This window comes from Gemmatimonadota bacterium (assembly GCA_041390125.1).
In the GTDB taxonomy this organism is placed as follows: Bacteria; Gemmatimonadota; Gemmatimonadetes; order Longimicrobiales; family Gaopeijiaceae; genus JAGQIF01.
This window is the reverse complement of the sequence record JAWKQN010000024.1, coordinates 1-54,999: the sequence shown is the minus strand read 5'-3', so window position 1 is coordinate 54,999 and position 54,999 is coordinate 1. Positions and strand designations below refer to the sequence as shown.

Annotated in this window: 46 protein-coding genes and 1 pseudogene; 28 read left to right on the top strand and 19 right to left on the bottom strand. The window is 71.4% G+C overall.

Features of this window, described 5'->3' with window-relative positions:
• The first annotated feature begins 433 nt into the window (after window positions 1–433).
• Window positions 434–1,612 carry an aminotransferase class I/II-fold pyridoxal phosphate-dependent enzyme gene (locus R3E98_20120; GenBank protein MEZ4425711.1) on the top strand — a complete coding sequence of 393 codons (1,179 nt, stop codon included), beginning with the start codon at window positions 434–436 and terminating at the stop codon, window positions 1,610–1,612.
• Window positions 1,613–1,693: 81 nt separating this feature from the next.
• Here the strand turns inward: R3E98_20120 and R3E98_20115 are convergent, their stop codons facing one another.
• On the bottom strand, window positions 1,694–2,065 hold the full coding sequence (locus R3E98_20115) for a hypothetical protein (GenBank protein MEZ4425710.1): 372 nt from the start codon (window positions 2,063–2,065) through the stop codon (window positions 1,694–1,696).
• 116 nt (window positions 2,066–2,181) lie between these two features.
• Between R3E98_20115 and R3E98_20110 the strand changes: the two genes are divergently transcribed.
• Window positions 2,182–2,397, top strand: a complete 216-nt coding sequence (locus tag R3E98_20110; protein MEZ4425709.1) for a hypothetical protein — start codon at window positions 2,182–2,184, stop codon at window positions 2,395–2,397.
• Here the strand turns inward: R3E98_20110 and R3E98_20105 are convergent.
• From R3E98_20105 to R3E98_20090, 4 genes are all read right to left on the bottom strand, one after another.
• Window positions 2,373–3,278 carry a YihY/virulence factor BrkB family protein gene (locus tag R3E98_20105; GenBank protein MEZ4425708.1) on the bottom strand — a complete coding sequence of 302 codons (906 nt, stop codon included), beginning with the start codon at window positions 3,276–3,278 and terminating at the stop codon, window positions 2,373–2,375. The two genes, R3E98_20110 and R3E98_20105, sit on opposite strands and share 25 nt — an antisense overlap.
• A gap of 72 nt (window positions 3,279–3,350) precedes the next feature.
• Window positions 3,351–4,409 carry a DUF3618 domain-containing protein gene (locus tag R3E98_20100; GenBank protein MEZ4425707.1) on the bottom strand — a complete coding sequence of 353 codons (1,059 nt, stop codon included), beginning with the start codon at window positions 4,407–4,409 and terminating at the stop codon, window positions 3,351–3,353.
• Window positions 4,402–4,824, bottom strand: coding sequence for a phage holin family protein (locus R3E98_20095; protein MEZ4425706.1), 423 nt, complete (start codon window positions 4,822–4,824; stop codon window positions 4,402–4,404). Before R3E98_20095 ends, R3E98_20100 begins: the two co-directional genes overlap by 8 nt.
• A gap of 86 nt (window positions 4,825–4,910) precedes the next feature.
• A complete protein-coding gene (locus R3E98_20090; GenBank protein MEZ4425705.1) occupies window positions 4,911–5,405 on the bottom strand; it encodes a hypothetical protein in 495 nt (164 codons plus the stop codon).
• A 479-nt stretch (window positions 5,406–5,884) separates the two neighbouring features.
• Between R3E98_20090 and R3E98_20085 the strand changes: the two genes are divergently transcribed.
• The 3 genes from R3E98_20085 to ligD all read left to right on the top strand — a co-directional run bounded on the left by R3E98_20085 (window position 5,885) and on the right by ligD (window position 8,383).
• Window positions 5,885–6,793 carry a hypothetical protein gene (locus tag R3E98_20085; protein ID MEZ4425704.1) on the top strand — a complete coding sequence of 303 codons (909 nt, stop codon included), beginning with the start codon at window positions 5,885–5,887 and terminating at the stop codon, window positions 6,791–6,793.
• 70 nt (window positions 6,794–6,863) lie between these two features.
• The gene (locus R3E98_20080; GenBank protein MEZ4425703.1) at window positions 6,864–7,085 is read left to right on the top strand and encodes a DUF2945 domain-containing protein; all 222 of its coding nucleotides are present in this window, start codon (window positions 6,864–6,866) and stop codon (window positions 7,083–7,085) included.
• 17 nt (window positions 7,086–7,102) lie between these two features.
• Window positions 7,103–8,383: a non-homologous end-joining DNA ligase gene (gene ligD, locus R3E98_20075; protein ID MEZ4425702.1), complete on the top strand. Its 1,281-nt coding sequence runs from the start codon at window positions 7,103–7,105 to the stop codon at window positions 8,381–8,383.
• On the opposite strand, the pseudogene R3E98_20070 reads toward ligD, so the two are convergent.
• Window positions 8,338–9,425: pseudogene (locus R3E98_20070) on the bottom strand (ATP-dependent DNA ligase). The gene ligD and the pseudogene R3E98_20070 overlap by 46 nt on opposite strands.
• A gap of 167 nt (window positions 9,426–9,592) precedes the next feature.
• On the opposite strand from R3E98_20070, the gene R3E98_20065 reads away from it, so the two are divergent.
• The 9 genes from R3E98_20065 (at window position 9,593) to R3E98_20025 (ending at window position 21,105) form a co-directional block, all read left to right on the top strand.
• Window positions 9,593–10,003, top strand: a complete 411-nt coding sequence (locus R3E98_20065; GenBank protein MEZ4425701.1) for a response regulator — start codon at window positions 9,593–9,595, stop codon at window positions 10,001–10,003.
• Entirely contained in the window at window positions 10,000–11,418 is a 1,419-nt protein-coding gene (locus R3E98_20060) for an ATPase domain-containing protein (GenBank protein MEZ4425700.1), read from the top strand. Before R3E98_20065 ends, R3E98_20060 begins: the two co-directional genes overlap by 4 nt.
• On the top strand, window positions 11,415–12,626 hold the full coding sequence (locus R3E98_20055) for an ATP-binding protein (protein MEZ4425699.1): 1,212 nt from the start codon (window positions 11,415–11,417) through the stop codon (window positions 12,624–12,626). The genes R3E98_20060 and R3E98_20055 overlap by 4 nt, the downstream gene beginning before the upstream one ends.
• Window positions 12,627–12,880: 254 nt before the next feature.
• Window positions 12,881–13,729, top strand: a complete 849-nt coding sequence (locus tag R3E98_20050; protein MEZ4425698.1) for a hypothetical protein — start codon at window positions 12,881–12,883, stop codon at window positions 13,727–13,729.
• Window positions 13,730–13,984: 255 nt separating this feature from the next.
• Entirely contained in the window at window positions 13,985–16,666 is a 2,682-nt protein-coding gene (locus tag R3E98_20045) for a PAS domain S-box protein (protein MEZ4425697.1), read from the top strand.
• A gap of 228 nt (window positions 16,667–16,894) precedes the next feature.
• Window positions 16,895–18,034, top strand: a complete 1,140-nt coding sequence (locus R3E98_20040; GenBank protein ID MEZ4425696.1) for an acyl-CoA dehydrogenase family protein — start codon at window positions 16,895–16,897, stop codon at window positions 18,032–18,034.
• An 11-nt stretch (window positions 18,035–18,045) separates the two neighbouring features.
• Window positions 18,046–18,924: a CoA ester lyase gene (locus tag R3E98_20035; GenBank protein MEZ4425695.1), complete on the top strand. Its 879-nt coding sequence runs from the start codon at window positions 18,046–18,048 to the stop codon at window positions 18,922–18,924.
• A gap of 10 nt (window positions 18,925–18,934) precedes the next feature.
• Window positions 18,935–19,807, top strand: a complete 873-nt coding sequence (locus R3E98_20030) for a MaoC family dehydratase N-terminal domain-containing protein (protein MEZ4425694.1) — start codon at window positions 18,935–18,937, stop codon at window positions 19,805–19,807.
• A complete protein-coding gene (locus R3E98_20025) occupies window positions 19,804–21,105 on the top strand; it encodes an MmgE/PrpD family protein (protein ID MEZ4425693.1) in 1,302 nt (433 codons plus the stop codon). The genes R3E98_20030 and R3E98_20025 overlap by 4 nt, the downstream gene beginning before the upstream one ends.
• Before the next feature lie 66 nt (window positions 21,106–21,171).
• On the opposite strand, the gene R3E98_20020 is transcribed toward R3E98_20025, so the two are convergent.
• From R3E98_20020 to R3E98_20005, 4 genes are all read right to left on the bottom strand, one after another.
• Window positions 21,172–21,924, bottom strand: coding sequence for a TVP38/TMEM64 family protein (locus R3E98_20020; protein ID MEZ4425692.1), 753 nt, complete (start codon window positions 21,922–21,924; stop codon window positions 21,172–21,174).
• 115 nt (window positions 21,925–22,039) lie between these two features.
• Window positions 22,040–25,186 (bottom strand): efflux RND transporter permease subunit, encoded by a 3,147-nt coding sequence (locus tag R3E98_20015; protein ID MEZ4425691.1) that lies wholly within the window; start codon window positions 25,184–25,186, stop codon window positions 22,040–22,042.
• 2 nt (window positions 25,187–25,188) lie between these two features.
• Complete coding sequence (locus R3E98_20010; protein ID MEZ4425690.1) at window positions 25,189–26,343, bottom strand: efflux RND transporter periplasmic adaptor subunit; 1,155 nt, start codon at window positions 26,341–26,343, stop codon at window positions 25,189–25,191.
• Window positions 26,340–27,920, bottom strand: a complete 1,581-nt coding sequence (locus tag R3E98_20005) for a TolC family protein (GenBank protein MEZ4425689.1) — start codon at window positions 27,918–27,920, stop codon at window positions 26,340–26,342. Before R3E98_20005 ends, R3E98_20010 begins: the two co-directional genes overlap by 4 nt.
• Window positions 27,921–28,307: 387 nt before the next feature.
• On the opposite strand from R3E98_20005, the gene R3E98_20000 reads away from it, so the two are divergent.
• Window positions 28,308–31,622 carry an amidohydrolase family protein gene (locus R3E98_20000; protein MEZ4425688.1) on the top strand — a complete coding sequence of 1,105 codons (3,315 nt, stop codon included), beginning with the start codon at window positions 28,308–28,310 and terminating at the stop codon, window positions 31,620–31,622.
• Between the two features lie 257 nt (window positions 31,623–31,879).
• The gene (locus tag R3E98_19995; GenBank protein MEZ4425687.1) at window positions 31,880–32,395 is read left to right on the top strand and encodes a ferritin-like domain-containing protein; all 516 of its coding nucleotides are present in this window, start codon (window positions 31,880–31,882) and stop codon (window positions 32,393–32,395) included.
• A gap of 117 nt (window positions 32,396–32,512) precedes the next feature.
• On the opposite strand, the gene tesB is transcribed toward R3E98_19995, so the two are convergent.
• Window positions 32,513–33,382, bottom strand: a complete 870-nt coding sequence (tesB, locus tag R3E98_19990; GenBank protein ID MEZ4425686.1) for an acyl-CoA thioesterase II — start codon at window positions 33,380–33,382, stop codon at window positions 32,513–32,515.
• Between the two features lie 191 nt (window positions 33,383–33,573).
• On the opposite strand from tesB, the gene R3E98_19985 reads away from it, so the two are divergent.
• On the top strand, window positions 33,574–34,419 hold the full coding sequence (locus R3E98_19985) for an N-acyl homoserine lactonase family protein (protein ID MEZ4425685.1): 846 nt from the start codon (window positions 33,574–33,576) through the stop codon (window positions 34,417–34,419).
• Window positions 34,416–35,126 carry a hypothetical protein gene (locus tag R3E98_19980; GenBank protein ID MEZ4425684.1) on the top strand — a complete coding sequence of 237 codons (711 nt, stop codon included), beginning with the start codon at window positions 34,416–34,418 and terminating at the stop codon, window positions 35,124–35,126. The genes R3E98_19985 and R3E98_19980 overlap by 4 nt, the downstream gene beginning before the upstream one ends.
• 230 nt (window positions 35,127–35,356) lie before the next feature.
• Here R3E98_19980 and R3E98_19975 read toward each other — a convergent pair whose 3' ends face one another.
• Both R3E98_19975 and R3E98_19970 read right to left on the bottom strand, forming a co-directional pair.
• A complete protein-coding gene (locus R3E98_19975) occupies window positions 35,357–35,845 on the bottom strand; it encodes a DinB family protein (GenBank protein MEZ4425683.1) in 489 nt (162 codons plus the stop codon).
• A gap of 142 nt (window positions 35,846–35,987) precedes the next feature.
• The gene (locus tag R3E98_19970) at window positions 35,988–37,295 is read right to left on the bottom strand and encodes a vanadium-dependent haloperoxidase (GenBank protein MEZ4425682.1); all 1,308 of its coding nucleotides are present in this window, start codon (window positions 37,293–37,295) and stop codon (window positions 35,988–35,990) included.
• 354 nt (window positions 37,296–37,649) lie between these two features.
• On the opposite strand from R3E98_19970, the gene R3E98_19965 reads away from it, so the two are divergent.
• Window positions 37,650–38,867 carry an FAD-dependent oxidoreductase gene (locus R3E98_19965; GenBank protein MEZ4425681.1) on the top strand — a complete coding sequence of 406 codons (1,218 nt, stop codon included), beginning with the start codon at window positions 37,650–37,652 and terminating at the stop codon, window positions 38,865–38,867.
• A gap of 74 nt (window positions 38,868–38,941) precedes the next feature.
• Here the strand turns inward: R3E98_19965 and R3E98_19960 are convergent, their stop codons facing one another.
• Together R3E98_19960 and R3E98_19955 are read right to left on the bottom strand one after the other, a co-directional pair.
• Window positions 38,942–40,600, bottom strand: a complete 1,659-nt coding sequence (locus R3E98_19960) for an amidase family protein (GenBank protein ID MEZ4425680.1) — start codon at window positions 40,598–40,600, stop codon at window positions 38,942–38,944.
• Window positions 40,601–40,848: 248 nt separating this feature from the next.
• Window positions 40,849–41,166 (bottom strand): SMR family transporter, encoded by a 318-nt coding sequence (locus R3E98_19955; GenBank protein ID MEZ4425679.1) that lies wholly within the window; start codon window positions 41,164–41,166, stop codon window positions 40,849–40,851.
• Between the two features lie 173 nt (window positions 41,167–41,339).
• On the opposite strand from R3E98_19955, the gene R3E98_19950 reads away from it, so the two are divergent.
• Entirely contained in the window at window positions 41,340–42,215 is an 876-nt protein-coding gene (locus tag R3E98_19950; GenBank protein MEZ4425678.1) for a hypothetical protein, read from the top strand.
• A gap of 7 nt (window positions 42,216–42,222) precedes the next feature.
• On the opposite strand, the gene R3E98_19945 is transcribed toward R3E98_19950, so the two are convergent.
• Complete coding sequence (locus R3E98_19945; protein ID MEZ4425677.1) at window positions 42,223–42,654, bottom strand: hypothetical protein; 432 nt, start codon at window positions 42,652–42,654, stop codon at window positions 42,223–42,225.
• Between the two features lie 202 nt (window positions 42,655–42,856).
• Between R3E98_19945 and R3E98_19940 the strand changes: the two genes are divergently transcribed.
• From R3E98_19940 to R3E98_19930, 3 genes are all read left to right on the top strand, one after another.
• A complete protein-coding gene (locus R3E98_19940; protein MEZ4425676.1) occupies window positions 42,857–43,093 on the top strand; it encodes a DUF2164 domain-containing protein in 237 nt (78 codons plus the stop codon).
• A gap of 70 nt (window positions 43,094–43,163) precedes the next feature.
• Window positions 43,164–44,531 (top strand): hypothetical protein, encoded by a 1,368-nt coding sequence (locus R3E98_19935; GenBank protein ID MEZ4425675.1) that lies wholly within the window; start codon window positions 43,164–43,166, stop codon window positions 44,529–44,531.
• A gap of 118 nt (window positions 44,532–44,649) precedes the next feature.
• The gene (locus tag R3E98_19930; protein MEZ4425674.1) at window positions 44,650–45,018 is read left to right on the top strand and encodes a hypothetical protein; all 369 of its coding nucleotides are present in this window, start codon (window positions 44,650–44,652) and stop codon (window positions 45,016–45,018) included.
• Window positions 45,019–45,063: 45 nt separating this feature from the next.
• Here the strand turns inward: R3E98_19930 and R3E98_19925 are convergent, their stop codons facing one another.
• Window positions 45,064–45,324, bottom strand: a complete 261-nt coding sequence (locus R3E98_19925) for a hypothetical protein (protein ID MEZ4425673.1) — start codon at window positions 45,322–45,324, stop codon at window positions 45,064–45,066.
• Between the two features lie 264 nt (window positions 45,325–45,588).
• Here R3E98_19925 and R3E98_19920 point away from each other — a divergent pair, with 264 nt between their 5' ends.
• The gene (locus R3E98_19920) at window positions 45,589–46,095 is read left to right on the top strand and encodes a (2Fe-2S)-binding protein (protein ID MEZ4425672.1); all 507 of its coding nucleotides are present in this window, start codon (window positions 45,589–45,591) and stop codon (window positions 46,093–46,095) included.
• The gene (locus R3E98_19915; GenBank protein ID MEZ4425671.1) at window positions 46,092–48,461 is read left to right on the top strand and encodes a molybdopterin cofactor-binding domain-containing protein; all 2,370 of its coding nucleotides are present in this window, start codon (window positions 46,092–46,094) and stop codon (window positions 48,459–48,461) included. Before R3E98_19920 ends, R3E98_19915 begins: the two co-directional genes overlap by 4 nt.
• A 25-nt stretch (window positions 48,462–48,486) precedes the next feature.
• Here R3E98_19915 and R3E98_19910 read toward each other — a convergent pair whose 3' ends face one another.
• Window positions 48,487–49,647 (bottom strand): NAD-dependent epimerase/dehydratase family protein, encoded by a 1,161-nt coding sequence (locus tag R3E98_19910; GenBank protein MEZ4425670.1) that lies wholly within the window; start codon window positions 49,645–49,647, stop codon window positions 48,487–48,489.
• Window positions 49,648–49,683: 36 nt separating this feature from the next.
• Window positions 49,684–51,018, bottom strand: a complete 1,335-nt coding sequence (locus R3E98_19905) for an MFS transporter (protein MEZ4425669.1) — start codon at window positions 51,016–51,018, stop codon at window positions 49,684–49,686.
• 218 nt (window positions 51,019–51,236) lie between these two features.
• Between R3E98_19905 and R3E98_19900 the strand changes: the two genes are divergently transcribed.
• From R3E98_19900 to R3E98_19890, 3 genes are read left to right on the top strand one after another with little or no spacing between them, the layout of a single operon-like run.
• Window positions 51,237–52,364: an epimerase gene (locus R3E98_19900; GenBank protein MEZ4425668.1), complete on the top strand. Its 1,128-nt coding sequence runs from the start codon at window positions 51,237–51,239 to the stop codon at window positions 52,362–52,364.
• 28 nt (window positions 52,365–52,392) lie between these two features.
• Complete coding sequence (locus R3E98_19895; GenBank protein ID MEZ4425667.1) at window positions 52,393–53,343, top strand: aldo/keto reductase; 951 nt, start codon at window positions 52,393–52,395, stop codon at window positions 53,341–53,343.
• 5 nt (window positions 53,344–53,348) lie between these two features.
• Window positions 53,349–54,932, top strand: coding sequence for a serine hydrolase domain-containing protein (locus tag R3E98_19890; protein ID MEZ4425666.1), 1,584 nt, complete (start codon window positions 53,349–53,351; stop codon window positions 54,930–54,932).
• Window positions 54,933–54,999: the final 67 nt, after the last annotated feature.

Sequence of the window (54,999 nt, the reverse complement as noted above, 5' to 3'; positions counted from 1 at the left end):
GAAGACGTAGCCATCCGCCACGAGCTCGTGATACGGCTCGTCGGCGAAGTCGTGATCTCCCAGCGCATCCGCGATGGCCTGGGCCAATGTCGTCTTCCCGACGCGGTGGCTCCCCGTCACGGCTACGCGCATCGCGGCACTTTGTCGGTCACGCTGCTTCCTCATCGATGGAGAGGCACGGACCAAGTCTCTTTGGCTCCCCATCCCTTGTCGAGGCCGGCCGGCCTCCGAGCGCGCCCCCCTCGCGCAGTCCCAACCCCACCGGTTGGACCGGGCCCGTCGTCCTCCCGAGCCCGCCCTCCGCTCCAGCCGCGCCGGCTGCGTCCAGCCGCGTCTCGTACCGGCCCCCCGTCTTTGCCCACCGCAGCCACCACGCCGTAGCTTGGCACAGGAGCCAGCACCGGCTCCGTGCCCACCTTCCGGAGGAGCAGCCATGGCCGAGCTTCGAGGCGTTTCCCGACGCGGATTCCTGGGAGGGATGGCGGGGGCACTCGGCGGGCTCGGGCTGGCCCCCGACATCGCGCTCGCCGGGCTGGCGCCGGCCCGGCAGGCGGAGTTGCTGCGGCAACGCGCGGCCGACCCCTACGACCGCATGGCCAAACTGGCGAACAACGAGAACCCCTGGGGGCCCTCGCCTGCCATGCTGGACGCGATGACCGACGCGTTCAAGTACGCCAACCGGTATGGCTACCCCGACGCGCAGATCCAGAAGGCGATCGCCGATCACCACGACGTCGACCCGGACCACATCCTGTTGGCCGCGGGAAGCGGTGAGATCCTCGACGTGGTGGGCAGCACCTTCCTGGACGGCGGCCTTCTGGTGGTGGGTTCCGAGCCGTCCTATGGCTCCGTGTACCGCCACGCCACCTCCATCAAGTCGGACGCGGTGCTGGTGCCGCTCCTCTCCGATCACCGGCAGGACATCCCGGCGCTCATCGACGCCACCGTGCGCAATCATCGGCGCGTCGGGTTCGTCTACCTGTGCAACCCGAACAACCCGACCGGTCGCATCGTCCCGGACCGTGAGGTGCGCCAGCTGCTGGACGCCATCCCGGACGACGTTCCGGTCCTGATCGACGAGGCCTACCACCACTTCATCGAGGACCCGGCCTACGCGACCGTCCTGCCCTACGTGCTCGAGGGCCGCAACGTGGTGATCGCGCGCACGTTCTCCAAGATCTACGGCATGGCCGGCATGCGCCTCGGCTACGCGATCGCCGCGCCCGATGTGCTGCAACGCATGCGGCCCTACAGCACCGGCAGCATCAACGCGCTCGTGAAGTGGGGCGGCGCCGCCGCCCTGGCGGACACGGAGGCGGAGGCCCGCGTCCGGCGCGAGACGATCCGGCTCCGCAAGGAGGCGGTGGCGGACCTGGAGTCGCTGGGCTTCGACGTGATCCCGTCCGAGACCAACTTCTTCATGGTGGATGTGCGGCGTCCGGTCGGGCCGGTCATCGCCGCGTTCCGCGAGCGCGAGGTCCTGGTCGGCCGGCCGTTCCCGCCCATGCTCGAGCACCTGCGCGTGTCGGTGGGATTGCCGGAGGAGATGGACCGGTTCGCCCACGCGTTCCGTGAGATCTTCGAGGTCACCGCGACGTCGGGACGCAGCTAGGCTCTCCCGGGAGGGACCCGGGGAGCGGCCCGTCGGCCGCGCCGGAGCGCCGTCCGGGCAGCGCCCCCCGCCCGCAGGGCGTCAGCGCCCTTCCGGATCCGACGGGAGGGACAGCAGCGCGTAGGCCGCGGCCTCCAGCGCCAGGAACGCCACCGCGCCCCCGAGCAGGACGAAGACCGCCGTTCCTCCGGTCCGGAAGGCCGCGGTCAGCAGGCCGGCCACGGCCAGCGCGCCGACCAGACCATTGAGGACCGCCAGGCGGCGGACGAACGTGTCTCCCCGCCAGAGCCCGTAGGCCGTGGCAGCCAGGAGCGCACCCAGCGCGAGGTGCAGGACCGCGGGGCCCCCGCCCTGCCCTCCCAGGGCCGCGTTGCCCAGCCCGAGCGCGAGGACCGCCAGACCGGCGTGCACGCCAGCCAGGGCCCGACGGAGCGAACGGTGACCCGGGGTCATGGACAGCCCTCCGGAGCGGGATCCTCGCTCGACGCCGGTCGGCCCGACCGGACGCCGATACAGAACGGAGTGTAGCGCACGGGCATGGGGTGTGCTACGCGCCTCCGACCGGAGGCATGGAAGCCCTGCGCCGCGAAGCACCCTTCGCGGCCATCCGAACGCGCGCGCGGGATGAGCCGATGTTGAAGTGGATCCGGGGAAAGCGTTTCGACCTGAAGACCACGCTGCTCCTGCTGGCCCTGGCGCTCGCGGCCTGGGGCGTCTTCGTGGCGGCCCAGGTGCGGGACTTCGTACCGGCCGAGCTGCGTCAGCCGCGCTCCGCCCCGCGCTGAGCGGGGGCCCGGGTCCGCACCGCCCCCTCGTCCGGCCGGATCCCGTGGCCGCGCCGGTCTGCGTAGACCTGCGTGAACTCGGCGCCCAGGAAGAAGATCATCGCCGAGTAGTAGATCCAGACCAGCACCACGGCCAGGGAGCCCGCCGCTCCGAACGCGCTGCCTGGATCGCTGCGCGCGATGTAGAACCCCAACAGGAACTTGCCGAGCACGAACAGCGCGGCGGTGACGAGTCCGCCCCGCCACACGTCGCTCCACGCGACGGTGGCATCAGGCAGCACCTTGTACATGGCCATGAAGAGCGCCGTGATCACGGCCAGGGAGAGGCCGAGATCCAGCACCCAGAGCAGCGGCTCGCCCACGGAGCCCGGTAGCCATCCCGCGAGCGTTCCTCCGGCCGCGTTCAGGACCGTGCTCAGGACCAGCGAGACCAGCAGCAAGAACGCGATCACGAGGATCATCCCGAACGACAGCAGCCGCTTCGCCACCAGACGAGCGAGGCCGCCACCCCGCTCCGGGTCGGGCTCGACCTCCCACGCCACGTTCAACGCGGCCTGCAACTGACCGAACGCCCCCGTAGCGCCGAAGAGCAGGGCCGCGATGCTGAGGACCGTGGTCCAGGTGCCGCCCGTGCCCGGGCGGTCCGCTGCACGCAGGATGGAGCGGATCTGCTCCGCTCCCTCCGGGCCGATGGCGCCGCCGAACTGCTGGACGAGCCGACCCTGCACCTCCTGCGGGTCCCAGATGGCACCCGCGAGGAGTGTGATGAGGATCAGCAGCGGTGGTAGCGAGAAGACGGTGTAATAGGAGAGCGCCGCCGCCAGCCGAGGGGCGTCGTCGTTCGCGAAGTCCTTGAAGGACGCTTTGATGATGTCGAGCATGCCACTCCACGGATGCCGCCGCCGGGCACGGTCAACGTGGGTGCATGACCGTGCCGCGGCGGCGCAGGGCCGTCAGTCCCGCGACGCGTGCTTGGCGCGTTCGGCCGCATCCTGCGCGCGTGCTTTGAGGCCCTCGCGGTCGACGCCCTCGTCGTGCAGCCGCTCCTGGGCCGCCGCCTTGGCCTCTTCGGCCACCTCGCGCGCCGAATCCTTGATCTGCTCTCCGAGCCGCTGCCGATCGGCCTCCGCCCGGGCCGCCGCGGTCGCATCCTCGGCGGCGTGCTTGACACCCACCACCGTTTCGCGCGCCGCGACCTTGGCCTCGTCCTTCACCGCGTCGGCGGCCGGCCCCATCGTGCGGTCCTCCCACTCCGTGGTGGGCACGGACAGACCGCTCGCGAGCCCCAGGCCGAAGGCGACCGCGCCCATGGCGAGGGGTTGTTCGTCCATCGCGTTCCTCAGACCGCGATTCCACCGCCGGGCACCGCTGCGCGCCCGGCTCCAGCCGGCGCCTGCACGCTCGCGGGCCGTGTCCACCGCTCCGGCCGCGGAGTGGATCCCGGCCTTCACGTGGGCGGCGCCCCCGCGGGCGGCGTCCGCCACCGAACCCGCCCGGTCGCGAGCGCCCTCGAGCGCGGAGTCGGATCGCTCCCGCGCCTTGTCCGCCGCGGAGTGGGTGCGGGCGCGCGTCTCTTCCCACGCCGAGCGCGCGGAATCCAGCGCGGCACCCGCCTTGTCCTTGGCGCGCTCCAGCGCCGACGGATCATTGTCGTCGTGGTCGTGCGAGACGGCGTCTCCGCGGTAGGGACCCACCCGTCCTTCCGCACGCTCCCAGGTGCCGGGGCCTACGGCGTGGTGGTTGCCGCTGTTCCCGCCCGTGAGGCGTTCGACGGTGAGCCAGGCGATCCCCAGCCCCATCAACGCGAGCGGCACGGGGTGATCGCGTACGGTGGCGCCGGCGGCGGCGACCGCCGAACGGCCTCCCCCCATGCGCCCCCACACCTCGTCCACGAGCTGACCGACGCTGAGCTTGCGCTCCAGCGCCTCCACCGTCTCGTGCATGTCGGCGCGCGTGCCTTCGATGTCGCGTCGGATCTGGTCCGCGCTGCGGTCGTCGTAGCCGTCAGCCATTTCGCACCTCCCGGGCCTGCTGTTGGGCCCAATCCCGCTCCTCACGGAGCGTCTCCACAGTTCGTTTCGGCGTGATCCCCTCGCGCTTCATGGTGCGGCGCGCACCGGACACCATGCCCGCTCCCACCAGCGCGAACAGCGCGGCCAGGATCAACGGTGCCAACCAGATGGCCACGTCCACCGCCACCCACTGCCCCAGGAGGGCCGTGAGCGCCCGGTTGATCGCCACCAGCAGGACGAACAGCGCCCCGAGGAGCAGCACGCCACCGACCACGAGCTTGGTCAGGTTGCGCTCGTAGACGTCCACCTTCTCGCGCATCTCCGCCTTGGCCAGCCGCACCTCCTCGCGGACCAGGCGGGAGCTCTCCCCGCCCAGTTCCTTGATGAGGTCCCCGATCGAGCGATCGTCGGGCACCGGTCGCGTCGCCCGGGCGTCGGGCGTCGTTCGGGGCGAGGGAGGAACCTCCGTCGTCCCGCGTGCGGTCATCGTCGGATTCGCCATCAGAGCCTCCCGCGCTGGTGCGTCGGAGTGTCGAACGTGGACGGTGACCCACCCGGGAGCGGCGGCGTGCCAGGCTCCGTGGCGGGCGTCACCGCCGCTGCGGGCCGCGGTGCCGGCGACGCGTGGGTGCGGCGCTCCGCCCCGTCGTGACGCGGCTCGGAGGAGCGCAGGAAGCGCCCCACCGCGACACCCGAAGCGAACGTGGTGCCCAGGAACGTGCCCGGATTCTCCCGCGCAGCGTTCTCGAGGTCCGACAGCAGCGTGCTGGCGTCCTCCTCTTCCAGGTATCCGCGCACCCGCTCCACCTGTCCTGCGGCGCGCCGCGCATAACGGGCGAACCAGCGCTCGCCCTCGTCCTCCAGCCGATCCGCGGCCGAGTGCATCGCGGCCACGACGGCCTCGATCCGGGTCGCGGTCGCATCCATGCCCCGGTCGATCCCGGCACCTGCGCGCTCCCGCACCTCGCGTGCGGCACGGCGCCCCTGGGAATGCATCGTCGTATCGTCGTTCGCGCCCTCGGGGCGCGCTTGATTGCCCTTGGCAGGTTCGTCGGCACCGGGGGAATGCCCGCCCGTCGCTGTCGCGTCCGGGCCCATCGAACCGCCGGCGGTCGGGCTGCTGATCCGCTCCGCCATCGATCCTCCTCCGTTCAGAAAACACACGACAGAGCGGTCTTGTGGTGCATGCACCGCGCCACCCGATGCGCGCGGCGCGCGCACGGTGGGCGCCCGCCCCCGGTCCATAGGACCGCGTCATACCGCCCTCTACGTCAGGATCCACGGTGCAGAGCCCGGCTCGTGCAGCCGGGCCCGTGCAACGCGCGCGGCACCGAAACAATCACCGGCGCATCTCCGGAGGCCGGCGGTTGTCCGCCCGCTCGGTCGATTTCCGCTTCAGCTTCCGTGCGGACGCATCGGACGCCGCCTTCCGCGGACGCGGAAGCGCCGGGTCCGGAGCACGCCCCGGAGGCCTCATGGCGTTGCGCATCACGGTGGACATCTTCAGCGGTCGACCCAATCCCGTCGTGACCCTGGCCGGAGACGAGGAACGGGATCTTCTGGAGAGGCTGGCCGCGCCGCGCGCGGGACGCGACGCAGGGACTCGGGGGAGCGCCCGCCCACCGCGCCTGCCTCCTTCCACGCTCGGCTATCGGGGCCTGCTCATCGAGCACGTGCGCGAGCCAGGGCGGAGGCGTCCCTCCGGCCTACCGGCGCGCGCACGCGTGGCCGCCGGATGGCTCTACACGGAAGAGGACGCGCGTCCGGTCCGGGATCCCGGGCTCGAGGATCAGATCCTCAGCCCGACCGGGCCGCTACGGCTGACCGGCTTCGGTCCGGAGTTCAGTGACCGCGCCGCGGAGGAGAGCGAGCGCTTCCGCTGGGTGCTCTCCAACTTCGACTTCGGCCGCATCCGCTGGCCCCTCCGGCAGGTGTGCCGATGCGCGCCGCTGTGGGAGCCGGCCTGGTGGAACGACGCGGGTACCGTGCAGTGGAGCAACAACTGCTACAACTACGGCACCAACTACCGCAGCGACACCTACGCGCAGCCGGGATTGGCCGCCGGCGCGATGTATGGGGCCATCACCTGTGCCGAAGTGCGGGCGGGCGCGATCGCGGACGCCTTGCTCCTCGCCGCAAAGGCGAACAACCGCTGCCCCAAGGAGGGCCACCTGGTGGCGCTCGTCGTGGGCCCGGGCTGGGACTTCCACTGGTATCGCAAGGGCCGCAACGGCTACTGGACCCACAAGCCCGGAGGGACGCCCGCCACCGATCGGGACAACAGCGGGCACCTGATCACGGATCCGCGCACGGCAGACCGGGGCGGCTACACCGACTTCTGCACCTTCATGGTGGTGATGCACGGACACGTGAAGGTGAAGTAGCAGCGCCGATCCTCCGCGGGGAACGGGGGTAGGACGGCAGGTCCCCCTCGAACCCGGAGCCGGAGGCCACATGAGCTCGATCTCGGAAGGGGACGCCGTCCGCTGGAAATGGGGGACGGGATACGGGCATGGACGCGTCCAGTCGGTGTTCACGAGGACGGTGCACCGGACCCTCGGCGGGAGCGAGATCACCCGCCACGGCAGCGAGGAGGACCCGGCCCTCTACATCGTCAACGACGAAGAGGGCTCCCACAACGTCCTGAAGCTCGCCAGCGAGGTGGAGCCCGTCTGAGGCGGGTCACGTCGGGAATGGCGCAGCGCAAGACGGAGAAGCGAGCAGCGGAGGGGTCGGAACACCTCCATGTGGACGGTCACGACGTCGTGATCACGAACCCGGACAAGGTGCTCTTCCCCCAGGCCGGCCACACCAAGCTGGACCTGGTCCGGTACTACCTGGCCGTGGCGGACGGCGCGTTGCGCGCCGCGGGTGGCCGCCCGAACATGCTGGTCCGCTATCCCAACGGCATCGACGCGGACCACTTCTACCAGAAGCGGGCGCCCAAGGCGCGCCCGGACTGGGTGGAGGTGGTCTCCCTGCGCTTCCCGTCTGGCCGGAGCGCGGACGAGGTGGTGCCCCGCCACGCGGCCACCCTGGCCTGGATGGCCAACCTGGCCTGCCTGGAGCTCCACCCCCATCCGGTGCGCGCGGAGGACCTGGAGCATCCCGACGAGCTGCGCGTCGACCTCGATCCCGTGCGCGGCGTGGAGTGGGCGCAGGTGCGACAGGTGGCGCAGATCACGCGGGAGGCGCTCGCGGACCTGGGCCTGACGGGCTGGCCCAAGACCTCCGGCTCGCGCGGCGTCCACATCAACGTCCGCATCGCGCGCCGCTGGAGCTTCGACCAGGTGCGCCGCGCTGCGCTGGCGCTCGCGCGCGACGTGGAGCGCAGGGCACCGACGCTGGCTACCAGCGCCTGGTGGAAGGAGGAGCGCCAGGGCGTCTTCGTCGACTACAACCAGAACGCCAAGGATCGCACGGTCGCCGCCGCCTACTCGGTACGGCCACGGCCGGACGCGCGGGTGTCGGCGCCGGTCACCTGGGAGGAGCTGGAGACGTGCGATCCGGCGGACTTCACGCTGGCCACGATGCCCGCGCGCTTCACGCAGGTGGGGGACCGCCACGCGCAGATCGACGCACAAGCCGACAACCTCGACGCGCTCCTGGAGCTGTCCGACCGCCACGAGCGGGAGGGGCTGGGCGACGCGCCCTGGCCTCCCCACTACCGCAAGCGCAGCGGAGAGCCGCGGCGGGTGCAGCCGTCGAAAGCGCGCCGCGCCTCCCGACATCCCCTGATCGAGATCGGACGCGCGCGCCGCAAGGAGGACGCGCTGGAGGGATTCGAGCGCTGGAAGGCCCGTCATCCGGAGGTCGTGCCGCACCTGCAGCCCGCGGACGTGTTGATCGACGCCATGCGGGGCCGCTACTCCACGTGGACGCGCATCCGGGTCAACCTGCAGCACGTGCCGGACGGGCTACGGCCCGCTCAGGAACCGCTGGACCCCGACGAGAAGATCCTCGAGAGCTCGTAGGACGGCGTGACGTCGAGCTGGTCGAATCCACACGCCTCCGGAGGCTTGTCCGGGCGCCAGCGCTGGAAGATGGCTGCGTGGCGGAAGCGGGTGCCCTGCATGTGATCGTACTTGACCTCGCACACCCGCTCGATGCGGAGCGGCTCCCACGACAGGTCCTTGCCTGCGCTCCACCGGCTCTGACCGCCGGGCATCCGGTGATCGGCGCTGGCCCACTCCCGCCACGGGTGGTCGACGAGCGCGTCCTCGCGCAGCGGAGCCAGCTCCCCCACGAGCGCGCGGCGCACCGTCATCTTGAACGAGGATGTCACCCCCACGTGCTGCAGCCGCCCTTCCCCGTCGTAGAGACCGAGCAGCAGCGATCCCACGGCCTCGGTGCCGGTCTTGTACCAGCGGAACCCGGCCACCACACAGTCGGCCGTGCGCACGTGCTTGATCTTGATCATCGAGCGGGCGCCGGGCTGGTAGGGATCGGCCGCGGGCTTGGCGATCACGCCGTCCAGCCCCGCCCCCTCGAACTGGCCTCCAGCCAGCGCTGAGCCTCGGCCCGGTCGCGCGTGACCGGCGTCAGGTGCAGCGGAGGGCGGGCGTCCGCCAGCAGCGTCTCCAGGACGGCGCGGCGCTCCTCTTGCGGCCGTTCGAGCAGCGACGCGCCGTCCACCGCCAACACGTCGAACGCCACGAACGAGGACGGGGTCTCGCCGGCCAGCTTCTCGACCCGCGAGGCTGCCGGGTGCAGCCGCATCTGGAGCGCTTCGAAGTCCAGGCGGTCCCCCCGCGCGATGACGATCTCCCCGTCGAGCACGCAGCCGGGCGGAAGCCGCTCCAGCAGGGCCGCGTGCAGCTCCGGGAAGTAGCGGTCGAGCGGCTTCTGGTCGCGGCTCTGGAGGTGGAGCGCGTCGCCCGCTCCCCGGAACACCAGGGCCCGGAACCCATCCCACTTGGGCTCGTACAGGAACCCGCCCTCGGGGACCGCGTCCGACAGCTTCGCCAACATCGGGGCGATGGGCGGGTCGAGCGCGAAGCCTGGCTGGATGCCCATGGAGACCGGTCGGAGGCGGGAGCAGGGATCATGCACGCTACCGATCCGGGGCCTCCCGGACAAATACCCCGGACCTCCGCGGGCGTGCGTGTCCGCTGTCTTTCGGGACATGAACGCGCTGCATATTCTTCCCGGCCCCCGCGAACGATCGTCGAAAGGTGTTGATCATGCAGGGTCCCGGTCCAGACGCCTCGGCAGAGCGCCGCCCCGGGGCGATCATCCTGGTCGTCGAGCGTGACCCGCACGTGCGGGAGCTGGAGGCGTTCTTCCTCGAGCGCGCCGGCTTCGACGTGCAGCTCGCGGAGGACGGGGAGCAGGCGGAAGCCCTCCTGGAGCGGCTGCAGCCGGACATCCTCATCACCGAAGTGCTGGTCCCGCGCCTGGACGGGTTGCACCTGTGCCGTCGGGTGAAGGCGGCGCGTCCGGAGACCAAGGTGCTGGTCTTCAGCATCCTGGCGGTATCCGAACGCGCGCAGGAGGCCGGAGCGGACGCGTTCCTGCACAAGCCCCTGGAAGAGGATGCGCTGGTCACGACCGTCGCGCGTCTGCTGACCCTCGAGCAGGAGGCCCACCCGTGACAGGGCAGCGAACCGCCTTCCCGTCGGAGCAGCGACTGGGCACCGGGATCCCCCACCTGGACGACATCCTGGGAGGGGGCTTCCCGCGGAACTCCATCAACGTGTTGATGGGGCATCCAGGGACCGGCAAGACCGTGCTGGCCCAGCAACTGGTCTTCCACAACGCCCGGGAAGGCCGCCCGCTCCTCTACCTCACCACCCTGTCCGAGCCCCTGCCCAAGGTCATCACCTACCTGCAGGGGTTCGACTACTACGATCCGCAACGGTTGCTCGACCGCGTCGTCTACGAGGATCTGGGCGCGGAGATCGCCGAGTTCGGGCCGAGCGCGGTCGTGGACCGGGTGCGCGCCGCCATCCGGGAGATCGGGCCGGCCGTCATCATCATCGACTCGTTCAAGGCCATCCACGACCTGATCGACAGCCCGGCCGTGGCCCGGCGCCTGGTGTCGGAGCTGGCCGGAATCGTGTCCGCCTACGACACGACGACCTTCCTCGTGGGCGAATACGACGAGCGCGCCATCCCCGAGCTCCCGGAGTTCGCCGTCGCGGATGCGATCGTGGAGCTGGCCCGGCGCAGCACGGCCAAGCGGGACGAGCGCTTCCTGCGCGTCCTCAAGCTGCGCGGCAGCGCCTACGCCGAAGGCTTCCACGCCTTCGCGATCTCGCGGGCGGGGATCGACGTCTATCCCCGTCTGGTCTCGCCCGTCCGCCCCGACGCCCTGCCCGACGCCGAGCGCTTCGCCTCGGGGATCACCGGCCTGGATGCGCTCCTGGATCACGGGCTCTGGCGCGGCAGCACCGCGTTGGTGAGCGGCGCGACGGGCGCGGGGAAGACCATGCTGTCCCTGGGGTTCCTCACGGCCGGCGTGCAGGCCGACGAGCCGGGGCTGTTCCTGCACTTCCAGGAGCATCCCGTGCAGGTCCGACGCACGATCGCCCGCGCCGGCCTGGACGTGGAGGACCTCCGCCGGCGCGGCCTCCACTTCCAGTACGTCTCGCCGGTGGAGCTCCGCATCGACACGCTCCTGGCGACCCTGTTCGAGACCATCGCGCGGGAAGGGATCCGGCGCGTGGCCATCGATTCGCTCACCGATCTGCAGCGCGCCGCCGGCGATGCGCAGCGGCTCCACGACTACCTGTACGCGCTCGGTCAGCGGTTCGGCACCTCCGGGGTCACGGCCTTCATGACCGCGGAGACCTCGCCGCGGGATGCCCCGGGTTCCAGCCCGACCGCGGGCGTGCTCTTCCCCTCGATGGTCGACGTGCTGTTCGAGCTGGGCATCGCCCCCACGGATCCCACCCGGCGCCTCATCCGGATCCGCAAGGCCAGGGGGATCGCCCACGATCTGCGCCCACACGAGTTCCACCTCGACGCCCGCGGTGCCCGCGTCGGGCCCCCGTGGGAGGACGCATGACCGACGACGAGGGCCGCACCACGAGGAGCCGGCTCACCCGCATCAGCCGCGAGTTGACCTACGCCCGGTCCACGCAGGACGTGCTGGACCTGGCGGCTTCCTCCGCCTGTGAGCTGCTGAATGCCCGACGCGCGCTGGTGCTGCTCACGGACGAGCAGGGGCTGCTGCGGATCCACGCCGTCCACGGCATGGACCACGTCGACGGCTCCCAGTTCGCGGAGCCCCTGGACGAGCGCCTGGCGTCGCGCCTCGAGGAGTTGTTGGGCGACGGTATCGCAGCGCCCTTCCTGGGAGTGCCACTGGTCGTGGCCCATTCGGTGGTGGGACTCCTGGCGGTTCGGCGCGAGACCCGCCAACCCCCTTCGACGTACGAGGAGCAGGTGCTGTCGGCGCTCGCGGACCAGGCGGCCCTGGCGGTCCAGAGCCTTCGGGACGAGGCCGCCCGCGCGGCCCTGGAAGCTCGCATCGGCGAGCTGGCGCGCGACCAGGAGGAGCGCGACGAGGCCATCAAGATGCTCGGGCACGACCTGCGTTCCCCGCTGGCGGCCATCCAGGCCTACCTGGATCTGCTCACGGGGCGCTTCCTGGGGCCGCTCAATCCGCGGCAGGTGGATGCGCTACAGCGGATCCGCTCGGTCACCGATCACCTGACCTCCGTCGTCACGGGCATGGTGGAGATGGCGCGTCTGACGGGGGGCGAGGCCACCCTGCGCTCCGAGCCGGTGGAGGTACGGGAGGCCGTGCAGCACGCGCTGGAGATCGTCGAGCCCTCCGCGCGCGAGGCCGGGATCCGCTTCCGCCTCGAGGGCCCTGAAGGGCTCTGCGTGCTGGGCGACGGCGACCGGCTGCGCCAGGTGCTGATCAACCTCCTGGACAACGCCGTGAAGTACGGGCCCGACGACAGCGAGGTCACGGTGGCCTGGTCGCAGCGGGCGGATCCCGCAGACCCCCGTGCCGAAGTCGCGGTGCGCGACCGCGGGCCGGGCATCCCTCCCGAGCGGCTGGACTCCTTGTTCGACCCCTTCGTCCGTCACGACGGACCCGCTCCCCGCGGGCGGAACGGGCTCGGCTTGGGACTGGCGATCGCGCGCGACCTGACCCGCAAGATGGAGGGCGCGCTCACGGTCGAGAGCGTCGTGGGCAAGGGAACGATCTTCCGGCTGGTGCTGCCCGTACCCGGTCGGCCGCGGCCGCAGACCCGACACTGACGCAGGTCCCCCAGGCGCTCCCGCCCGTCCTTCCGCGCGCCTGACACCTCCTCCCTTCCAGGCTCGTACTGCCGCCATCGCGGATGCCGGGCCCCGGCTGCCGACGAGCGGACCGGACTTCCGATCGGGATGTCCTCCCGCCGTTCGGCGGATTGCCGGGAACCGCCGTCACCGCGTTGATCCATGCAACGAGACTCCGGACGGCCCGCAGTGAGCGGGCCGTCTACGGAGTCCTTCCCATATCGAGGTACACGATGCGATCCGTCCGCAGTGCCCCGCCGCTGCTGTTCGCTCTGGCCGCCTGCTCCGGGGGCGAGCCCCCCGCGCCGACGGCAGAGGCGCCGCCGGCCGCCTCCACCGAGGTCCGCTTCGTCGCGCACGACCACGCCTTCGAGGGTCCGGACACCGTGTCCGCCGGGATGACGCGTCTGGTGCTGGCGAACGAAGGTCGGACCTGGCATCACCTGCAGCTCATCAAGCTGGAGGACGGGATGACCGTGGAGGACTTCCAGGCCGCGCTCGCCCGGATGCAGCCGGGCACGCCGCCGCCGTCGTGGCTGATCGAGGCCGGGGGGGTCAATCCGCCCGAGCCCGGGAAGGAAGCCGCCACCACGCTCATGCTCGAGCCCGGGCGCTACGCGGTGGTCTGCTTCGTGGACACGCCCGACCGGGTGCCGCACGTCATGAGGGGCATGATCGCGGCGCTGACGGTCGTGGATTCGGGTCGACCCAGCGCGCCGGCGCCCGACAGTGACCTGACGGTGACGCTCGTCGACTATGGCTTCTCGTTCTCGCAGGAGCCGACGGCCGGACGCCACACCGTCCGCGTGATCAACTCCGGCCCGCAGGCCCACGAGATCGCGCTCTTCAAGCTGCTGCCGGGCAAGACCATGGAGGACATGGTCACCTGGGCCCGGACCTACGAGGGTGCGGCTCCCATGACGGCCGAAGGCGGCGTGCCCGGCATCGAGCCCGGACAGGAGGCGCGCTTCGACGTGGAGCTGACGCCCGGCCAGTGGGTGGCGCTGTGCTTCGTGCCGGACGAGCACGATGGGGCCGCGCACCTGGCGCACGGAATGGCGATGCCGTTCCTGGTGTCGTAGCGCGTACCCCGCACGGGGTGGGGAGCGCCACGGACGCGTGGCGCTCCCTCGTCGGGGTTCGCGGCGGCGGAGCTACGCTGGCGACTACGCCCTCGGCTGGCTAACTTGCGCCCCCGGCTCTCCGGTGAATCCCTCCCCGTGTGACCGCTGCCCGTCCGCCGACGCTGGCCATCTCGCGGCACGCATCGCAGAGCCGCGCACCCCGTGGCGTGGGACCGATTCGGTCCCCTCACCCCCGTTGCGCCCGAGGAACGGATGGAGCTCAGCTCGCTGCTGCCGACACGAGCCCCGGCTCGGCGCGGCCCTCGCGGCCTCGTCAGCCGCTACGGCGTGGCCGTGGGCGCGGTGTTGGCATTCGCCCTGCTCCGCCTGGTCCTGGCACCGATGCTGGGCAGCGAGGCGCCCGTCCTGCTGTTCATGTTCGCGATCTTCCTCTCGGGGTGGTGGGGCGGACTCGGACCGGGCCTGGTGGCGACCGCGCTCTCCGCCTTCCTCGCCACGCTGCTCTTCCTGGACCCGGTGGGCGCACTCACGCTCACGGCGCCCGCCGACCAGATCCGCATCGGGCTCCTGGTGTTGATCGGCATCCTGACCAGCGTGATGGCCGAAGCGCTGTGGCGCTCCTTGCGGCGCGAGGTGGGCCTCAGCGGCGCGCTCGAGGAGGCCGAGCGGCGCTGGAGGCTCCTGCTCGACATCCTGCCCGCAGGGATGTACGTCTGCGACGCCGACGGCCGGATCACGTTCTTCAACGAGATGGCCGCCGACCTGTGGGGGCGGCGACCGCAGACCGGTGAGGCGGCGGAGCGCTTCTTTGGCTCGTTCCGCCTCTTCCGGCCCGACGGGACACCCCTGCCCCACCACGAGACGCCCATGGCCGAGGCGGTGCGGGGTGGGCCCGGATGCCGCAGCCAGGAGGTCGTGGTCGAGCGCGAGGACGGTGAACGGGCCACGGCGCTCGCGAGCGTTCAGCCAGTCCGCGACGAGTCCGGGAAGCTCAACGGCGCCATCAACGTCCTCGCCGACGTGACCGAGCTCCTGGAGACACAGGAGCGTCTGCGCCGTCACGAACAGCGGTTGGCCTTCGTGCTGGACGCGGCGGGCGTGGGGGAGTGGACCGTCGACCTGGAGACCGGACGCATGGACTGCTCCGAGCGCTGCCGCGTCAACTTTGCCGTGCCCCCAGGCGAGCCCTTCGACACGTACGAACATGTGCGCGCGCGCATCCACCCCGAGGATCGGGACGCGCAAGAGCGGGCCGTGGCGGAGGCCATACGTACGGGACGTGAATACCAGGCCGAGTACCGGCTGAGACCGACCGACGGACCGCCACGCTGGATCCTGGCCCGGGGAAACGTGGTGAGCGGGCCTGCGGGAGTCCCCGCCGAGATGACCGGCATCACCATGGACATCACGGACCGGAAGCGGGCTGAGGAGCGGCTGCGGGAAAGCGAGGAGCGGTTCCGGGAGATGACCGACCGCTTGCCACTGCTCGTGTGGGCGCAGGGGGAGGATGGCGAGCAGATCTTCGTCAACAACACCTTCTGCCGCTACTTCGGCGTGCAGCGGGATGAGATGAAGGCGGACCGTTGGATGTCACTCATGCACCCGGACGACCCGGACACCCTCGCGTACGCCACGGCATTCGCTGCCGCTGTGCGGGAGCGACGTCCTTTCCGGGGACGCGTACGCGTGCGGCGTTCGGACGGCGAATGGCGCTGGCTCGAGTCCTGGGGTCGACCGCGCTTCGACGCTGTCGGCCACTACCTGGGCCATATCGGCGTCAGCGCCGACATCACCGAGCGCAAGTTCGCGGAGGAGCGCTTGCTGGAGCAGGACGAGCGCAAGGATCTGTTCCTCGCGACGCTGGCGCACGAGCTCCGCAATCCGCTGGCCCCATTGCAGAGCTGTCTGGAGATCCTGCGCCTGGAGGCGGACGAAAGCGAGCGGAGCCGCCGGACCCGCGAAGTGATGGAACGGCAGCTGACGACGCTGGTCCGTCTGATCGACGATCTGCTGGACGTGGCCCGGGTCTCCAAGGGTCACATGGAGTTGCGCACATCGCGGCTCGATCTGCGCGAGGCCATCCAGGCGGCCGTCGAGCTCAGTCGACCGCTCATCGAGCGCCGGGGGCACGCGCTCACGCTGCACCTCTCTTCCCAGCCGGTGTGGATCGAGGCGGATTCGACACGTCTCGCGCAGGTCTTCGGAAACCTCCTGACCAATGCCGCCAAGTACACCGACTCCGGAGGCCGCATCGACGTCTCGCTGACCCAGGACGAGGCGACCGTCGCCGTCCGGGTCGCGGACACCGGACGCGGGATCCCCCCGGATCGGTTGGCCGAGGTGTTCGACATGTTCACACAGGTGCACGGCCGGGACGACGCGGGCCAGGGTGGGCTCGGGATCGGCCTGGCACTCGTGCGCAAGCTGGTCGACCTGCACGGCGGTCGCGTGGAGGTCGAGAGCGCCGGTCGCGACCGGGGCAGCGCCTTCACGGTCCACCTGCCGCTGGCTCCGCAACGCAGCCGGGAGCGGGCGGTCCCTGCCGGTGAGGAGATCCGCCACGCGCCTTCCCCCGCGCGGCGGCGTATCCTGGTCGTGGACGACAACCGCGATGCGGCCGAGACGCTCGCCCGGGTGTTGACGCTGTTGGGCCACGAGACGCACCTCGCGTTCAGCGGAGCGAGCGCGCTGACCAGCGCCCAGGCGTTGGAGCCCGACGCCGTATTCTGCGACATCGGCATGCCCGACATGGATGGTCACGAGGTGGCCCGTCGTCTGCGCGCGCAGCAGCACGACGGCCTGCTGCTTGTCGCCATCACCGGGTGGGGCACCGAGGACGACCGCGCGCGTGCACTGGGGGCTGGCTTCGATCTGCACCTGACCAAACCCATCGACGCGGCGCGGGCGGCGCAGATCCTGACCCGACCTGCTTGACATCGGCGCGGGGCCTCCCCGTGGTGCGCGGCAGCGCCGAGCAGCTGCCCTTTGCCGTGTGGATGGAGCAGGTTCCACCGGAGCGGCAGCCCCTCCGAAGACGGGACCCACGCTCCAGGGCAACGGACCCGAGGTCGGGAAGCCGTTGCCTGACGCCGCCCTGCGGCTCATCCTCTCCCGCGCGGCTGGACATCCCGGACCGGCCCCTCCTCCGTCACGACACCCTGGATGGACGCTGAACTCCGCGAGGCCGTGCGCAGCCTCTGCCGCCGGTATCCCGACGCCTATTGGCAGGAGTTGGATGGCAGCCGCACCTATCCCGAAGCCTTCGTGCGCGAGCTGACCGACGCCGGCTTCCTGTCCTGCCTGATCCCCGAGGCCTACGGCGGCGGAGGTCTGGGAATGCGCGAGGCGGCGGCCATCCTGGAGGAGATCAACCGGTCCGGCGCCAACGCCGCGGCCTGCCACGCGCAGATGTACACGATGGGCACGGTGCTGCGGCATGGGTCCGACGCCCAGAAGGAGCGTTGGCTCCCCGGGATCGCCCGGGGGGAGCTGCGGCTGCAGGCCTTCGCGGTCACCGAGCCCGACGCGGGCTCGGACACCACCCGGATCCGCACCACCGCCACCCGTTCGGGGGATCGCTACGTCGTACGCGGGAAGAAGATCTTCATCTCCCGCGTGCAGCACTCCGACCTGATGGTGCTCCTGGCACGTACGACGCCGTTGGAACAGGTGTCGAAGAAGACCCAGGGCTTGAGCGTCTTCCTGGTGGACCTGCGCACCCTGGACGAGCGGCTGCGGGTGCGTCCGGTGGACACCATGATCAACCACGAGACCAACGAGGTCTTCTTCGACGACGTGGAGATCCCCGCCGACAGCCTGGTGGGCGAGGAAGGCGAGGGCTTCTCCTACATCCTCAGCGGCATGAACGCGGAACGCCTGCTGCTGGCGTCCGAGTCCATCGGAGACGCGCTCTACTTCACCGATCGGGCCACACGCTACGTCAACGAGCGCGAGGTCTTCGGGCGACCGATCGGTCAGAACCAGGGCGTGCAGTTCCCCATCGCCGCGGCGTACGTCCGGGCCCGCGCCGCGGCGGCGCTGCGCGATGAGGCGGTGGCGCTGTACGATGCGGGTCGGCCCTGTGGCGCCGAGGCCAACATGTGCAAGCTGGTGGCGTCCGAGGCGGCCTGGGAGGCCGCCAACGCGGCCATGGACGCCTTCGGGGGCTACGGTCTGGCCGAGGAGTACGGCATCGCACGCAAGTTCCGGGAGGCCCGCCTGTACCTGGTCGCGCCGGTCTCCAACAACCTCGTGCTGAGCTACGTCGGCCAACACGTGCTCGGCATGCCCCGGTCGTTCTGAGCCGTCGGCCCGTGGATCCCCGTCTGCGCGCGCGCCGCATGATCCTGTTCGTGCCCGGAGACCGGCCCGACCGGTTCTCCAAGGCCTTCGCGACCGCAGCGGACGCGGTCTGCCTCGACCTCGAAGACGCCGTCGCGCCGGCGGCCAAGGACGACGCGCGGGCGCGGGTGCAGGCGTTCCTGCGACAAAGAGGGCAGCAGCAGCCGGACGGCACGGGTTCCGAGACCACGGTGCGCATCAGCGCGTTGGAGAGCGAAGCCGGACGGCTCGACCTCGAGGCGCTGGCGACTGCAGGCGCGTGGCCCGACGCGCTCCTGATTCCCAAGACGGACGACCCGGCAGCGCTGCGCGCGCTCGCGGCCCATCTCGAAGCGAGCGCCGGCCCGACGGCGCCGGCCTTGATCCCGTTGATCGAGACGGCGCGGGGGCTGCACAGGGTGGAGGCCGTCGCCACTGCCACCCCCCGGGTGGCGGCGCTGGCCCTGGGCGGCTTCGACCTCTGTGCCGAGCTCGGCGCCGAGCCCGGGTGGGACACGTTGCTCTACGCGCGCTCCCGGCTCGTGCACGCAGCGGCCCTGGCGGGGGTCGGCGCCCTGGACACCCCGTTCCTCGCGATCGACGACCCCGAGGGCCTGGAGGCGGAGAGCCGCCGTGCACGCGCGCTCGGGTTCGTGGGCAAGCTCGCGATCCACCCCGTGCAGGTGCCCGTGCTGGCCCGCGCGTTCGCGCCGACCCCCGAGCAGGAGGCGTGGGCCCGGCGCGTCGTGGAGGCCGCGGACGGCGCCCCCGAAGGCGTGTTCGCCCTCGAAGGCCGCATGATCGATGCTCCGCTCGTGCGCGCGGCGCGCCAGGTGCTCGCGCGCGCGATCGCTCACCCGTCCACCCCGTAGCAGGGCGTCCATGACCGCTCCGGACCTCCAGGCATGGGTCGGCCGCACGCGACAGGTGGTCGAGCGCCTGCACCCCTTTCCCGCGCAGGCCTTCGCCGCGCTCCTGGACCTCGATCCGGCCGCGATCTCCACCGGCACCCTCCTGCGTCCCGGCTGGCACTGGCTCTACTTCCACAGCCCCACCCGCACGTCGGAGCTCGGAGCCGACGGGCACGAGCGCAGGGGCGCGTTCCTTCCCCCGGTCCCTCTGCCCCGTCGCATGTGGGCGGGTGGACGTCTGGAGTTCCTGCACCCGATACCGCTGGGCGTCGAAGCCGCACGGCACTCCACCATCACCGCGATCGAGGAGAAGGACGGACGCAGCGGCCCGCTGGTGTTCGTCACCGTGACGCACGAGGTGCGGGTCGACGGCACGCTGGCGGTGCGCGAAGAGCAGGATCTCGTGTACCGGCAACCGGCACCGCTGGGACCGGCCGCCGCGGGCGCGGGGGACGCCGACCTGTCGGATCTGCGCGTGCTGCAACGGTTCCCCACCGACGCCGTGACGCTGTTCCGGTTCTCGGCGCTCACCTACAACGGACATCGGATCCACTACGACCACCCGTACACCACATCGGTGGAGGGCTACCCGGATCTCGTGGTGCACGGACCGCTGCTCGCGCTGCTGCTGCTGGGAGCAGCGGACCGGGAGGCGCGCCCGGGGCGTGTGGTCCGCTTCGCGTACCGCGGGCTGGCTCCGGTCTTCTGCGGCGAGGAGGTCGTGATCGGCGCGGAGCCTTCCACGCAGCACGAAAGGACCCTGGTCGCCGCAACGGCGCGCGGGCCCGCGATGCGGGCGCAGGCGCTCGTCACCTCCGACACGCGAGACGAGCAGCCCTCATGACGGCACCCTCGCTCAGCCGCCGCCTCGCCCGCGGGATCCGCACACGCACGGCGCACCCGGACGATCTCGACCGCGCCGAACGCTACGTGCGTGATTGGCTCGGGTGCTGGGCCGCGGGCGGCACGACGCCTCCCGGGCGGGCGCTGCGCGCCCATGCCGCGGGGGAGGACGCACTGGACGAGCGGCTGTTCGTCGCGGCCGCGCTCTCCCACATCACCGAGACGGACGACCTGCACAGGGGATCCGTGACGCACCCGGGGTGCGTCGTGGTGCCCACGGCTCTCGTGTTGGGACATGCCCTGCAGGTGTCGGGCGCGCGCGTCCTGCACGCCGTGCTGGCCGGATACGAAGCCATGCTGCGCGTGGGTGAAGCGCTGGGGCCTGCGCACTACCGGCTCTTCCACAACACGGCCACGGCAGGCGTGTTCGGCAGCGCTGCGGCTGCGGCCACGTTGCTGGACCTGGATGAAGACGCCTGGGTCTGGGCCTTCGGCAACGCCGGCACGCAGGCGGCCGGCCTGTGGCAGTTCAACGAGGACGCCACCATGTCCAAGCACCTGCACGCCGGTCACGCGGCGAGCGCGGGTGCACGAGCCGCGCGGTTGGCCCATCAGGGCTTCACGGGACCCGACTGCATCCTCGAAGGCGAGCGCGGCTTCTTCCGGGCGCTCTGCCCGGACGCCGATCCCGAGGCGATCCTGCGCCCGGCTTCCGGTTGGAAGCTACCCGAGACCTCGCTCAAGCCGTACCCGTGTTGCCGACACACGCACCCCGCGATCGACGCGGCGCTGATGCTACGACCGCGGCTCGAGGCAGCGGGCACCCTGTCCGGCTCCTTGCGCTCGCTGCGGATCTCCACCTATGGAGCCGGTCGGGACGTCACCGACGCGCCGGCTCCCACCACGACGTACGCCGCCAAGTTCAGCATGCAGTTCTGCGTGGCGAGCGCGCTGTTGCGCGGCAGTCCCGGGCTGTCCTCCTTCGAGGGCAGCGCGCTGGAGGATCCCACCGTGCGGGCCGCCATGGCCGTCGCGGGAGTGGACGAGGATCCCGGGCTGGAGGCCGCGTACCCTGCGCGTTGGGGCGCCGTCGTGGAGGTCGTGGACGGCGCGGGCCGCACCTGGGTGGAGCGCTGTGACGCGGCCCGCGGCGACCCGGAGGCTCCGCTGGACGACGCGGCGCTCGACGACAAGGTCCGCGGCCTCTTCCGGTACGGCGGATGGAGCGAGGAGGCGGCGGAGACGCTGTGCACGGCGTCGCGCGCGCTGAGGACCGGGCCGTCGTTCGCGCTCCGGTGAGACGGGGCCGGCGCCCGGACACGCTCGCCCGAAGCAACGTCTCGCCGAGCGGGTCGCCCGCGACCCTCACCCGACGGCCGACGCGCCCGCGCGCGGCTCCTCCTCGCCGCGGGCACGCCGTCGACGATCGTACACGACCCAGATCGCCAGCGCGGCGAGGCTGAGCGCGGACACGACGATCAGACCGGTGCCCAGGCGATCCACGTCCGCGCCGAGCCAGGCCACCAGGATCACGAGAGGCAGCGTGCCGAGGCCGGTCGCCAGCAGGAAGCGCAGGAAACGCATGCGGGCCAGACCGGCGACGATGCTGACCGCGTCGGTGGAGAAGGCCGGAGAGATCCGGGCCGCGATCACGCTCCACCACCCGTAGCGGCGCACGAAGCGCGTGACCTTCCGCTCGGCGGCGCTGCCCAGCAATCGATCCACGGTCGCGGGACCCACACCCCTGCCGATGCCGTAGCCGAAGGCAGCCGCCAGCAGCATCCCGCCCCAGGCCAGCAGTCCTCCCTGGACCGGCCCGTAGACCAGCACCGCGACCACCATCGGAGCCAGGGAGGGGAGGAACGGCACCAGGGTCTGGAACAGCATGAGCGCGACGACCGCCGCCACGCCCCAGGCGCCGAAGCCCTGGGTCCAACGCTCGATGCGCGCGCGCTCCCCGCTGGCGAGAGCGCCGTAGGCCCCGTCCACGAACGACTGGAAGGGACCCCAGACGGCGTACAGCACCGCGAGCCCACCGAGCACGAGCAGGGGCAGGAGCCAGGTCCAGCGGCTGGCACTCCGTTCATCGGGCGCATCGGATGCGGCCTTGGGCTCCATCCCTCTCTCCGGGCCAGGGGCTGACCGGTATGGCTGCTCGCGCTCCCGCGCCGGGCAAGGCGGTTCTGCCGCCGCCGGTTCGACGTCGCACGTGGCTCCGCGCCAGACGGCGAGGTCACGCCACCGGGGCCGGCTCCTGCTCGGGCTCGGGCTCCCGCTCGCGCTCCTCGGGCGGGGTGTCCCCCCCCACGGGGAGGCGCGCCATCACCCAGGAGCGCGCGTCGTCCAGGATCTCGTAGACGGTGGGGATCACCAGCAGGGTGAGCAGCGTGGAGGTGATCACGCCGCCGATGACGGCGCGCCCGAGCGGCGCCCGGAAGTCCCCGCCCTCCCCGAAGCCCAGGGCGACCGGCGTCATCCCCGCGATCAGGGAGACCGTGGTCATCATGATGGGTCGGAGCCGGACCCGGCCGGCTTCGATCATCGCCTCCCGGAGCGGCTGGCCCCGTTCCCGACCCCACTTGCAGAAGTCGATGAGGAGGATGGCGTTCTTGGCCACGATCCCCATGAGCAGGATGACGCCGATCATGCTCATGATGTTGAGCGTGTCGCCGGTGATGATGAGTGCGAGCACAACCCCGATCAGCGAGAGCGGCAGCGACACCAGGATGGCCAGGGGATCGAGGAAGGACCCGAACTGCACCACCAGGATCAGGTACATCAGGAGGATCGCCAGCCCCAGCGCGGCGAAGATGCTCGTGAAGACCTCACCCTGCTGCTCCACCTCGCCGCCCTGCGTGACGCTGACGCCCGGCGGAAGCTCGAGCGCATCCAGGCGCTCGTCGATGTCGGCGGACACCTCGGAGAGCGAGCGACCGTCGACGTTCGCGCCGACCGTGATGACGCGGTCCCGGTTCAACCGCTGGACCTGCGCGGGCCCCAGGCTCTGCTCGATCCGGGCCACCTGCCCGAGCGGCACCGTGCTTCCCTCGGGGAGCACCAACGGCAGCTGTGCGAGGTCCGTCGCGTTGCGGCGCGCGGAGGGATCCAGGCGGACGCGGACCTCGCGCGTCTCCCCGGTGGGATCGACCCAGTCACCGGCATCGATGCCTGCGAAGGCGGGCCGGAGCGCCTGGGCGATCTGCCCCGGGGACAGACCCAGCGTGGACGCGAGCGCCCGCTCGATCTCGATGTCCAGCTCCGGCTTCTGCCCTCGTGTGGAAAGACCCACGTCCACGGCGTCCGGCACTCCCCGCACGGCCTCGCGCACCTGCTCCGCCGCCCGCTCGAGGCCGGCACCCTCCTCCGAACGCAGCTGGATCTGGATCTGCTTCTCGTTGCCGCCGAAGCCGCCCGAGTAGACGTAGGCATTCGCTCCGGCGATGCGCCGGATCTCCGTGCGGACGTCTTCGCCCAGCGCCTGCTGCGACACGTCGCGGTCTCCGCGCGGCACGAGACGCACGTAGACGGTCGCTTCGTCCACCGCGCCCGAGCCCGTCGCGCTCCCCACGGTCGTGTAGGTGTATGCGACCTGGGGATGGCTGCGGGCGATCCGGGACACCTCCAGCGTCTTGATCCGCGTGTATTCGATGCTGGAGCCCGGCGGTACCTCCACCGCGATGTTCAACTCCGAGCGGTCGCTCTGCGGCACGAAGCCGCCGCCGCCGAGAACCATCTGCAATCCGATCGCACCGGCGAAGGAGAGGACTGCGATGCCGATCACCGTCCAGCGGTGGTCGAGCGCCCAGGCGATGATGCCCTCGTAGCGCTCGGCCTGACGATCGAACCAGTCGTTGAAGCGCGCCAGCCAGCGCGTGACGCGGTGGTGGTGCTCGTCGGATTCGAGTTGGGGATCCGGCCAGTAGGCGGACAGCATCGGGTCCAGCGAGAACGAGACGAACAGCGACACCAGCACCGCGCAGGCGATCGTGAGCGCCAGCGGCTTGAACCACTGGCCGGCGACCCCTTCCATGAACGCGACGGGCACGAACACGGCCACGATGGAGAAGGTCGTGGCGGCCACGGCCAGCCCGATCTCGTCGGTCCCCTCCCGGGCGGCGGTGTAGTGGTCCTTCCCCATCTCGATGTGCCGGACGATGTTCTCGCGCACCACGATGGCATCGTCGATCAGGATCCCGATGGCCAGGGACAGCCCCAGCAGGGACATCGTGTTGAGTGTGAACCCGAAGGCCCACACGGCGATGAAGGAGGCCAGCACCGACACGGGCAGGGCCAGGCCGGTGATGACGGTGCTGCGCCAGGAGTTGAGGAACAGGAAGATCACGAGGACGGTGAGCACCGCCCCCTCGAAGAGCGTCTCCTGGACGTTGCGCACCGAGTTCTCCACCCGGTCACCGGCATCGCGGACGACGTCCAGCTGGACGTCGTCCGGGAGCTGCTCGCGTAGGGCGTCCACGCGCTCCTTGACGGCGTCTGCCACGCTGGCCGTGCTGTACTCGCGCGACTTCGTGACGTCCAGCCCCACCGCCGGCCGGCCGTTGTAGAACGCCAGGGACCGCGCTTCCGCGGTCCCGTCCTCCACGTCGGCGACCTGTCCCAGCCGGATCAACTGTCCGTCGCGTTGACCTACGGCGATGCGCAGGAAGTCCTGCGGGCTCTCCAGCCGACCCCGAAGTCGGATGGTGCGCTCCTCCAGATCCGCGTTCACCCGGCCGACCGGCGCGGAGAGGTTCTGGGCCTGGAGCGCCTGCACGACCTGCTGGACGCCGATCCCCGCTGCCTGCAGCTCCGCCGGCCGCAGCTGGACCGTCAGCTCGCGCTCCACCTCACCCTGCACGGTGACCTGGGCCACGCCCTCGATTCCCCGAAGCTCGCGCGTCACGGTGGGGTCGGCGATGCGGGTGAGCTCGGCCGGACTGCGGTCCGGCGCGGACAGCGTCAGCGAGACGATGGGCAGCTGGTTCGGGTCGAACCGTTGGATGACCGGCTCCTCCATCTCGGCCGGCAGGTCGCCCTGGATGCTGGAGATCGCATCCCGCACGTCCTGGGAAGCCTGATCCACGTCCTTGCTGAAGACGAACTGCACCACGATCTGGGCGAAGCCGTCCATCGACGTCGACGTGATCTGGTCGATCCCGCTCAGGGCATTGAAGGACTCCTCCATCGGATCGACGACGTCCCGCTCCACCTGTTCGGGAGAGGCGCCCGGGTAGGGCACGGCTACGAACACGATGGGATTGGTGATCTCGGGGAACTCGTCCACGTCGAGCACCATGAGCGCGTAGAGCCCGAAGACCACCAGGGCGATCATGACCGTGATGGTGGCGATGGGCTTGCGGATGGCGAAGTCGGAGATGAACACGCTCAGCCCCCCGCCGTCGTGTCGGGCGCGGCCGCGATCTGCACCGGCGTGTCGGGCGTGATCTCCCGGGCAGGGCCTACCAGCACGGTGTCGCCGGCCTGGATGCCCTCCAGGACCTCCAGGCGATCCGTGCGGGGATCCACCAGCCCGAAGGTGACCTGCACGCGCTCCGCCCGACCCTCCCGTACCCGGAGCACGGATCCGGCGGCCGAGGCGGCGGCTTCGGCCGTCAGGTCGGTGGCTCCGGCGGGGATCACCAACGTCCGGTGCCGTTGGGTGGCTACCCGCCCCTCGGCGAAGAGGCCGGCCACCAGACGCCCCTCGTCGTTGGGAATGTCGACGTAGAGCGTGACCTGGCGGGTGGCCGGGTCCGCCACCGGATTGATGCGCGTCACGGTCCCGTTGAAGGACTGATCCGGAAAGCCGGACACCTCGAACTCCACCGGTGCCCCGACCTCGAGCTGCGAGAGCGCCTCCGCCGGAACCGACGCCACCAGTCTCAGGCTGGAGGGGTCGACGATGGTCACCAGCGGCTCACCGACCGAGACGACGTCACCGCTGTTGACCGGGCGCTGGCTCACGACGCCACCGAGGGGCGCCACCGGCCGGGTATCCGCCACGCGCTCCCCGGCCTCCGTGCGGCGGGCACGGGCATCGGCGAGCTGAGCCTGCAGCGTGGCCAACTGGTTCCGCGCGGTCTCGAGCTGCTGCTCGGATACGGCCCCCACGTCCACCAGGCGCTGATAGCGATCCACGTCGCGGCGAGCCACCTCGACCTGTTCCTCGAGCGACGTCACCTGGGCGCGCGCCGACTCCAGTGTTCCCGCGGGCGCCTCCGTGTCGAGCGCGAGAAGCACGTCCCCCCGGCTCACCTCTTCTCCCTCCTCCACGCGTACGTCGGTGACGGTCCCGCCCACCTCGGCGCGCACCGTGGCCTGCTCCCGCGCCTCGAGCGAGCCCGACACCAACGGACCGGTCTCGATGGTCGCAGAGTCGACGACAGCCAGGTCGGAGACGTTGACCGTCAAGGCCGCGGCCTCCGTCCCCTCTGCCTCCGATCCGCCACCGCACCCGGCGGCGGCGATCAGCCCCGCGAGCGCGAGACGCACGGCGGCATGGGGACGCGCGCGCAACCAGGATCTCGTACGATCGATCATCGGGGGCTCCCGCTGGGGCCGGTGGGGTTCGGAGTGCCGGGTACGCCCGCGCCCGCCGGCGTTGCCCCGGGGGCGCCGGGGCCGGCCTGCATGCCGGGCGGCGCACCGGCGCCGATGGGCGCGCCTCCGTCCGGGCTCGCCTGTAGAGCGGGGCCGACGGGTAGATCGGGCAGGAGGCGGACGCGGGTCCGCGCCACCAGCAGGTTGCGCGCAGCCTGGGCGCGGTTGGCCCGCGCCTGGGCCAGCTGCAGGCGCACGTCGCTGAGCTCCAGTTGCGTGGACAGACCCTCCTCGAAACGGATCTCCGCGATCTCGTAGGCGCGTTCGGCCTGCGACACGCTTCCGGAGCTGGCCTCCCAATTGGCTTGTGCGGCCTGCAGGGATGCGTAGGCCTGGTAGGTGTCCAACGTCGCGGCTTCGCGCGTCTGCTCCAGCCGAGCCTGCGCCTGGAGGAGCCCGGAGCGGGCCACGGTCTCTTCCGCGCCGATCCGCCCGCCCGTGAACAGCGGAACCTGCAGCGCCACCCCGACGGTCCAGTTGGTTCGGAACTGACTCCATTGCGGCGTCAGGTCCGTCGGGTAGGCGACGCGGCCATACGAGGACGTCAGCGCGAGACCCGGGAGGTGCTGCGACCAGGCGGCGTCGACCCGGTCCTCCTGCGCGGCAACTGTGGAGCGGGCCTGAAGAACGGCGGTGCGGTCCTCCAGTGCCGGTGCTGCGGGAACGCTGTCGGTCGGGAGCGCGGTCGCCACGTCCTCGAGCTGGTCCGTCAGCACCACCTCGCGTTCCAGGGGAAGATCGAGGAGCTGCTTCAGCCGGAAGAAGGCGACGTCGCGCGCCGTGCGCCGCTCGATCAGCACGGGCCGCTGGTTGTCGCGTGCCACCCGGGCCCGCAACACCTGGAACTCCGCTTCGGTGCCCACCCGCTCGCGCGCCTCGGTCTGCTGCAGGGTGGCCTCGGCCTGCTCGAGCACGGCACCCGCGATCTCCACGAGACGCGTCGAGAGCTGCGCGTCATAGTAGGCCTGCACCACCTCGAGGACGGATCCGGCACGGGCTGCGGTCAGCCCCGCATCGGCGGCGCGCACTTCGGCGTCCGCGGCCGAGCTCAGCGCGGCGAGGCGGCCACCGCCGTAGACCTGCCACGAGAGTTGGAGCCCGAGCGTCCAGGTGTTCTCGCTGCCGAAGCCGACGGAGTTGAAGTCCGCCCCACCGAAGGGACTCGACGGGCCGCAGACGAACGCCTGTTCGAGCGAATCCACCCGTGCCTCCAGCCCGAGCCCGGGGTTCGGCGAGTACGGCGGACACGACGGCGTGTCGTTGCCACCGCCACCGAACGCGCCACGGAACTGGCTGTCCAGCGTCCTGGAGTAGGAGGCGTTGCCGCCGAGCTGGGGCAGCCGCGCGGCAAAGGCGCTCTGCTGTTGGCCTTCCGCAGCCTGCACGGAGGCGGCCGCGATCTCCACCTGCTCGGCGTTGCCTTCCGCGAGCCGGATCGCTTCGGCCAGGGACAGCGCGCGCGCTGCGGCGGTGGAATCCGGGTGCGTGGTCTGTGCTTGGGCCTTCGCAGCGTGCACGGCGCAGGCGCTCGCGCTCGCCCAGAGGAGCAGGAAGCCAGGAGCACGTCGGCGGCGGATGGGATGGCTGGGTGGCATGGCGGTCGCGGAAGGGACGAGGGATCCGCGTCCGCCCTCGCGGACGCGGCCTGTGGAGGCGGCATGGCGGGGGAGGCTCGATGCGCGCGGCGCGTCGGGTGAGCGCGTCGGTGGGGGGACGGGCGTTGCTGGACGCACCCAGGAGGTCCGACACCACGCAGCATCATCGGTTCCGGCGTGGGCGCGTGGCCCCCCCCCGAATCCTGTGAGGTGGTGGGTATCGAGCGCGGCGGCTCCACCGGCTCTACGTTACCCGGAGTGCACCCGACGGCCACTTCCGCCGCATCCACCCGCGACACAGGGCTCCGCATGCGCGCGCACCTGACTCCTCCGATCGCTCTGCTGCTGCTCCTCCTCCCCGGCGCGCAGGGCAGCGTCGGAGGCCAGGAGGCACCGGTCGAGTCCCTCACCGCGTGGGACGTCACGGCGGCTCGCGGCCGTACCCGGACGATCGACTTCACGACCGACCAGGGGACGTGGATGTCGGTCGACATCTCTCCCGATGGGGAATGGGTGGTGTTCGACCTGCTGGGGCAGATCTATCGCATGCCGGCGCGCGGTGGGGAGGCGGAGTGCCTCACGCAAGACAGCGGAGTGGCCACCAACATCCATCCGCGCTTCTCGCCCGATGGGACGCACATCGTCTTCGTCTCGGACCGCGCGGGACAGAGCAATCCTTGGATCATGGGCGCCGACGGGGGCGAGCCACGTCCGCTCTTCCTCGATCCCGCGACCCGCGTCGTCGAGCCGCGCTGGACGCCGGACGGCCGATCCATCGTGCTGCGCCAGCAGCCGCAGGGTGTGGGCGGCCGCAGGGCCGGCATCTGGACCTACCCACTCGACGGCGGCCCCGGACGGGAGCTGGTGGGCGCTTCACAACGAGGCGCGGCCTGGCCTGCGCCTTCCGCGGATGGACAGCACCTGTACTACCACGTCCCCGTGTCGGCCGACGGCCTCATCGAGGGCGGGATGCAGCTGCGGCGACTCGATCTCCGCTCGGGGGTGGTCTCGGAGATCACCACCGGCACGGATCAAGCGCAGTATCGGGGCTCCAGCGGGGGCGCGATCGCTCCAGAGCCCTCGCCCGACGGCCGCTGGCTGGCGTTCGCCCGCCGCATCCCGGACGGGACGGTCTCCTGGCGCGGGCTCCGCATCGGCCCTCGGACCGCGTTGTTCCTGCGCGATCTCGCGTCGGGAGCCGAGCGGCGGGTGATGGACCCCATCGAGCTGGACATGGCCGAGGGCATCAAGACGTTGCGGGTGCTGCCCGGGTACGCGTGGACCGCGGACAGCCGTGCGCTCGTGATCTCGCAGGGGGGGAAGGTGCGCCGGCTGGACGTCGCGAGCGGCACGGTCTCCACGCTTCAGCATCGCGCCCGTGTGGTGCGCACGATGTCGGAGCAGGCGCGCGGCGATCACCGCATCTCCGACGGCCCCGTCGAGGTGCGCTTCATGCGCTGGCCCACGGCGTCACCGGACGGGCGCCGTCTGCTCTTCCAGGCCGTCGGGCGCCTGTGGGTGATGGATCTGCCGGACGGCGTGCCGCAGCGCCTGACGGAGGATTCCTTCGAGCCGCTCGAGTACTCGGGAACGTGGTCTCCCGACGGCGGGTCCATCGTGTTCGCGAGCTGGCACGACCTCGAACGCGGCCGCCTGTGGCGCGTGCCCAGCCGACCGGGATCGCGGCCCGAGCGGTTGGAAGCCGACGCGGGCGAGTACGTGAACCCCGTGTGGGGCTCCGACGGCACCCTCCTCGTCACCCGGGGGTCGGGCGCGACCGCGCGCGGCCGCACCTGGGCCAGCAACCCGTGGTACGAGATCGTCCGTCTCACCCGGTCCGGCGCTCCGGAGGCGGTGTTGACGCGCGCCAGCACGCGGCACGACGGCGGCGCTCAGGCCGGCGGGCGTCGTCAGATCGTGCGGGCGTCGTTCGGGCCCGAGGGGCGGATCTTCTTCCCGGAGGAAGCCCCGCCCGACTCCCAACCGCGCGGCACGGCGCTCGTCTCGGTGCGCCCGGACGGGAGCGATCGTCAGGTCCACGCGCTCCTGCCGTACGCGGACGAGGTCGTTTCCTCCCCCGACGGGCGCTGGATTGCGTTTGCCGAGGCCTTCAACGTGTACGTGGCCCCGCTGCCCAGCACCGTGGGCGCGGCCCCTCCCGCCCGGATCGACAAGCGCGCCGATCCGGACGTGCGGCAGCTCACCCGCGAGGGCGGGCTGTATCCGCGCTGGCGCGGGGATGGCACACTCGAATTCGGGAGCGGAGCCCGCTACTACCGGTACGATCCCGCCACCGACCGGACGGACACGACCCGGATCACGCTGCGCGTTCCCCGCGCGCTGGGATCCGGCACCCTGGCGCTCACCCACGCGCGGGTGCTGCCCATGAACGGCGGCGGAGTGCTCGACGACGCCACCATCGTGGTCGCGGACGGCCGCCTCGCCTGCGTGGGCCTCTGTGACACCGGGGCGGCCGAGCGGGTGATCGACCTCGCGGGTGCCACAGTCATGCCCGGCATCGTGGACCCGCACGCGCACCACCACCGTGAGCATTCCGGCATCCTGCCGCGTCGCAACTTCGAGGCGGCCGCCTACCTGGCCTACGGCGTCACGACGACCATGGACCCCATCGGCTGGTCCGCGGCGGTCTTCCCGGAGGCGGAGATGATCGAGGCGGGGCTGACGGTCGGGCCACGGGTATTCAGCACCGGGGAGAACATGTCCCCCGGCGACCGGGCCCGGTCCAACGAGATCGGCAGCTATGAAGACGCGCTGCACGAGATCAACCGGCTGTTGGACTGGGGCGCCGTCGCCATCAAGCAGTACGGGCAACCGCTGCGGAGCCAGCGGCAGTGGATCGCCGACATCGCGCGGGAGAAGCGGGTGATGGTGACGGGAGAAGGGGCGGACCTGGCCTACAACATCGGCACGACGCTCGACGGTCAGACCGGCTGGGAGCATCCGATGAGCTATGCACCGCTCTACGACGACGTGGCCCAACTGTTCGGCCGGGCGGGCGCGGTCTATTCACCGACGTTCGTGGTCGGGGGAGCCGGCGCCTGGAGCGAGGAGTACTTCTGGCAGGTGGACGACCAGTGGAAGGATCCGAAGCAGCAGCGCTGGCTGCCTTGGCGCCACCTCATTCCCCCCACGCGTCGCCGCACGCTGCGTCCGGAGACCGACTACACGTTCCCGTTCATCGCGCTGGGGATGGCCGACATCATCGCGCGGGGCGGAGGCGGGGCGATCGGCTCGCACGGTCAACATCACGGGATCGGGTCCCACTGGGAGATGTGGATGATCGCCACCGCCATGGATCCCATGGGGACGCTGGAGGTGGCCACGATGCACGGCGCCCGCTTCCTGGGCATGGAGCGCGACATCGGGTCGTTGGAAGCGGGGAAGCTCGCGGACCTGATCGTCCTGGACGCCGATCCTTTGAGCGACATCCACAACACGACCGCCATCCGGTGGGTCATGAAGGCGGGGAGGATGTACGACGCCGCCACGCTCGACGAGCTCTGGCCGGAGGAGCGTCCGTACGGCCCCTACCCCTGGATCGACGGCGACATGCTCCGGGCCGACGACCGACCCGTCGGGTGGTGGGACCGACCGGGACGCTGAAGCAGCGGGCGAGGGCCGGGTCGTGTTGCAGCCCCTCGGGTCGTGCACGAACGAAACGCCCAGCAGGATCGCCAGGAGCGATCCGCCGGCCGATCGCCGGTGCCGCTCCAGCGGCGCGGGCATGGCGCGGGTGTTGCCACCCCATGGATCCCCCCGCGTGCCGGACAACGCGGGCGCGCCGGGCTCCCCCACCGTTGTGCCGTCTGCGCCGGACCGCGGGTCGACTCGAACCCGATCGTCCAAGCGGGAGGCAACGCATGACGCCCCAGAATCTTCAGGACCTCTACGTCTACCAGCTCCGCGATCTCCTGAGCGCGGAGACCCAGTTGATCAGCGCCCTGCCCACGATGGCCGAGAACGCCTCCACACCTGATCTGGAGCGTGCCTTCCGCGACCATCTGGAGGAGACGCGCGGGCACAAGGCCCGGCTCGAGCAGATCCTCGACCGGCTCAAGGTCGACAAGAGCGGGCACACCTGCCACGGCATGAAGGGTCTGATCAAGGAAGCCAAGGAGCTGGTGGACGACTCCACCCGTCTCTTCGGCAAGGATGCCCCGCACGGCGTTCGGGACGCGGGGCTCATCGCGTCGGCGCAACGGGTGGAGCACTACGAGATCGCGGGCTACGGCACCGTGGCCACCTACGCGGAGATGCTCGGCCGTGCCGAGGACCACGCCCTGCTGGGCCAGACGTTGGAGGAGGAGAAGAAGGCCGACAGCCTGCTGACGCGCCTCGCGAAGGAGAGCGTCAACACCCGCGCTGCTCGCGCCTGATCCGCGCTGGACCGGCGTCGCTCCCTCGGGCCCCGTTCCGGGGTCCGGGGGGCCCGCCCCCGGCGGGCTCCCGTGCTTCCGGGCCGGCGCACCATCACCCACCCGAGTGAGGGCGGTTCACCGACCCGGCGAGACCGTCCGCATCAGCCCTTCCTGCGCCACCGACGCCACGAGCAGGCCGTCGCGCGTGTAGTAGGTGCCGCGCGTGAAGGCGCGGCCCCCGGCGGCGACGGGACTTTCGACCACGTACAGGAGCCACTCGTCCACCCGGAAGGGCCGGTGGAACCAGAGGGAGTGGTCGAGGCTGGCCACCATCAGGCGCGGGTCGCGGAAGCTCATCCCGTGCGGACGCACGGCGGACACCAGCAGTCCGTAGTCGGAGGCATAGGCAAGCACCGCCCGGTGGATCAGGGGATCGTCCCCGAGGACACCGTTGGCCCGCACCCACCACGTCCGCTGCGGCGCCTTGGGGGCGTTGTCGAAGGGGTCCCCCTGATCGGCCGGCCGGAAGTCCAACGGCCGGTCCTGCGTCAGTACCTCGCGCAGCGGCGAGGGAATGCTGCCGGCCCGCTGCCGGATGAGCTCGAGCTCGGGCGTGAGGGAATCCGGGGCAGGCGCCTCGGGCATCGGCTCCTGGTGCTCCAGTCCGTCCTCCGCCTTGTGGAAGGACGCGGCCATGTTGAAGATGGCGCGACCGTGCTGGATGGCGGTGACGCGGCGGGTCGTGAAGGACCCGCCGTCGCGCAACCGATCGACGAAGTAGACCACCGGCGCAGCCAGGTCACCCGCAAGGATGAAGTAGCCGTGGAGCGAGTGTACGAGCCGGCTGTCCTCGACGGTGCGCTGCGCTGCGGCCAACGCCTGCGCCAGCACCTGGCCACCGTAGATGCGCCGCGTGCCGATGTCGCGGTTGCTGCCCCGGTAGATGTTCTCCTCGAGCGGCTCGAGGTCGAGCAGGGCCACGAGGTCGTCAGCGCTGAAGGACATGGACGGGTGGGGTTCGAGGACGCGCGCGGCGGCGGCAGCGGGCGATCCGCCCAGTACTCCGCGCTCTCACGGGAGTTCGCGGCCCGGATTTGCCGGAATCGGGGCAGCGTACGAGCTTGCCGCCAACGGTGCCGCACCGGCGCCTTCCAGGGGACGCCCCGCGCGACTCCGCATCCGACCGAGGCTCACGCGTGCGCCGCCGCCTTTTCCTGCTCCTGTCGCTCCTGGCCTTCGCGGCCCCCCTCCCCGCCCAGCAGTGGGAGATCCTGGCGGTGCGCTACGGGACCATCGCCGACTTCCCCCTGCGCGGGCTGATGCCGGGAGCACCCGAGGGCGAGGCGCTCGACATCGCGATGGTGATGTGGGTGCTGCGCGACGCCGAACACGTAGTGCTGTTTGATACCGGCTTCTTCCGCGAAGCGTGGCTGGAGCGCTTCACCTTCGGCGACTTCGAACGCCCGGACGAGGCCCTCGCGCGCGCGGGCATCCGCGCCGAGGACGTGACCGACGTGATCATCAGCCACGCCCACTGGGACCACATGGGCGGCATCGCGCTGTTCCCGAACGCCACGCTCTGGCTGCAGGAAGCCGAGTATACCTACTACACGGGTGCGGCCTGGCAGCCCGGAGGCCGTACCGGTGGCATCGATCGCGCCGACATCGAGCACCTGCTGGCGAGGAACATGGCCGGACAGGTCCGCTTCGTGGCAGGAGACGACGTCGAGATCCTGCCCGGGATCCGCGCCTACATCGGCGCCCGCCACACCTTCGCATCACAGTACCTGCGGGTGGAGACGCCGCAGCCCTGGGTGCTGGCCTCCGACAACGCCTACCTCTACCGCAACCTGCACGAGGGGCGGGCCAGCGCCACGTTCTCGCCGGAGGATCGGGAGGCGAACATCGCCGCGCACCGGCGCATGGAGGAGCTGGCCGGGGACCCGGCGCGCGTGGTCCCGGGTCACGACGTCCTGCAATTCGAGCGCTTTCCCACCGTAACGGAAAGGGTCGTCCGCATCACGGCTGGAGGAGGCACATGACACGCTGGTACGAAGGAGGGCCCGCTCGCGCACCCAGGCTCTCGGCTGGGCGGGCCGCGGTCTGCCTGCTCGTGCTCGGGACCAGCGCGTGCGGTGCCTCGGGGGACGGGCGGGGCGGGAACGGCGCTCTTCCTGAGGACCCTTCCGCGCGGTACGCGGCGGTCGAGCAGCGGCTCCTCGATGCCGAGTCCGTCTCCCTGGCGTTCCACGTCACATCGGAAGGCGCCTTCACGGCGGACCTGGAGGGAACGCTCCACACGTCCGCGGATCGGACCGAGCTGGCCGCCACGGGCACCTTCGGCGGCGGACCCGTCGACGTCCGCCTGCTGGCGGACGGGGACGCCTACCGCTTCGGCTCCGCGACGGCGCCGACGAACGCGACCCGGCCGGCCGCCCTCGAGGAGGCCCTGCTGGTGGGCCTTATGAGGATGGGTGTGCTCCACAACCTCGCCATGCTGACGGCGGGCCAGGGAGCCGACCACGCGGAGGGCGGCGTGCGGGAGTGGGTGGTCGTGGACGGATTGACCGACGCAGCGACCGGAGACGGCGTACGCTTCGACATCACGGTCGCGGCGACCCCGTCGGGCTCCGCCACCCTCCTCCTCGACGAGCGCGGGCTGCCGCGCGAGCGGACGCAGGTCGTGCAGTTTCCCAACGGGGAGATGCGGGTCGTCGAGCGCTACACCCGCATGGAGACGACCGGCTGAACGCAGGACGGCGGCATCTGCCCGCGGGTGCCCGAGACGCCCGGCGAGCGGCTTCTACCCTCAGCCGTCCGACCCCACCAAGTCTCGACGCGACCAGCGCCCGCCCGGCTCCTCTCCGCCACCCGCACCCATCGCCCACCTCCCGACCTCTCCCGTACGTCTGTCCCACACCTCGTACGACGGAGCCGGGATCGTCTGTCCGACCGGGGTCTCGCCGACCGGGACGGGAGCTATCCCGCCGCCGCCGCCTCGAGGAGCTGTCGCACGGTGACGACCTGGCCGATGTGGTAGGCCGCGTGGTCCTGCGCCACGAGCAGCGAGCGGGCGTAGGTCTGCCCTGCACGGTCTCCGTGCGGTACGGGAGCGGACAGGTCGATGGCGGGGTCATGGACGATCCCGGACAGGGCCAGCGCGTCCTCGCGGATGCGCTCGAGCGTCCGCGCCCACGCCGCGTCGTCCGGCGGCGCGGGCGCATCGGGCCAGTACTCGCGTGGCCAGTCGGGAGTCGAATACGCGCCGGGCCGCGTGAAGTCGAGCAGATCGCGCTGCGCGATCCGGATGTGCTCCACCAACTCCCAGATCGAGTGGGGCAGCCCGGTCGGCCGCACGCCGCGCAGCGCGGGGTCGAGCCCCTCGACGGCGGCCTCGAGCGTCAGGTGCGCCTCCCCCCACCCGAGCACGCGCGCGAGCAGGTCACGAATCGAGGCATCGTCGGCCATGGAGTCCTCCGGGTCGATCGGTCGCGGACCCCTACCAGACCCCGTCGACCGCCGTCCGGTGCCCCGGCGCATCGACCCGACGCCCCCTGGCCCCCTCCGGACGGACGTCGGGCGCCCCAGGGAGGCGCCCCACCACGCCCCTCTACCGCTCCCCCGGTGCCTGCCTCGGCGGCAGGGCCGCCGCGGCCAGTCCCCCGACGTCCCTGCCCAGCGCAGTGCCGGCTTCGGAGTCGTACCGGAAGTGGATGCCCAGATAGACGCGCGAGAGCGCGCACTCGTCGGCGGCCTGCGCGAAGCGCTCGAAGTGGCGCGTCGGCGGATCCATCTCCACCAGCCCCGAGCCGGGCCCGGAGCGGTCCACCGCCCGGATGGTCATGTCGAACGGGCGCTCCTCCCCGAACACGCTGGCCAACACCGTCATCGCGGCTCCGCACACCGTGCCGTGTGCCGACGGATAGGACGGAAAGGCATAGGTGTGGTCGTGCAGGTTGGTCCAGGTCGCGTCCGCTTCGGTATCGGGATTGCCGTCGTGCTCGGCCCAGCGGATGGCAGTATAGGGACGCCAGTGATTGTAGAAGAACTTGGAGTCGAAGGAGGCGACGTACCCGTCGAACACGCTGACGTTGAGCAGCGCGAAGAGGCGGGCGGCCTCCCAGAGGTCCAGCGACTCCGCCGTCACCAGCTCCCGGGCCAGGCGATTGTGCGACTTCTCCACGAACTCCTTCCACCACAGCGCGAAGTGGGTCTGATCCGCCGTGCGGTTCGTGCTCACGGCCGCACCCACATCCTTGACCTCGACGAACGCCCGGGTGTAGGCCTCGCTTCGGATCTCCGGTGGCGGCGGTGAACGGAACTGGTCCCCGCGCTCCAGGAGGAACGGCCGGACGGCGGCCCAACCGGCGCCGAACACGAACCCTTCCGGGGTTCCGCTGTGCTCGCTGAACTGCGCGTAGACCCCCGGGCCCATCGGATGCCACTCGTAGGCCGTCTCCGCGTCCCAGCCGTCGCCGTTCCGCGTCTCGACGACCGCGGCCGCGACGCGGCTCCCGAGGTCGGACGCCGCGTTCCCGACGTCGGCGTCCGCGGGGGTCCACCGCGCCCGCTCGTCGTCGAGGACCTGCCGGCGATCCGGATACTGCGACACGACGACGGCGTAGGCGGCCTCGGACGCGGCCGCGACCGGGTCCGCGGTGGACGACGAGGCCACCGGGGAGAAGGTCCCGAAGCGCGGCTCGACGGCGTTCAAGGCGTCGTGCATCGCCAGATGCATCATCGCGGCCGTGCGCACGCCCTTCAGCGTGAAGAAGCCATCCTCCGCCTCGGCGATCTCCAGGAGGCGCTCGTTCCACGACACCACGACGTCGGCCGGATGGGGGGCGCGTATCTGCGGTGGCACGGGTCGGCACGCGCCCAGCGCGAGCGCGAGACAGAGAGCGCAGATTCGATTCATCGGATCCTCCGTGTGGCATGACCCGGGCTCCATCGGAGAGCAGCGGTCCCCGCTTCGAAAGCGTCGCGCGGCGCCCGTCGGGTCATCGTCGGGCGGTCGCATGGACCATCCGGCCTCACCTCGCACGGCCCTCGCACGGCACCCCTCGGGGTCCCGCCGGCGCGGCCCTCGTCTGGAGTGGCGCGAAAGAGCACCGCGGCGGATCGGTCCGTCGCGGATCCCGCGCGGACCGGCGGGGCGGCGCGGTGCGGCGTCGGGATCCGCGTCCCCCGCCCCCGGGTACAGGCGGACGCGTCGCTTCCCCCCTCCCGCGGCCGCACCTCCACCCACCGCACGTCCGTTCCGAGGCCCCATTTGGCCACCGAAGCCCGTGATCTGCACACCGGCGTCCCGCTCTGGGCCGCGGGTCCTCACGTCGCGCTTCCCACCACGCCGCTGGCCCGCGACGCCCGCACCGATGTCCTGGTGGTCGGAGCGGGCATCTCCGGTGCGCTCACGGCCGACCTGCTCGCGGAAGCCGGCCTGCGGGTCACGGTGGTGGATCGGCGGGGTCCCGCGCTCGGGTCCACGCTGGCCTCGACGTCCCTGCTGCTCTACGCGCTGGACACGCCGCTCCACCGGATGGCGCGCGCGCTGGGGGAGGAGGCCGCGCTGCGCGCCTGGCGCCGGTCGCGACTGGCCCTGGCGGCCCTCGAGGACCGCATCCGTCGGCTGGGGCTGCGCGCCGACGTCCATCGTCGCTCCACCCTCTACCTGGAAGGCGACCTGCTGGATGCCGGCGGGTTGGCTGCGGAGGGTCGCGCCCGGCGAGCAGCCGGGTTCGAGTGCGCCTGGCTGACCGCGGCAGACGTGGCCGCTCGCTTCGGCATCGCCCCGCGGGCCGCGCTCTGGGGACACGGGGGCCTGGTCGCGGACCCCCGCCGTCTCGCGCTGGGCCTTCTGGACCAGGCGGCGCGCCGCGGCGCGCGGTTCCAGTGGCCCGTGGACGTCGTGCGCGTCGAGCCCGAGCGCGACCGTGTGATCGCGCACACGGCAGAGGGCCCCACGCTTACCGCCCGCCATCTCGTCTGGGCGACCGGATACGAGTTCCCGGACCGCGTGCCGGCCGCAGGTCACCGCATCGTGTCGACCTGGGTCATCGCGACGGGGCCCGGCACATGGAAGGGGCCCGGTCGGAGGGCGCTGATCTGGGAAGCGTCGGATCCCTATCTGTACCTGCGCAGCGGACCGGGCGGCTCGATCATCGCGGGCGGTGAGGACGAGCCCTTCGAAGACGAGGATGCGCGCGACGCGCTGTTGCCGGAGAAGACGGCGACACTCGAACGGCGGGTCACGCAGTTGATCCCGGGAATCCAGAGCCGGGCCGCGCACGCCTGGACGGCCAGCTTCGGCGAGACCGCCTCCGGTCTGCCGCACATCGGCGCCGTACCCGGCTCACCGCGCTGTTACGCCCTGATGGGCTACGGCGGAAACGGCATCACGTTCTCGATGATGGGCGCACAGATCCTGCGGGGCCTCATCACCGAGGAGCCGGACGCGGATACGGATCTGTTCGCCTTCCCCCGGGAGTAGGCGGACATATGCACGCGCGGGAGTGCGCTCGCGCGCGTCGACATCGCGCGCGGGGCCAGGTCCTCCGCGGACGCCTACGGCATTCCGGGCGGCGGCACCCTGCGCTTCGTGGCCTGCTCGAACGCGTACGCCAGCGCGATCAACCGCGGCTCGCTGCACGCCATCCCGGCGAAGCTGACCCCATAGGGCGCGGGCTGTGGATCGAAGCCCGCGGGGAAGTCCTCGTCGTCCACCGGCACGAGCGCGAACGGCACGATCACCGTGGGATAGCCGGGCCGTGCCGAGATGCCCGCACCCCCCGATCCCGGGAACAGCAGCGCGTCGAGCTCCATGCCCGTCATCACCTCGTCGATGCCGTGCTCGCCGTTCAGGCGCAGGTCCCGCGCCCGATCCTCCTCGTAGGAGGCGCGGTCGCTCTCCAGATCCAGATCGTCCGATTGATCCAGGTTGGCCTGGCCGTACTTGATGGCCCCGGCCCGCTCGTGGGCGAGGTTCCACTCCCGGAGCTCGGTGAGCGTCTTGACGGGCGCCGACTCCCCGAGGGACGCCAGCCAGGCGTTGAAGTCCCGCTTCATCCCGTAGTGCAGCACGCTGCTGCGGCCCGCGAGCATAAGGTTGTTGGCGGGATCGGGATCCACGACGCTCGGGATGTCGGCGGGATCGACGATCTCCGCGCCCCGCTCCCGCAGGATGGCGATGACCTCCTCCATCGCGGTACGCCGCTCCCCGGTCAACCCACCGCGCCACGTCTCGGAGCCGGGCGCCTGCGCTGAATCCCAATACATCGCGCGCGGGATGCCGATGCGCGCCCCCTGCAGCGCGTTCGCATCGAGGAACTGCGTGTAGTCTCCGTTCGGCGGCGGCTCGCAGCGCGTGGTGGTGGGGTCGTTGGGATCGGGTTGCCTGCCCTCCAGCGCACCCAGGAGGATCGCGGCGTCGGTGACGTTCCGGGTCATCGGGCCGGCGGTATCCTGGTCTCCGGTGATGGGGATCACACCCCAGCGGCTGATGCGGCCGATCGTGGGCTTGATGCCGACGAGCATGTTGGCGTTGGACGGAGACAGGATCGAGCCCGACGTCTCCGTACCGACGTTGCCGGCCCAGAAGTTGGCGGCGGTGCCGATCCCCGAGCTGGAGCCTCCCGTGTTCATGACCGGACGGCCATCGTTGCGGCCTTCGCGCGGATCCCGACGCGGGTCGTAGGGATTCAGCCCGTAGCCACCCACGGCCGAGTAGTTCCCGGGCATGCCGTTGGCGATGAAGTTCGCCAGCTCCGTCATCACCGTCTTGGCGAGGATCACGGCCCCGGCCTCACGCAGGTTGGTGGTGAGGGTGGCGTCGTACGGCGGCAGGTAGCCTTCGAATGCGAGCGCCCCGCCCGTCGTCGGGATGTCCGTCGTGTGGACGTTGTCCTTCAGGGCGACCGGGATCCCATGCAGCGGTCCGCGCACCCTCCCGGCAGCCCGCTCCGCATCCAACCGGTCCGCCTCTTCGAGCGCGCGCGGGTTGACGTTGATCACCGCGTTGATGCGCTCCTCGTACAGGGCGATCCGCAGCAGATAGGCCTCCACCAGCTCGCGGGAGGTGACCCGTCCCTCCTCCATGGCCTGCTGCATCTCCGGGATGGTCGCCTCCACGACGTCGAAGGGCTCCCGAGGCTCGGGGGACGCCGTACAGGCCGTCACGACGGCCAGGAGGAGGAGCGGCAGGGGACGGGCGGTGCGGAAGGTCATGGGTCGTTCGCCTGGTCGTGCGGGAGACGGCCGGCGATGGCCGCCGGCCTCCTTCGCGAAGCCGCCAAGATGGGCGGGACGGAGGCGGGATGCCAGCAAGGGGGACTTGGCGTCGCGGCGGCCCGCACGAATGCGGCGGAGGGACCCGCCACTCTGCCCGAGCGGTCCCGGAACGGACCCTGGCGGGAGGGTACTGCCCCCGGGGTCCGCCCTCGCGCGGGCCTGGATCCCCCGGGGTTGTTGTGCCGTCAGACGCTGGACGCGTGCAGGACCAGCACACCCAGCAGGACGAGCCCGGTGCCCGCGAGGTGGGCGAGGGTGGGTCGCTCTCCGAGCAGCAGACCGCCGAGCGCCATCGCGGCGACCGCCTCCACCCCCAGCACCATCACGTAGGTGACGGTCATCCCGGTGTGGCGCATGGCGAGCGCCTGGAAGCCGGCGCCGAGGAAGACCAGCAAGAACATCACGGCCGTGGGAATCCCTTCCGTGAGGCCCGCCGAGACCTTCATGAAGTAGCCGGCCACGCTGAAGCAGATGGCTGCGAGCAGCGTCGTGTACAGGAACATCGTGCCTTCCAGACTTGGACCGCGCCACGGTGCGCGGCCTTCTACCTCGTGATGGCGTCGGATCGGAGCCGAACTGGTCACCGGGCGGGTCCGGCCGACACCGGCCGTCCCGCCCCGCGTAGGGTAGAGACACAGCCACGCGGCTCGAAGCCCGCAAGCCGGAGGGAGGGAGGATGGGGAGACCCGCAGGATCCGGAGCCGGTCGCCCCCGGCGGCGGGAGGCACACGCGCGCATCCTGAAGACCACCCTGACGACCCTCGTCGTCCTGCTCGCTCCAGGCTGTGGGGCGGACCGGCCGTCCGCTGCGGCCGGGGATGCCTCGGCGGCCGTGGCGCCGGACCCCGTGGACCCCCGCTGTGCGCTGGCCGCACCGCCCGACACCCTCCTGCGGGAGGGCGGGACGATCCTGCTGCTCTGGACGGTTCCGGCCCGCCCGGTCTTCGACGAGGCGGTGCTTCCGCAGGACCCGGGCCTGCTCGCCTACCGGGCCGCGGTACGGGCGGACGGCGGTGACGTCCGCCGCCCGGTGGCGGACGAGCCCACACCGCGCGACGACGCCGAGGCTGCCGCGTGGGCGGACGAGCGCCGGAACCATGACCTGGCACAGTCGGGCGCCGTCGGCGCGATCGAGCCGATCACGTGCCTGGACGCCCTGGCCTTCTCCGTCCAGAACGCCCGGTTCTCCCAACTCGAGACGCCGACCGAGTTCCTGGTCTCGGTGCTGGAGCGGGCGAACGGCACGGACGGCGCCGAGGTGGGCCTGGTCTTCGGCGCCTCCGACCAGATGTATCCACCCAAGACCGTCTACGGGTTCGACGTCGTGGATTCCCTCCGCAGCCTGGGATGGCGCTGGCGCTACGCCCTCCACAACCACACCCTGCAGAAGAACGCGGGGAAGCATGCGCTCGGTAGCCCGACGTTGAGCATCTCGGACGTGCAGCTCATGCGGGGGCTGGCGGCCGACGGCATGGAGGCCGCACGCGTGACCAACGGCTTCTACACCTTCCGGGTGGACCTCGAAGGCATGCAGCGGATGCGATCTCGGTGACGGCAGCTCAACCGGGCGGTCGGGTACAGCGATAGGACACCACCGCGCCGTCTTCGCTACGGAGCACGAACGCCGTATCCGCCGCCACCGCCAGGTGCACGTGGGTCTCACGGTGACGCATGCCGTTCGTCCAGACCGACCCCACGCCACCCCCGGTGTCCCCGGTGCGGACCTCCAGCTCGTGGAGGTTGCCGGCCGCGTCCTGGAACCGCCCGTAGTAGCGGAACGGCGCGGACGTGATCCAGCGCTCGAGCTGGAGCAGCCCGGAGATGCCGGACGCCTCCCCCACCCCGGTGCAGGCGCGGACGGCGAGGATCTCCTGGCCCGCCGCGGCGGAAGCGCCGAACGGCAGGCAGAGGGCGAGCGCTACGAGGCCGCCCGCCCGGCACCGGCGCGGGGGATCGAAGGAGCCGCGGGAGTCCCGGGAGCAGGGCTGCATCGCACGTCTCGTGTCGGGGCCCGGTCGAAGGCCGCAGGGTGGCCGCGCGGCGCGAACCTCCGCCGCCAGACCAGGATCTCCACCGCAGACAGGCACCGCAACACCGGCGGTGTGCGCCTGTGGGGGTGGACCCACGCACTTGCCCCGCCCGGAGCCCCGACCTACCCCTCCGTAGCCCTCGCCCCCTCCTGTGGAGTCCACCGTGCCTCTCCGGATCGACGACGACCGCCGCCGCCATCTCGTCCAGCGCCTGCAGGGCTTCTTCCTGGAGGAGTTCGAGATGGAGCTGAGCGCCTTCCGGGCGGATAGCCTGCTGGACTTCCTGACCGCGGCGCTGGGTCCGCAGATCTACAACCAGGGCGTCCAGGACGCGCGTCGCTACCTGCAGCAGCGTCTGGACGACCTGGACGGCGAGGTGCACGAGCCGGACGGTCTCTAGCGGCGGTCCCTGCACACACGGCACCCCGCGGTTGGCGGGCCGCTCCGGACCAGGATAGCTTCATGATCCGATGTCGGATCCGCGCTCGCTCCGCGAGGTGGGTAGCGATCCCCGCACCACCGCCCCCCCGATCCCACCGCTGAGGGCCTTGACCCGCGCCACCTCCACCGTCGATCCGGCGGAAGCCCACGCGCTTCTCGCCGAGGTGCTCCGCGGCTCGACCCGCCGCGAGATCCTGGACGCGGTCACCAGCCGGGCGGGCCTCGTGGACTCGATCGAGCGTCTGGCGCGTGCCATGCGCGAGCATCGATTCCCGACGAGCGGGCCCCCACTCCTGCTCCGGGGCCTCGTGCACGCCCTCGACCGGAGTTGCCGCTCCGAGGGACTCCACCTGCTGCACGTCTGGGACTTCGCCGCCCAGCGTCGACCCCAGGAGATCGCGCCGGTGCTGCTGGCCGGCTACTGCGCGGAGCAGGGCATGCCCGGAGCACCCGAGCGCCACGTGCTCTCCCTGCTGCTGGACCACTACTTCCTGTTGGTTCTGTCCCTGCTCGCCGTGCGCGCCTGGGACGCGGAGGACCCCAACGCCGCCCTGGATGCGATCACGCGTCTGGTGAGAGACCTGCAGGGCCCGCAGGGAAGCGGCCATCGTGTGATGGACGACGCCGAGTCCCTGCTGCTGACCGCCGCCTCCTACTACCACCCCGAGCTCGAAGGGTACGTGGCACTCCTCGAGCGCGTGCGCACCCTGGATCCCGAGCACCAGTTGCGAACGGCCATCCCGTGCGCCGCCATCATGGGGAGCCACCTGCGGTGGGGCTTCCGCTTCATGTACGGTCGGGATGTGGGCCGCATGCGGGACGACAACGACATCGACTATCCCTGGCTCCAGTTCTCGGTGCTGCCTCCGCTCCGGGCGCTCGTGCAGCGCCCCGAAGCCGACTGGGGTCCCGGGCAGCGCTCGCGCACGGCACTGGCCCTGCTGGGCGCCCTCTCGGCCGATCCGTGGGCCTTCACCGGCGCGGTTCCAGCCGTGCTCGTCGACCACGCCGCCGAGCACGAGGAGGTCCGGACGCTGCTCCGCGAGCACCACCCGGCCCTGCGCGACCTGTTCGAGCTGGTGCGTCCCACCGCCACGGCGTACTCCCCCCTCTCCTTCGGCTGCAACTTCCTGAGGAACGCCGTGGTCGCCTCCGTGGTGCAATCGATGGGCTCCACCGAGCGTCGGCCGTCGCTGTCCACGGTGCTGCTCGGGGAGGCGGGCGAGGAGATCGCACCGCCTCCCGGCGCCACCGCGCAGGTCGCGCACGAGCTGATGCGCTTTGCCTCCGTGCCCCACCGCCTCGGCGCCCACGGCGCTCCGCTCATCGTGTACGATCCGCGCGACGCCCCTCGCCGCTGGGACATGACGCTCCGGGCGCTGGCGCCGCGCGCGTGAGACGACCGACTTCGTGTTGGCGCCCCGGGGCGCGGGCGCGGCCGCGTGCCGCCGCCGAAGCAGGATCATTCGCCGTCCGCTATCTTATCCGCACACCCCCGGACGAGGAGCAGATCCTGTGGAAGAGAGAATCGTACGCGCGTTTCCCGTTCTACCGGGGAAGCGCCAGGTGCTGGAGGAGCTCATCGCCGCCGTGCGGGAGCGAGCGGTCGAGATGACGGACTTCTACAGCCGGTTCGGCGTGGCCCGCGAGACCTGGCACCTGCAGGAGGACGACGGGAGAACCTGGATCATCGCCGTGACCGAGCTCGGTCCCGCCGCTCCCGGTGTGCTGGAGGTTGCCGACCGCTACTCGGCGTCGGAACAGGAGTTCGACCGATGGTTCAAGGCCCAGGTCCTGGAGATCAGCGGGATCGACCCCAACCAACAACCCCTGGGACCGGCCACGGAGCACGTCTTCGACTCCGCCCACCTCGGAGCAGGCTGAGCCCGGGGGCATCCGTGACCGGAGTTCGGTCGTATCGGGCCGCCCTCAGGCGTTCTCCACCCGGAAGAGGGTGACGATCCGCGGATGCTCGCCGCTCACCTCGCGGTCGCGGATCCGCAACCCGTGCCAATGATCGGCGGTGAGCCGGCGGATCTGGATGGAAGCGGCGCTGCGCTCCCCCTGGACCAACAGCGTTCCCTGGTGCAGACGTGCAGGGAGCTCCAAGGCTTCCTCGTCCAGACGGGCGACGTAGTACCCGTCTGCGATTCCCTGGACCCGAGGACCTCGTACGGGACGCATGACCATCGCGGCGCTCCGCGCCCTCGGGGGAGGGGCGCCGTGGGCAGTTTGAAGAAGTGCGATCCGGCGACACGATGCTATCAGTCCGGGGCGCCTGGCGTGTAGCGGAATCCTGCCTAAGCGGATCCTGCTAGGGACGCGGTCGGGTCTGCAGCCGAGCCTCCCGGAATGGAGCAGCGGCCCGGCCGGGCGCTGTCCCGGGGCACCCACCGCGCCTACCTTGGGGATCCACCCCGCGAGGCCCCCCATCCCGTGCAGGAGGAGGCGCGTATGAGCGAGATCACGCTCACGGTGAACGGTCGGCGACGCACCGTGGACGTCGACCCCGCCACCCCGCTGCTCTACGTGCTCCGCAACGACCTGGAGCTGCGCGGCCCCCGCTTCGGCTGCGGGCTCGGCCAGTGTGGCACCTGCACGGTCCTGGTGGACGGGCGTCCGGTGCGATCCTGCAGTCGCGCGGTGTCATCCGTGCGGGGTGAGGTCACGACCCTGGAGGGTCTGGCGCAGGATGGACGACTGCACCCGGTCCAGCAGGCCTGGGTCGACGAGCAGGTGCCGCAGTGCGGCTTCTGCCAGAACGGGCAGATCCTGACCGCCAAGGCCCTGCTCGACCGCAACCCCGCACCCACGGACGAGGACATCCGCCGCGGCATGAACGGCGTGCTGTGTCGCTGCATGACCTACTACCGGATCCAGGCCGCGGTGAAGCGCGCCGCGGCGGCCCTGGCCGCGGACGGCTCCGCGCCCGGCCCGGCCGACGCGGAGGTGCGGCCATGAGCCCGCAGGGCTGGAGCCCGAACGCGCTCGCGCGGGCGCTGGACCCGTGGCGCGGCACCACCTCGCGCCGTGACTTCCTGAAGACCTCGGGACTGTTCGTCCTGAGCTTCAGTGGCGGCCCGCTGCTCAGGCCCGGATCGGACCGGGCGGGGACCGCCGGACCCTACCCCGACCCCGACTTCCGCCAACTGGATTCGTGGCTGGTCGTCCACGAGGACGGGTCCGCCACGTTCTACGTCGGGAAGACAGACGGTGGACAGGGCACCGGAACGGCGTTCCGGCAGCTGATGTGCGACGAGCTCGACCTCGCCTTCGAACGCTCCACGCTGGTGATGGGACGCACGGATCTGACCGTGGACCAGGGAGGCTCCGGCGGATCGGATGCGGTCGAGCGCGACGCCACGCCCGCGCGCCGTGTCGCCGCCGAAGCGCGACGCGTGCTGCTGGAGCTGGCGTCGGAGCGGTTGGGTGTGCCGGTGGATGCGCTCGCGGTTCGGCACGGGGTCGTCCGCGTCGAGCGCGAACCTGCGCGCGCGGTGACGTACGGCGAGTTGATCGGCGGGCGCCGGTTCGACATCGCGCTCCAGGGCGACAACGTCAACGAGACGGCAGGCCAGGCCACGCTCAAGCCCGTGCAGGCCCTGGAGCTGACCGGCCAGTCGATCCCGCGCTACGACATCCCGGCCAAGGTGGATGGCTCGCTCGAGTGGGCCGTGGACGTGCGCCTTCCGGGCATGGTGCACGCGCGCCACGTGCGACCGCCTTTCGCGGGCGCCACCCTGGTGGACGTGGACGAGTCCTCGGTGGCCGACCTGCCCGGGCTCGTGCGCGTCGTGCGGCGCGCGAACTACCTGGCGGTGGTGTGCGAGCGGGAGGAGCAGGCCATCGAGGCCGCGCGCCTCCTGCAGGCCACCTGGGAGAAGCCGGAGCGCGCGCCCTTCCCCGCCTCCGAGGAGCTCTTCGACTACCTGCGCAGCACGACCCCCGAGCCGGGGCGACCGGCCCGGGTGGTCGGCGATCCGGACGGTGCGCTCGCGGCAGCGGCGACCCGGGTGGAGGCCGAGTACGACGTGCCGTTCCAGGGGCACACCGCCATCGGTCCCGCCCACGGGCTGGCCGACCCGTCGGACGGGCAGATGACGCTGTACACCAACGACATGAAGCCCTACAGCCTGCGCACCGGGGTGGCCGAGTTCCTCGGGATGCCGAGGGAGAACGTGCGCGTGATCTGGATGGAGGGCCCCCAGCTCTACGGGCGCACGGCCGCCGACGATGCCGGGTTCGAAGCGGCGTTCCTGGCGCACGAGCTCGGACGACCGGTCCGCGTCCAGTGGATGCGGGACGAGGAGACCGCCTGGGACACCAAGGGCCCGGCGTTCGCGTTCACGCTGCGCGGCGGTCTCGACGCGCAAGGCAGGCTCGTGGCGCTCGACTATCATGCGCGCACCGCGGACTACGCCCACCTGGGCTACAACGAGGCCTCGACGGTCCTGATCGCGCAGTTGATGGGCATCCGGCCGGAGCGGCCCTCCGCGGGCGGCGCCTCACCGCCGGACGAGATGTACCACATCCCACACCGACGGCAGGAGACGCTCGTCGTGCGGTTCCCCCTCGCGTTCGAGACCCCGCTCAGGACCGGCAATCTGAGGGATCCGGATGGACCGCAGATCACGTTCGCGTCGGAGTCCTTCATCGACGAGCTCGCGCACGCCGCGCGTCGCGATCCGGTGGACTTCCGGCTCGAGCTCCTGCGCGCCGGCACGGAGGAGGGAGGCGCACACCTGCGCACGCGGGCGATCGCCGTCATCGAGGCCGCGGCCGAGGCCTTCGGGTGGGAGCCTCGGACCTCGCCGCAGCCGATCGGCAGCGGCCGCATCCTCACGGGGCGCGGGATCGCATACGCGCATCGCGCGCGCACGGTCGTGGCGGAGATCGCCGAGGTGGACGTGGACCGCGAGACCGGACGCGTCCAGGTGAAGCGCATGGTGTGTGCCCACGACTGCGGGCTCGTGGTCAACCCGGACGGGGTCCGCAACGCCATCCAGGGCAACCTGCTGCACGGGCTCAGCCGGACCTTGTACGAGGAGGTGCAGTTCGACACGGAGATGGTGAAGAGCGTGGATTGGCGCACGCATCCGACGCTACGGCACGAGGACGCACCGGAGCGCATCGACATCGTGCTGGTCAACGGGGATCCGGATCCGGACCGACCGGACCTGCCGGCCTACGGCGCGGGGGAGCCCTCGCATCGACCCGTGCCCGCGGCCGTGGCCAACGCGATCTTCGACGCCACCGGAGTCCGTCTGCGTCGTCTGCCGCTCCGCCCGGAGCGGGTCAAGCGCGCGCTGGAGGCCGCCGGGCTCTGAGCCGCCGCCCGGTCGGGTCCCGCTCTCAGCGGCCGCGGGCGTGCCAGGCCGACAGCACCTCCCGCTCCCGCTCCGGCGGCAGGCCGGCGCGCATCTGGGCGTTGCGTTCGGCGGAGCGGGACCGGTAGTAGGCGAGCGTGTCGCGCGCCGTCTCCGACAGGGGACGATATGTGAGGCCTGCCGCGCCCGCGCGCTCCACGCTGACGCGCATGAACCCCGCGCTCTCGGGCGTCGAGGCCACCCACACCGGCATGTCCACCCACCCCCGCACACCGTGCTCCTGCAGGAAGTCCTGCGGCACGAAGGTGAAGCGCGCGTCCGCGTCGATGGCATCGCGGATGCCCTCCAGCATGCGGCCGATCGGGCGGGGCTGCTCGGGACCGGTGCCATTGAACACGCCGACGGTGCCGTTCTCCGCCATGCGGATCGTCCACTCGGCCAGATCCCGTGCGTCGATCACCTGCGTCGGGTCCGCGGGCGTTCCCGGCGCCAGGACCTCCCCACCGCGGGAGATCCGGGCGGGCCAGTACGTGAAGCGGTCCGACTCGTCTCCGGGGCCCACGATCAGGCCGGGTCGGATGATCGTGGCCCGGCCGGGGAACCAGTACGCGGCCTCGCGCTCGGAGAGCGCCTTCAGCGCTCCGTACCAGCGCAACGACTCCTCGACCGGCACGGTGAAGGGGTCCGCTTCGCCGTCGTAGGTCAGGACGGGTGTGGTCTCGTCCATGCCGGGGCGGCTCGTGTCGGCGTAGACGGAGATGGTGCTGATGAACACGTACTGGTCGCACGCGTCCTTGAGCAGCTCGCCCGCGAGGCGCACCCATTGAGGGAGTGTGGTGGGGTTGTCGATCACCACGTCCCACGCGCGGCCCTTGAGGGACTCGAGATCCCCATTGCGGTCCCCGACCAGGTGCTCCACCGCGTCGGGCAGGTCCGTCTGACGACGTCCGCGGTTGAAGACCGTGACGGTGTGGCCCCGCTCGACCGCGTAACGGACCTGGTGGGGGCCCGTGAAGCCGGTCCCGCCCAGGATCAGCAGGCGGAGCGGACGCGGCGCCTGTTGCGCCGGGAGGACGGCGGAGCTCGGCGCGAGCCCGGCCGCCCCCAGCGGCAGTCCCACACCCGCCGCACCCGCGGCCAGCGCCGACGTACGGATGAACTCCCTGCGACTGCGTCCCATCGTCATCCCCTCCCTGTGCGATCGTCCCGTCGTCGTGCTCCGCTAGGTCGCGGCACCCGCGGTCTCCGCGCGCGCCCGCGCCTCCACGTCCCGCTTGGCCCGCCCCAGCAGGAGCCCATTGACGGCCCAGGCCACCGCCGCGCCCGCGCCGAACAGGGCGATGCCCGTGGGCGCCATCCCCGCGCCGCTGAGCGCCGAGTCCACCTGGGCCACGAGCGCGTCTCCCCCGCGGTAGACCGGCACGTCGATGGCGTTCTTGGCCTTGTACTTGGTCTCCGTGTCCACCCGGCTGAAGAGCATCTCGCGGCCGGGGCGCACGAAGGAGTACTCCCCCACGCGACGCGTGATCATCACCGCCGCCAGGATCGCGAAGCTCTGCGCTCCGGACAGGAAGAGGAAGCCCGTGGCCACGGCCAACGGGACCGCGGTCAGCAGGGCCCCGATCCCGAACTTCGAAGCGATGCGACCCGTGAAGACGATCTGCGCGATGAACGTGAGACTCTGGACGGTGAAATCGAGTTGCCCGAAGACCCGCGTACGGATGGCCGGATCGGCGAACGTGTCGGAGACGATGCGGAGCTGCGCGAAGTAGAGGAAGGTGTTGGCCGTTGCGCCGAACACCACGAACAGCGCGATCCCCATGAGGTACGGGGACTTCAGGATGAGGCTGAAGCCCGCGAAGGGATTGCCCCCCAGGGGTGCGTCGCGCGGCGCGCCGTCCGGACCGGTGGCGCTGTCGCTCTGCTCCCAGATGCGGATGAGGAGGCGTTGGCAGACGATCGCGCCGCCGAAGAGCGCCGCGCCGAGGAAGAGGATACCGGCGTTGCCGACCTGCACCACGATGATGCTGGTGAGCAGAGGGCCGACGAGCGCACCCGCCGTGCCCCCCGCAGCGATCACGCCGAAGAGCCGCTTGGTCTGGCCGGCGTCGAACAGCTCGAGCAGGAAGCTCCAGAAGACGGAGACGACGAACAGGTTCAGCACGCTGATGAAGACGAAGAAGAACTGCGCCGCGTGCACGCTGTCTCCGGCCCCGCGCAGCACGACGCCCACCGTGGCCAGGGCGAGCGCCACGAAGCCGTAGATCCAGGGCAGGAAGACGCTGCGGCGGAATCGCGCACACAGCCACCCGTAGATCGGCACGATGGCGATCGAGGCGATCCACGTCGCGACGAACAGGTCGGCCGTCCGTTCCGCGCCCAGGATGGTGCCCACGGTCTCGCGGACGGGGCGGACCGCGAAGTACCCGGACATCACGCAGAAGAACAACAGGAAGGCCGTGACGACGGAAGCCGTCTCCCCGGGCTCGATGGTGGCCCCTCGCTGGAGCAGACGGGTGAGGGGCGAGACCTGGGGCTGCCGGGGGCGATCTTGCATGGGAGTCGGGACTCCGGGTTGGGGATTCGGCTCCGAGGATAGGTGTCGCACCCACCCGGCGACAGGGAATCCACCCGGGACGACGCCGTCCTCGAGGTCCCGGCGCGCCCGTGCAGGCCCCGGCGCCGCGGACCGGGAGGCCGGGTCGTCGGGAGTGCGTGGCGGAGCCCCGCACGCTATCGTGGTGGCCCACCGCACCTCCGTCCGGAGCTCCACCCATGGGCACCACCCGCAAGGACTTCCTGAAGCTTTCCGCCGCCGCAGGCACGGCCCTGGGCCTGGGCGTCTCGCCCACCCGGCTCGCAGCCGCGACCCGTCCCGCGCAAGCGCCGCCTCGCCGGAAGATCGACCTGCTCATCCTGGGGGGGACCGGATTCATCGGACCCTACCAGGTCCGCTACGCGCTCGAGCGCGGCCACAACGTGACCCTGTTCAACCGCGGCTCCGGCTCGGACATGTTCCCGCAGCTCGAGACGCTGATCGGCGATCGCAACGGCGACCTCGAATCCTTGAAGGGACGCCGCTGGGACGCCGTGATCGACAACGCCCGCCAGGATCCGAACTGGGTGCGGTTGGCCGGCGAGGTGCTCAAGGACTCGGTGGGGCTCTACCTCTACGTGTCGTCCCGCTCCGCGTATGCGGACGTGAGCCGTGTGCCCATGACGGCGGACGCACCCACCTGGACCTACGAGACCGCCGGGATCCAGCGCGGACAGCCGCTGAACTACGGGCTGGGCAAGGCCGAATCCGAGCGGGAGGCCATGAAGGCCTTCCCCGGGCGAGCCACGATCCTGCGGCCGGGGCTCATCATCGGCCCGGACGACGACACCGACCGCTTCACCTACTGGCCGGCGCGCATCCACCGGGGGGGTGAGGTGCTCGCTCCCGGGGATCCCAGCGATCCCGTGCAGATCATCGACGTGCGGGACTTCACCGAGTGGACCATCCGCCTGGCCGAGGACAACCGCGCGGGTGTCTTCAACGTGGTGGGGCCGCGCATCCCGCGCCCGATGTCCGAGCTGCTCTACGGCGTCCGGGCGGTCACCACGGCCGAGACGTCGTTCACGTGGGTGCCGACGGACTTCCTGACGGAGATCGGGGTACGTCCCTATTCGGACATGCCGGTCTGGCGCCCGCCGACGCCCGGGAACGAAGGGTTTGCGCGCTTCGATCTGACGCCCGAGGTGGAGGCCGGGCTGACCTTCCGACCGCTGGCCGTGACGGCCAAGGACACGCTGGACTTCCACCTGTCCCGGCCCCCGGAGCGCCAGGCGGACTTCCGCGCCGGCATCTCCGCGGCCCGGGAGGCCGAGGTGCTCGCCGCCTGGCATGCACGGAACCGATAGACGCCACTCTCCCAAGGAGGACGCCTGGATGGTCACTCGTCGTGATTGGCTGCGGATCACCGCGGCTGCCGGGACCGCGCTCGGTCTGAACCCGCGTTGGTTGGACGCCCTGCAATCCCAGGCGCCCATCCGGCGGCGCATCCCCTCGACGGGCGAAGAGATCCCGGTGATCGGGCTCGGCGGCGCCAACACGTTCTCGCAGGTGGCGAGGGAGCAGGACTTCGAGGCGGTCCGTGGCGTGCTGGCGGCCCTCATCGAAGGGGGCGGCACGCTCTTCGACACCGCGCCGAGCTACGGGGCCTCCGAGGAGGTCTCCGGTCAGGTGGCCGCCGAGCTGGGGATCGCCGACGACATCTTCTGGGCCACCAAGCTGAATGTGGTGGGCCGCGGGGGTGGCTCGGCGGACCCCGCCGAGGCGCGCGCGCAGGTGGAGCGATCGTTCGAGCGGCTGCAGCGGCCGGTGATCGATCTGATCCAGGTGCACAACATGGGGGATCCGCCGACCCAGCTCGGGATCCTCAAGGAGCTGAAGGCGGAGGGTCGCATCCGCTACATCGGGATCACCACCACCAGCGAGCGCCAGTACGATCACCTGCTGGAGGTGATGCGGAGCGAGCCGCTCGACTTCATCGGCATCGACTACGCGGTGGACAACCGCGTGGCGGAGGAGCGCATCCTCCCGCTCGCGCAGGAGCGCAACATCGGCGTCCTGGTCTACCTGCCGTTCGGCCGCAGCCGGATGTGGGCCCGGATCGGGGACCGACCGCTGCCGGACTGGGCCGCGGAGTTCGACGCGCATTCCTGGGCGCAGTTCATGCTCAAGTTCGTCGTTGCGCATCCGGCCGTGACGGTGGCCACGCCCGGCACCAGCGACCGCGAGCACATGCTCGACAACCTGGGCGGTGGCGCGGGCCGTCTGCCCACCGCGGACCACCTGCGGCGGATGGTGCAGCTCGTGGAGTCGCTCCCGAGCGCGTAGACGCCATGGCCATCCGCTCGCTCGCCCGCCGCGCCTTCCCTGTCCTGCTCAGCCTCGGAGGCGTGGCGGGCGTCGTGCCCCTCGCGGCCGGCGCGCAGGCGGCTCCCGCCGGCTTCCTGGATCCCGAGCGGGTCCAGAAGCTCTCCTCCGCCTTCCCCGACATCGATCGCATCTTCCGCGAGTTCACGGAGCGCGAGCACGTGCCGGGCGCCATCTGGGGCATCGTCATCGACGGTGCGCTCGCGCACGTGGGCACCACGGGCTTCCGCGACCTGGAGACGCAGGCGCCGGTGGAGCCCACCACCGTGTTCCGGATCGCGTCGATGACCAAGAGCTTCACGGCGGCGGCGATCCTCGCGTTGCGCGACCAGGGACGCCTGAGCCTGGACGATCCGGCCGAACGCTGGGTGCCCGAGCTGGCGGGGCTCGACTATCCCACGACCGACGCACCCAGGATCACGATCCGCCATCTGCTCTCCCACGCGACGGGCTTCCCCGAGGACAACCCCTGGGGAGATCAGCAGCTTGCGGTCACGGACGACGAGATGTCCGCCATGATGCGCGCGGGCATCCCGTTCTCCAATGCGCCGGGCGTCGCGTACGAGTATTCCAACTACGGCTTCGCCATCCTGGGCCGGATCGTGACGGCGGCCTCTGGCATGCCGTACCGTCGCTACCTCCAGGAGGCCGTCCTGGAGCCGCTGGGCCTGAGCTCCACGACGCTGGAGCCGGGCGACGTCGATCCCTCCCGGATCGCGCAGGGATATCGTTGGGAGGACGAGCGCTGGAAGCTCGAGCCCCAGCTGCCCGATGGCGCGTTCGGCTCGATGGGCGGGATGCTCACTTCCATGCAGGACCTCTCGGTCTGGGTGGCGCAGTTCCTGGAGGCCTTCCCTCCCCACGACGGTCCGGAGACGGGCCCGCTGCGCCGGGCCTCCCTGCGCGAGATGCAGCAGGTGCAGCGGCCGCGACCGGCGGCGATCGTCCGCGGCGCGGACGGCTCTCCGCAACTGTCCAGCGGCGGCTACGGCTACGGCCTGGGCATCTCGACCACGTGCGAGTTCGCGCACGTCGTGGCGCACAGTGGCGGACTGCCCGGCTTCGGTTCCGTGATGCGCTGGTTGCCCGAGCACGGGGTGGGTGTCCTCGCGTTCGGCAACCGCACCTACACGAGTTGGGGAGGACCCGCGGACCAGGCCCTGGCGCGCCTGCGCGAGACGGGCGGCCTGGAGCCCAGGATGCCGGCGCCCTCGGAAGCCCTCGTGGCGCAGCGCGACGCGGTCACCGACCTGGTCCTGCACTGGGACGATGCGGCGGCACAGCGACTGGCCGCCGTGAACCTCTTCCTGGACCGGTCGGCCGACCGGCGGCGGGCAGAGATCGAAGCCCTGCTGGAGAAGGTGGGGCCGTGCGAGTCCGGCGAGGGCTTCGACGAGGTCGAGAACGCGCTGCGGGGCTCGTGGACCCTGCCCTGCGCCCGCGGCGCCCTCTCGGTGTCGATCACGCTGGCGCCCACCACACCACCGCTCGTGCAGTTCCTGCGCGTCGGGGAGGCGGGGCCCCTGGAGCGATCGCGCTGCCGGTACTGAGCCTGGCCCCGTCGAGCGGGAGGCGGTGAGGGCAGGACGGGCCGGGGCCCGAACGGGCCCCGCCGTC

Excerpts from the sequence above, each read along its gene's own strand:
- R3E98_19890 (MEZ4425666.1), top strand. The coding sequence starts at position 53,349 with ATGGCCATCCGCTCGCTCGCCCGCCGCGCCTTCCCTGTCCTGCTCAGC.
- R3E98_19905 (MEZ4425669.1), bottom strand. The coding sequence starts at position 51,018 with ATGCAAGATCGCCCCCGGCAGCCCCAGGTCTCGCCCCTCACCCGTCTG.
- R3E98_19960 (MEZ4425680.1), bottom strand. The coding sequence starts at position 40,600 with ATGACCTTCCGCACCGCCCGTCCCCTGCCGCTCCTCCTCCTGGCCGTC.
- R3E98_19950 (MEZ4425678.1), top strand. The coding sequence starts at position 41,340 with ATGGGGAGACCCGCAGGATCCGGAGCCGGTCGCCCCCGGCGGCGGGAG.
- R3E98_20085 (MEZ4425704.1), top strand. The coding sequence starts at position 5,885 with ATGGCGTTGCGCATCACGGTGGACATCTTCAGCGGTCGACCCAATCCC.
- R3E98_20020 (MEZ4425692.1), bottom strand. The coding sequence starts at position 21,924 with ATGGAGCCCAAGGCCGCATCCGATGCGCCCGATGAACGGAGTGCCAGC.
- R3E98_20025 (MEZ4425693.1), top strand. The coding sequence starts at position 19,804 with ATGACGGCACCCTCGCTCAGCCGCCGCCTCGCCCGCGGGATCCGCACA.
- R3E98_20010 (MEZ4425690.1), bottom strand. The coding sequence starts at position 26,343 with ATGATCGATCGTACGAGATCCTGGTTGCGCGCGCGTCCCCATGCCGCC.
- R3E98_19900 (MEZ4425668.1), top strand. The coding sequence starts at position 51,237 with ATGGGCACCACCCGCAAGGACTTCCTGAAGCTTTCCGCCGCCGCAGGC.
- R3E98_20055 (MEZ4425699.1), top strand. The coding sequence starts at position 11,415 with ATGACCGACGACGAGGGCCGCACCACGAGGAGCCGGCTCACCCGCATC.
- R3E98_20115 (MEZ4425710.1), bottom strand. The coding sequence starts at position 2,065 with ATGACCCCGGGTCACCGTTCGCTCCGTCGGGCCCTGGCTGGCGTGCAC.
- R3E98_19955 (MEZ4425679.1), bottom strand. The coding sequence starts at position 41,166 with ATGTTCCTGTACACGACGCTGCTCGCAGCCATCTGCTTCAGCGTGGCC.
- R3E98_20030 (MEZ4425694.1), top strand. The coding sequence starts at position 18,935 with ATGACCGCTCCGGACCTCCAGGCATGGGTCGGCCGCACGCGACAGGTG.
- R3E98_20110 (MEZ4425709.1), top strand. The coding sequence starts at position 2,182 with ATGGAAGCCCTGCGCCGCGAAGCACCCTTCGCGGCCATCCGAACGCGC.
- R3E98_20050 (MEZ4425698.1), top strand. The coding sequence starts at position 12,881 with ATGCGATCCGTCCGCAGTGCCCCGCCGCTGCTGTTCGCTCTGGCCGCC.
- R3E98_20040 (MEZ4425696.1), top strand. The coding sequence starts at position 16,895 with ATGGACGCTGAACTCCGCGAGGCCGTGCGCAGCCTCTGCCGCCGGTAT.
- R3E98_19995 (MEZ4425687.1), top strand. The coding sequence starts at position 31,880 with ATGACGCCCCAGAATCTTCAGGACCTCTACGTCTACCAGCTCCGCGAT.
- R3E98_19920 (MEZ4425672.1), top strand. The coding sequence starts at position 45,589 with ATGAGCGAGATCACGCTCACGGTGAACGGTCGGCGACGCACCGTGGAC.
- R3E98_20120 (MEZ4425711.1), top strand. The coding sequence starts at position 434 with ATGGCCGAGCTTCGAGGCGTTTCCCGACGCGGATTCCTGGGAGGGATG.
- R3E98_19915 (MEZ4425671.1), top strand. The coding sequence starts at position 46,092 with ATGAGCCCGCAGGGCTGGAGCCCGAACGCGCTCGCGCGGGCGCTGGAC.
- R3E98_20000 (MEZ4425688.1), top strand. The coding sequence starts at position 28,308 with ATGCGCGCGCACCTGACTCCTCCGATCGCTCTGCTGCTGCTCCTCCTC.
- R3E98_20100 (MEZ4425707.1), bottom strand. The coding sequence starts at position 4,409 with ATGGCTGACGGCTACGACGACCGCAGCGCGGACCAGATCCGACGCGAC.
- R3E98_19910 (MEZ4425670.1), bottom strand. The coding sequence starts at position 49,647 with ATGACGATGGGACGCAGTCGCAGGGAGTTCATCCGTACGTCGGCGCTG.
- ligD (MEZ4425702.1), top strand. The coding sequence starts at position 7,103 with ATGGCGCAGCGCAAGACGGAGAAGCGAGCAGCGGAGGGGTCGGAACAC.
- R3E98_19975 (MEZ4425683.1), bottom strand. The coding sequence starts at position 35,845 with ATGGCCGACGATGCCTCGATTCGTGACCTGCTCGCGCGCGTGCTCGGG.
- R3E98_20045 (MEZ4425697.1), top strand. The coding sequence starts at position 13,985 with ATGGAGCTCAGCTCGCTGCTGCCGACACGAGCCCCGGCTCGGCGCGGC.
- R3E98_19925 (MEZ4425673.1), bottom strand. The coding sequence starts at position 45,324 with ATGGTCATGCGTCCCGTACGAGGTCCTCGGGTCCAGGGAATCGCAGAC.
- R3E98_20080 (MEZ4425703.1), top strand. The coding sequence starts at position 6,864 with ATGAGCTCGATCTCGGAAGGGGACGCCGTCCGCTGGAAATGGGGGACG.
- R3E98_19945 (MEZ4425677.1), bottom strand. The coding sequence starts at position 42,654 with ATGCAGCCCTGCTCCCGGGACTCCCGCGGCTCCTTCGATCCCCCGCGC.
- R3E98_19895 (MEZ4425667.1), top strand. The coding sequence starts at position 52,393 with ATGGTCACTCGTCGTGATTGGCTGCGGATCACCGCGGCTGCCGGGACC.
- R3E98_19935 (MEZ4425675.1), top strand. The coding sequence starts at position 43,164 with ATGTCGGATCCGCGCTCGCTCCGCGAGGTGGGTAGCGATCCCCGCACC.
- R3E98_20065 (MEZ4425701.1), top strand. The coding sequence starts at position 9,593 with ATGCAGGGTCCCGGTCCAGACGCCTCGGCAGAGCGCCGCCCCGGGGCG.
- R3E98_20090 (MEZ4425705.1), bottom strand. The coding sequence starts at position 5,405 with ATGCATTCCCAGGGGCGCCGTGCCGCACGCGAGGTGCGGGAGCGCGCA.
- tesB (MEZ4425686.1), bottom strand. The coding sequence starts at position 33,382 with ATGTCCTTCAGCGCTGACGACCTCGTGGCCCTGCTCGACCTCGAGCCG.
- R3E98_20105 (MEZ4425708.1), bottom strand. The coding sequence starts at position 3,278 with ATGCTCGACATCATCAAAGCGTCCTTCAAGGACTTCGCGAACGACGAC.
- R3E98_19970 (MEZ4425682.1), bottom strand. The coding sequence starts at position 37,295 with ATGAATCGAATCTGCGCTCTCTGTCTCGCGCTCGCGCTGGGCGCGTGC.
- R3E98_19980 (MEZ4425684.1), top strand. The coding sequence starts at position 34,416 with ATGACACGCTGGTACGAAGGAGGGCCCGCTCGCGCACCCAGGCTCTCG.